The sequence below is a fragment of the Arthrobacter sp. 10L424 genome, assembly GCF_056395325.1.
The window spans coordinates 173,015-215,661 of record NZ_JBFTJH010000006.1; the positions used below are offsets into that span (position 1 = coordinate 173,015).

Below are 42,647 nucleotides of genomic sequence, written 5' to 3' on the forward strand. Positions count from 1 at the left end.
CGTGCGCTTTACCATCTGAGCATCCGGCCCGTCCCAACGGGATCTGCCCGGCTGCTCCGCTCGGGTAAGTTCAGCCGGCGACCGCGGTCCAGGACCAAGATGAAGCCACGCCAGTACATGGCCGATGCTCTGAAGATCGGTGACCGCCCAGCCCACATCGCTACCAGGGAAGAAGCGGGGCATTGGGAAGGCGATCTCATCATGGGAAAGGGAAAAAGATCAGCAATAGTGACCCTGGTTGAACGCTCCTCCCGGTTCCTCGTCGCATTTGCCCTCCGCCCCGGAACCAGGTCCGATAGCATGCGTGACCAGCTCATTGAGGTGCTCGGAGTCATGCCGGCCACGTTGCGCAGGACCTTGACCTGGGACCGAGGATCAGAGATGGCCAAACATGCCGAGGTCACTACAGCGCTGGGGACGCTCGTGTACTTTTGCGATCCGGCCAGCCCCTGGCAGCGTGCGTCAAACGAAAACGCCAATGGCTTGCTACGACAATACTTCCGGAAAGGGGACGACCTGAGCGCGGTCGAACCGGCAGATGTCTTGTTCGCCGCTCAGGAGATCAACAGCCGTCCCAGGGCCGTCCTGGACTGGTCCAGCGCAGCCGGCAGGTTCGCGGTCTATCACGCGGCCGCCGCCAAGGAAACTGACGCTCCAAAGGTTCAGAATGTGGCTGAACCAGCAGGCACATCGGCCCTCCACTCTAGGACACCCGTCCTAGAGCACTGACGGCCCGGGACAAACGAGACACATCATCTGGTCAGAGTAGGACAAAGGTCCTGCTGCCCCGCAGGGCGATCCTCAACCGGGCACAAGCATGCCGGACGTTCCGCGCTCTCAGCGATTAAGCACCGCGTCCGCGATCTGCTGCGCGGCTTCGTCCGCTGTGATGTGTGTGGTGTCGATGACCTCGGTTTCATTGTGCAACCAGGTATGAGCTGCCTCGGCGTATGGCTCCAAGTAAGCGAAGCGGAACGTCGAGGGGCCAAGGTCTTGGTCGTTCTGTATACGGTCGCGGAGCGTGGCCTGGTCGGCGTGGAGCACAAAATGCTGGATCGGTATGCCGTGCTCGGATAGCCCATCGCTGATCTCCCGCCAATAGCTCTCGACCAAGACAGTCATCGGCATCACGAGTGTGCCTCCGGTGTACTCGAGCACGCGCCGAGCGGTTTCGACAACAAGCCTTCGCCACGGCTCCCAGTGCTGGAAGTTGTCCGTCTCAGGAAGTCCCGGCTTGATGTCCATGAGCACCTCACCGACCTTCTCAGCGTCGAAGACGCGCGCGTCGGGCAGCAATTGCTGCACGAGCGCGCTCGTCGTCGTCTTTCCCGCCCCGTGGGTGCCGTTGAGCCAAACAATCATGGACCGAACTCTAGCGGCAAATAGTTCTACTTCACGGCCCGCCCGTTGGCTCAACCATGACCGGACGGGGGCTCTCAGTCTGATCGCTGAGCTCCAAGCATCCTTCCGGCGGCTCGGTTTCAGTCCCAGCTCTTGCGTTTTCCGATGAAGTAGCCACAAATCATCACCCCTGCACCGCATGATCCCGTGATCAGGAAAGCCCAGTGGATGTGCGTCAGCGGGGGTTGCATCACGACCACCACTGCAATCAGGGCCATGAGTGTGCCAACACATAGAAGAGAAATCCCGAGCAGCCGAGGGGTCATATGCGGAACCCTAGTGCTTATAGATGAACCAAGCTATATGCACCAATGATCGGCAGAAAGTTGCCGCATTATTGAATCATTCCCACGGCCCAAGCCAAGCACCGCCAAGCAATTGGCGACTAGCCTGCCGTCTCATATGGGGGCATCCCGTATAGGGCCCTCAAGGCGTCCCGTTAGCCGGTGGTCCGCGTCAGGTCCCGTAAGCCGGTCGTCCTACGGCCGCCAATCCCGCATCCGGCAGCGGCGGTAGCGAGAGTGATTGCGATGTCCGGGCGGGATCGACTGGCGGGACGGTTCTGGCAATGGGCCGCGCTTGGCCTACCTGGCCTGCCTTGAGAGTGAAACTAATAGCCCAGCCGCCACGACCAGGGATATGCCTGGCGCCCACAGTGTGTCCGGGCGACCCATAGCCAAAGCAACGATGCATACAGCCACGCTGGCAACAAGCACAACTTTCAATGTCACTTGGATCGCTCGACTGCGCATGCGCTTCCCCATATTCAGTAGTTGCTGACACACCTCACAGTAGTGCCGGGGTTAGCTCAACGAGAGCGCGTCGTGCTGTCTCGCAAAATAGGGGCTAATTTGAGTCATTCTGTATGGGGTTAGCCAGCAGGACGAATCGCAGCGATAAATGTCACCCCGGCGGCCCGATAGCCGATCCCTCAGCGCTCCATCCTGCTCGCACTCCACTCGTCGTGATTGACGCGAAACTGCAGGTAGTAGCTCTGCTCCTCCAAAAAGGTCTCGTCAGATCCTGGGCCGGTCTCCTGCATGCCAAGGGAGCGCAAGATTCGAACCGATGCAACATTAGCGATGAGCGCTTCCGCCCATATGGAATCAAGCGAAAGTTCTTCGAAGCCATAGGCGAGACCGGCCTTGGCGGCTCGACCCCCTAGGCCACGCCCCCATCGCGTTGATGGTCCTATCAGGAAGCCAAGTTCTCGTTCCTGTGGTTGCGCACCATGAAGATCCACGTATCCCACAAGATCGTCGTCAGCATTTGTCAAAGCCAGCCGGATTAGGTCAATGGGAGGCGCTTCTACCTGTCGCACCCAGAAGTCCCTTACGTCCGCCGATGACCTTGTTGTCCAGCCAGCGTGCTGACAAAAGAGTTCGTCCTCGGCCCATGTCCCCAACACGTCCGCATCAGCGCGGTTCATGGGGCGCAACTCCAACGCTGAGTGATCCATGTGCTCAATGTAGCGACTCCCGCTTCTGGGCAGCGGACGTGCCCGTTTGCCGATCCGTTGCCGGGCGCGTCGGTACTCCACGTTTGTTGGTCCAGATTCCACCGCGGAAGCCTGGACCAACAGAATGTGGTCAGCCGTGGGCGAGGAGCGTGTTGATCAGCTCGGCCGACGCCGCCTGAGTTACCGCTGGCCCTGCTTTGACGGCAGTCGCGGCGAAGTTACCTTTGACGCCGGTAACGGTCAGTGCGGTTTGGCTTGACCCGTTCCGGGATTACACCCAGATGAATATCATCGGCAGCGACGCCGCCCAGCGGTTACAGGACGCCGTTTCGAAGACCCGGATCGCTCCACACCAGTACCTAAACGCGGGACCTGCCACGTATGAAGTGGAAGACCAGGACGACCACGGCCACAACCAAGAGCAGGTGTATGAACGCGCCGCCGATGCTTCCAAGCAGTCCGAGAAGCCAAAGAACCGCGAGAATGATGGCAATCCAAAGCAACATGATGGTCTCCCTTAATTGTCTGCGGATGGAAAGGCCAACCCGGCAGAATCGATCTCCGTGCAACTGATCCCCCAAAGAGATACTAAGCATACTGTCGAATTTTTGTCACCAATTTCCGTTGCCGGTGTGGACACGCCCTTTCCGCCCGCGGCGCGGTACTCCCAAAGTTGAAGCCGGGTGGAGGGCTCTACGAGGGCCGGTCCGTGGCCGGAGAGGCAGATTGGACGGCAGGACTGTTGGCCCCGGGCAGAAAAGGCGCAGCGGGCGCTAGGAGCTCCTGCGCCGCCGGGTACAGCGGGCTGCGGATTGCCGGTCTACATAGCTACTCAGGCCCACGCGCCTCTACTGTCCCGCTTTGGGGTTCCCCCATCCGGACATGTACGTTCCTTATCAGTGACCCTCTCGACTCACGCCGTCGCACACGTCGGTAAAGTGGCGACATGACCATCGACCTTCGCCCCCTGTCTGCCGACGACTGGCGATCCTGGCGGTCGGTGAGGCTCGCGGCGTTGACCGACGCGCCCGGTGCTTTCGGCTCACGACTGCAAGAGTGGGCAGACGCGCCCGAGGACCGCTGGCGTCAGCGCCTGTCTATTCCGGGAGCGATCGATCTGCTGGCCTTCGATGCAGATGAGAACGCTCCAGTCGGCATGGCCACCGGAACCCCCGACGAGGACAACGACAGCCGCGCCCAGCTCATCTCGATGTGGGTCGACCCTGCCGTTCGCGGTCGTGGTGTCGCCACTGTACTCATCACAGCGATCGCGCATTGGGCGGCGAGCATTGGTGCGATCACGCTCACCCTGTCCGTAATGCCGGACAATGTCGCAGCCCGACGCACCTACGAAAAGAACGACTTTACCGTGTCCCACGAACCCGGCGATCTGCTATCGGATGGCCGGCGTGAGCTAGTCATGCTCCGCGACCTCAGCCCCGAGCGCACCGTCAACGACTAGCGTCGGGCCGCAGGAGGAAACCATCAAACGAGGGTGCCTGTAAATGGGAATGAGTTTCAGGCCCCAATGTCCCGGCGAGGTTTCCTCTAACGATGGGTCAGCGGACGCGAGCCATCATTTGTGATGGCTCGGTCAGCTCGGTGAAGCCGTATTGGGCGTAAAGCCCATGAGCATCGCCCGTTGACAACAGAATCCGTTTTAGGTCTAAAGGTTCCAGGTCCGCCATTACACCAGCGGCCAGCATCTTGCCGATGCCTTGACCGCGGGCCTCGGTCGAGACGAACACGTCGCATAGCCAAGCGAACGTAACGCCGTCCGTCACCACGCGACCGTAAGCCACCTGCTCTCCAGACCCGATGTCGTACACCCCGTAGTTCCGAGAGGCATCGATAGCTGCATCCTGCTTCTCACGAACCCGACCTTGTGCCCAATAAGACTGCTCGCTGAGCCACTGGTGCACGCGGGCACGATCAACTCTGTCCGTTTCGGCGGAGAAGAAATAGCACTCAGTCATGACAACACCCTAGGGGAACGCGGCAAGGCAACGCATGCCAACTTCCGGCCCCCGATCAGGGTTCCTCATAGGGACCGGCAGCCGCGAATATCAGCCGCCCTTTGCACTTCCGGCTGCCTTGACTCGACGATATTGGCCAACAGCAGCAACCAGGCCAATAAGCGCCATACCCGCCCCAGATAGCAAGGACCATATGTTGAGGTTGAGAGCCATCAGCACGAGACCAAAGACGCCAACGATTGCGTACAAGTAAACGTTGATCACTGAGTGACTCCAATCTGCTAGTCAGCACCCAGTACCTGCGCTGTTGCATCAGTGTCCCCGACCTACACGACGAAGTCGATGGTTCCCGGGTACCCATCCTTCACCGCGCATCATTATGGATCCACATTTCGAGCCTTAACGGACTAAACGCCAACTGAGTCCGCCCGTCGCTGAGGGCGCCTCTATGGTTCAGCTGACCCGTCGCGTGCTTTGCCAATGATGGGGCGAAAACCGCGAAGGACTCCTATACCTCCCACGAGCGACACTACGGCCCCCACGATCATGGCAATGCCGAGAACCCAAGTTCCTGCGGCCAAGAAATAGATGCCGAATGCCACCAATAGTGCAGACGCAGCAAAGCTAATTGAGACTCCGACTATCACGGTCGTTCGCAAACCACTCATACCTATCGTCCTTGGTAATTGAAACCAGCGGCCGCTTCCTCTTCGAGGCAGCGGTCATCTTTTGGCCGAGCCTACTTTCGAAAATGCGTACCCGTCGAGGGTCAGATAGGAATTCAATCGAGGCGGCAATGTTGCCTGCGTGACGTCCGGTAAGGGATCCGTTATCGAACAGGGGGTGGCGCCCGCCGTGGGTGCCCGCCTGTGAGAGATTCGTTATGAAGAGTGGTTTACCTTGCGATATGAAACGAGAACCCATGCCTCCTCCGCTTACCTTAAGTGCCAGCGATCAGGACATCGACGATCTGTACCGCCGGCTCCGCGGCACGCGGTGGGCGGAGCGTTGGCCGTCCACGAGTTGGGAAGCGGGGACTGACGATGGAGAGCTTCGTTGTTTAGTCTCTTACTGGCTGGACGGTTTCAATTGGGATGTCCAACGACGTCGGATCGATTCGCTGCCCTGGTGTACGGCCGACATCGAGGGCACCGCCATCACGTTCCTCCGATTCGACGCGGAGACGGAAGGGGGTCTCCCGATCGTCCTTACTAACGGGTGGCCAAGCACGGCACTTGAGCTCGTCGAACTCGCCCAGCGCTTGGCGACGCCGTCCCGTTTCGGAGGCGACCCGAGTAGTTCCATTCCCGTGATTGTCCCGGCCCTCCCGGGGCTGCCGTTCTCCCCGCAGCGCCCCACGTTTGGTGAGCAGACCCACGAGCTTTGGCATCGACTTATGACCGACCACCTCGGTTTCACGCGGTACGCCGCACATGGAGGCGATCTCGGGGCGGGCATCACCTCACGCCTTGCGCAAGCCCATCCCGATGCGGTCGCGGGTATCCACCTCTTGGCGGTCGCAGCCCCACGCCACGTCGAGGTGACGTCACTTACCGCACAGGAACGAGAGCACCTGGGCCGGGTTGACGCATGGGTCGTAGCAGAGGGCGCGTACCAACACCAGCAGCAGACGCGACCTCTCACGCTTGCACCAGCGCTGTCTGACTCGCCGGTGGGGTTATTGTCGTGGTTACTCGAAAAGCACCGGGCCTGGAGCGACTGCGGGGGAGATGTCTCGACGCGGTTCAGCGACGACTATCTGATCACCCTCGCCTCCGTCTACTGGTTCACAAACTCCATTGGGACGTCATTCCGTCCCTACTACGAGTTCGCAGCGGGTTTCACGACCCGCGTAGACCGTGTGCTCGTTCCGACCGCAGTGGCGCTCTTCCCCTACGATCTTGCCAGCCCACCTCGCAGTTGGGCGGAACGGACGTATGAGGTGAAGCGGTACACGGTCATGCCCCGCGGCGGACACTTCGCTCCCCACGAAGAACCCGCGCTCCTCGCTGGCGACATCATGGCGTTCCTGCAATCGTTGTGACCCGAGGGTGGGCGGTAAGGGATCCCTGACCTGGCACGTGTTAGCGTTCCAGGCATGCCGAAAATTGAGAGGTTGAACTCTAAGCCTTCGAAACCCGCTCCTGTCGCCTTACTACTCCCAGGGGCGGGATACACGGTTCAGGGGCCGCTGCTCTACTGGCCCGTATTCGCTCTGACTCGGGCAGGTTGGGACGTGTGGTCAATTAACTGGCATGCCGACGCCCAAGGCCCTCCACCAAAGGACACCGGGCAATTTGTCGAAGACGCCGTCTCACAGGCTCTGCATGAGATGCCCGACGCGCCCACTGCAGTAGTGGGCAAGTCCCTCGGGACCTACGCGCTACCCTACTTCCTGGATTGGGAAATTCAGGCCGCGTGGATAACGCCCATCCTCTCAGACGCCCGCATCGCCGAGGCGGCCCGCAGAGCGTCCGACAGGCACCTTTTCGTCGGAGGGACAGCTGACCCCACCTGGCTCCCGGAGGAAATTTCAAACTCCCACACTGAGACGATCATCGTCGAGGACGGAAACCACAGTCTAGAAGTGTCTGATACGGAGTGGCACCACTCAGCAACCGGTCAATTAGAAGTCCTAAGAAGGCTGATAGATCACCTAAACCCGCCCCGGTGAAGAATCGACTATCGGGCGCGACTCGACAACCGAAACCGGTCCCTTTGTCGCGGCATTGAGTTGTTCGTTGTGTTGTGCGCCAAGATGGCGGTATGCCTCTTGACGATCTGCTCGCCAGCCTCCGACAAGTTCCTCAGTCAGGATCGCGAGACGCCTATCTGCGGTTCGTGACCTTTGCCGGGGACGCGGCGTTGCGTCGCGATGGCGGTCCGGAGCATGTCACCGGGTCCTGTTTCGTTTTTTCGCCTGCCTTCGATCGTGTTCTTCTGTGCTTCCATCGCAAGGGGCAGTTCTGGGTTCAATTCGGGGGTCACATCGAGTCGGAGGATGCATCGGTGGCGGAGGCGGCACAAAGGGAGGCCCGCGAAGAGTCCGGAATTGTCGACGTTGTCCTGCTATCTACCGCGATCGTTGATCTTGACCGCCACGATCTGCACGCGGGATTCTCATGCACTGCCCATTGGGATATTGGATTCGCTGCAACCATCGACCCTGATGTCGAGATCGCCGCGAGCGATGAAAGCGAGTACGTCCGATGGTTCCCAATCGACGAATTGCCCGATCAGGTGCCGGCAGGCTTCGGTGCGCGCTTGGAATACGTCCGGCGTAGGGCAATCTCACTGAGTGGCTGACACGTCGGCTGCGAACAGCCGTCGTCCACTGGGATTCTCCAATTGTCAGACGATACCGCCGACATCGTGCTTTTTAGACTTTCAGTGTCCCGGTCATCCAATCCTCGAGGTAGCGCATGACGGTCGGCGCGACCCATACGCGGCTGTCATCCACGTGGTTCCAGACGTAGACCTCGTGATTTCCACTGAGAGAGGCGGCGAACTGGTCACCGTTGCCGGCGTCAGCAAAGAATACGAGTCCTGCGAAGGGCATGTAGAGCGGCCGAAAGTCTGAGTTATTCCGGAAATGGGCGTTGTCTTCGGCTATTCGGTCCGCGGTCCAAAGCAGGCACAGCCCGTACTCACCCTCGATGCCATTCGTCGCTGCCAGGAGTTGTCGAAGTTGGTCAGGGAGCTTGTGCCCAAGTTGGGCTTCGCACGCTCGGAGAGCGTCCGCCGATGCTGGGACACCGAAAGTTGCCTTACCCCAGTGCTGAATCTGTTCCACGAGCATGCCACCGTCGTGCCGCACCGGCTTCCGGGCCGCTCCGTCACGGCTTCAAACAGACACGTACGAAGACGTCAGGGTTTGCCCGCTGAGGGATCCCCATTCGGGATGGCTGCAGTGGGCGGATGCCGGATTTAGTTGCTACGGGTGCCTGCACCATGGCCGGGCCTTGAAGTGAAGGCTTGGCTACTGCCCGGGGCGGTTGGGAACGTCGGCGTCCCACGTCAGGTCTGCACTCTCGTTCAAGAGCAGCGCTTCGATGGCGGGGTCCCGCACCAGTGCCGCCACGAGTTCATGGCTGCCGGCGACCACCGTGGAGTCGAAGTCTATTTCCGTCACCATGACCCAGCTTCTGTCCGCCGGCCACAGGATGCTCGGTGACTGCGGGAATTGCGGGGAATGGTGCCAGGGAGCTTGATTCACCCACCCGGGGTGACGGTAGAACTGTGGCGCAGCATTGAAGAGGTAGTAGGCGCGCCCCGGGAGGTTCAGTGTTTCTCCGTTGACCACCTCTGCCGGTAGCAGGCCCGAACCAGGTCCGCTGTCCAGCGCGGCAGAATCGGAAGTATTTTCCCCGGGAGTCGAGTCGTTCGAAAAAGTGAGCTGGGCATAGCCGAGGGAACTTGTCAGGCCTCCCCAACCTTCCCAGATGGCGGACACGCCCTTGGTTGGGGTGGAGGTGTGTTCACAGAGACGGGCCGCCACCGCTGCCAGTGTGTCCGGTGCGAGGTTGCCGGTTAGGGGTTCCGAATACCGCCAGCCCTCGCTGTCCAACATGTCCTGCCGGCTCGGTGCTGGCCCAAGGAGTCGGTGGAATTGGGCTAATGGGTGCATCTTGGTCCCGAACGCGGCCGCCACAACAGACCAGCGGGCCTGTTCCTCGGCGAGGGCGAAGACGTCGGTCCGGGGATGTCCGTGCCATGTGCCGGTGTCCTGCGGGCGGTCCCGCGTCACCGGATGGAAGATCCTGGCGTAGGCGGGGAAGCCCCGGGGCACGACGGCGTGCATGTCATGCCACACGGTATCCATCAATGGTGTGAGCCATTCACCAGGGGCAGCATCGGGCAACGATTCCATGGCGCCAGCCTAATCGCCGTATGAGCGCTCCAACCCCCGTCTCTCCTGACCACACTTGTACCGCATGGGGTTTCCCGATTGGAACGGTCAGCGGTGATGGTAGTCAGATGGATCAGGCTTTTCCGTTGGCGTTGCAGCGGGCTGCGTGGACAGTCACGCCGACACTTACTAACAAGCTCAGGAACAGGGCCAGGAATCCGGCTGCGGCGGCGACATAGTAGCTTGCCGGATCGGGCACTGTATCGACTACTGGCTCCATGTAGAACCAAATGGTGGAGCCGGCGCTCACACCCAGTAATGCGATCACGCCAGTCAGGAGCCACGCGGTTATAGCAAGAATGACCATCTTCATATCTCCCCCAATTTTGGACCGGCTTCAACCCGTTGTGCCCTGATCGTAGCCGTGAGCATAATTTCGGCGGATGTGTCCCGGTGAGGGTTCCCGCCCGGACATCACCATCACTCTCGCTACCGCCGTTGCTGGATGCGGGCTTGGCGGCCGTAGATCGACCGGCTTGCGGGACCTAACGCGGGCCACCCTCTTGCGGGACGATTTTGCATAGTTGACGATACTGACGCCTACTCGCCGTCACTTTAGGTGGCTTTGTGCGGGTGGCGACCTCGCGATCGTGTGCAGCCGGTTAGCTGGGTCCCGTCGTCCAGGTGTGTGCGGGAAAAGCCCGGAGGATTCTCAATAGGGATTGTCAAGGGTGATTCATGTTTGCTGACCTTGGCTGCAGGCACTCAGGGTGAGGTTGAGCTGTCCACAGTTGGGGGCAATCCGGGTTCTCCACGGCTGTTCTTCTGGGAGCCGTTGGTTTAGCTCCCTCGGTAGTGGTAGCGGTGGATAACCCCTTGAGGATTGTCCCCGGCTGTGGGCAGCGGCTCGGGGGCTGTTAGCATCGGCAAGGTTAATAACTATGTGGGGGGCGCGGGCAATGAGGACCAGTACACAAGGGGTTGTCGTGCCGGGAGCCGGGCAGCAAGCAGCCGGGCAACGATGGACGAGCTACGCACCGGTAGTGTTTACCAATATTCTCGCGGTCCCACTTACAGCCATCATTGCCATTAATGCAGCCTTCGTAATTACTGAAAACGGCGGTTATCCGGATGCCCGCTATGGTCAGGACGACACAAATTTTCTTATTTGCTGCATACTCTTCGTCTTCGTTGTGGTGCCCTTCCTTATTGCGAGCTTTGTCGTTCTGCTCAAGCAGAAGCAGCTGTCCCGAGTGTCAGCATGGTGTGCGGGGCTGGCTACGCTCGTCATTCCACCGCTTTGCGTGTTCTTCGCCCTGGTGCTGACGGGAACTAGCCTCGGGTGATTGCCGAGTCCCAGCCGGACTGCAAGTATCGCTGCGGTCAGGCAGCTGATGCCGAAGGCTGTTGGTAGTGGGTGTTGTCGCGGAGCATCCCCCTAGCGGACCGTGCCGCCGAGGTTCCTGCTAGGAACGCTCCACACGGTCGGCAACGATGGAGAATTCGTCCTGCGCCGCCTCGTGCCAGGTGAGCCTTACGGTTTCGCCTGGGACAAGCTCAAGAAACTCACTCGCCCTCTGAACGATGGAAGAAAAATGGGCGAAGCATTCTGAGGCCACACCTTCAACTTGGATGGATCCCCACCCTTCTTCGCGGTGCCAGGTCTTCACGGTTCCCTTGCTCCAAGGTTCATACATGTCACCGATGATAGTCACCTCGTGCCAAGGGCTACTTTGTGCCGACTAGGAGGGACGGTCAGCCAGTATCCGCCCGGTCAGGGTTCCGTTGCGGGCTATCGATGCTAACCCCGTGGCTTGGAGTCAGCATGTCGTTACGGACTTGCTATTGACGAACTCGAAAACCCAAAACTGACCGATTGCGGCCGCTTGCTTCACTATCCCATGGACCACGGGTGGACAGTGCCAAGAGCGCAAGCCCGAGCAGGACAAACCAGATGTACCCCCACGAGCCCGTCGTCACGATTCGGAGAATTCCAGCCATGGCAACGAAACTACCGAGGGAGAAGAGAAAGCGTGTCATTTTCCAGCTGAACATTCCGTGATTGGATCGCATCCGACAACACTACGCGAGCAGAACATTCAACGCAGTCCACCCCATGGACCACCTAGTTGCAGACTGCCTCGGTTTGGCGTGACTCACTGTCCCGCTCAAAGTTCCTCAAGTGGAACAACCCTTTGAGAACGTCAATCTGATTTGAGACCAGTTTTGGCGGTAGATCGCTGCCTCATTGGGACGCATGTTAGACGGGGCCGATGAGAGTCACGCCTAAGCCACCGGCGGTATTCTGGCGGGAAGAAGGTTTGGTTTCACCGTTCTAGCTGTTCAGCCTCAAGGGAGATGCAGAGATGGTTGAACGTCAGAGGCTGACTGTTCCCGATCTTGTTGGGCAGCCTATGCATATTGCACAAGAGATGGCGGCGAACATTGGGTTTGGTCTCGCGGCCGGGGACCCTGACGGGCCGGGGCTCCGTTCGCGTACGTGGCCGGGGCTGTTCTGGGTGACCTCCCAAGATCCTTCCGCAGGGTCGGTCCTTGAACGGGGGAGCCAAATCAGGATTACTTTCGTTCAGGACGGTCAAGCCCGAAGCGACGTGCCGGAGCAGACGAGCGGGCCGTCCCCCTCACTTAAGAGTCATGCGGAGCCTGAGAAGGACGAGTGAGAGCAGTTCGAGGGACTTGTGCGCGTCCGCGGGTCGTTCGACTTTCGGGCACTTATGCGCACCGGCCGATCACAAAACCCCGCCATGTAGCGATCAAATCTACACACTATGGAAGACAGCGCCACCGTCTACTGCCGCTGCTAGGTAGCAGAAGCAGCTACTACGCCATCGCCGGGTCCATGCTCGACGAGCGGGCCCGACGCGCCGCTGATGCGGGTACCCTGCTCAGTCGTGGCGGCCATTACAAGCACACCAAACTCGAAGCCTGAATACCGCGTCCGCCTAAATAGGCCGGCCTTCGGCTCAGCGTGCGCGCCGGGCCCGACTGCCGACACGAAGACATCGCTGTTCTCGTCACCACTGGCGATGAAGGTCACCCGGCGGTCGAATATCTCCGACTCGAAGCGGGCGTATAGCTCAACAATGAATTCGCCACCGACTTCCACATCAGGATGCAGAACACCCAAGTCGCCCAAGGTAACTTCGCCGGCGGGCTTCAGAGTCCCGTCAGCCTGGCGGACCAATATGGTCGCGCGACCTTCCCGAACCTTGCCATCTTTCACCCATGAGACGTCATCACGTGGATAACACCCAAAGGTCACCTCGCATGCCTTCACAACACCAACCCCTTTCCAAAGCTATACGGCACAACGTTACGACGATATTGAAGAGGACTGCCCGGGTTTGGGTGATGCGTTCACCCAAAAATTCGCACGGCAACCGAAGCGTCCGGTGAAGGGAACCTTGAGCGGGCGGAAATTGGGCCCCAGAGCGTTGGAAGCAGAATGCCAGCCCCGGTATGTGGCCCAGGTTGAAAGCAGCCCTCTGCGGGACACGTCCGCCCTAAAATCGCCGATGGCTGGGATCCAAGAATGCTCTGGGAGGGTCAGAGTGGCCGACCGTAAGGGTAGTCCACCCAGGCTCCGGTACCTTCTTTCGGGCACGCATGGTCTGCCCCTTTTTTCGTGGACCAGTAGTCCGCGGGGTAGCGGGATCCCTGAAGCACTGCGTCCAAATTGACGTCGCACTCCTCACGCCCGTCCGCGAACCGCGCGTCATATCGAGTGCTGAGATAACGGGTCTTCAACCAGCGACGTGTCTTCCAATGTGCGGTGGCTCGGATAGCAATCGGCATTTGTGAGCTCATGCCTAAATCCTCGCCTGTCGGTGAGTCAAAATGCTGCAACCCGCTGGTGGAAAGGGTCAATGGATGGTCGGAATGATCTTCCCGCGTCCTTTCTCCGGGAACTGCTTCGCGTATTCTTCGGCCGTGCCGGGTTCGGCGGTAGCGGGATGCCCTGCGGCCCCGTGCGCCCGCGCACGGTGTCTGGAGCCCGCCCGTAGGCCGATGGGCCTACGGGACTTGTCGCTCGGCCAACAAAGCGCTGCGGAAACGAGGCCACCACCGCTGCAACTCACAGGGAGTGGGTGCGCGGTGCCCAGCCCGTTCGGGTGTCTTAGAAGCTTTAAGTTTCTGGGGCGCCCCTAGGCCGTTTAGTCGAGTCTGATTTGATCCATACCAGGGTGGCGGAGAGTCTGGTGGCGGCGCGGCGTAGCTGCCGGGGAGCTTGCCGGAGCGCATCGCGATTCCGTGCCACACCTAGGTCATTCGTCCCCGCCCCAGCGTGCTAGCGCGACGATCGCCTCGCGCAAGGCGAGCCCGCGATCGGTCAGCGCGTAGGCCCGGGTGTTGTGCCGGAGGGGCAGGCGGGACAGTATGCCGGCGGCCTCGAGCTCGCGCAGGCGGGTCGCAAGAATGTTGGTCGGCACTCCGAGGTCGCGTTGCAGATCGCCGTAGCGCTGTGGCCCGTCGAGCAGCCGCTCCACGACGAGCAGGGCCCACCGCGCTCCGACGATGTCGAGGGCCGCGGCGAGCTTGCTCACGCGGTCGGATCGGCGTCCGGCTTCATCCAAAACGGCGAGTAGTGGTAGCCGTCGGGGTCGTCGAATTGGCGCTGGTACATGAAGGGGTAGTCGTCGGTGTCACCGATCCGGCCGCCGGCGGCGCCGGCGCGTTCGGTGAGCTCGTCGACCGCCTCGCGGCTGTCGAGGTCGAATGAGACCGTGACCTTCGAGGGGGTGTCGGGTCCGCCGACCAGCTCCTCGGCGCCGCCGACGCTCGCGTACATCTCACGGCTGCCGAGCATGACGTACTGCTCGGGCGCGATCGCGAAGCACGACACGTTGTGATCGGACATCTTGGCGTTGAGGGTCCAGCCGAGGGCGGTATAGAAGGCGGTCGCGCGCTCAACGCTCTCAACCGGGCAGGTGATGAAAAGGCTCATGCGGCTATACTTGCAAAATGCAAGTACGACGTCAAGCCCCGGCCGCGCTACACGGCCTGTGGGCTTGTAGGAGCCCATTCAGAGGTACGGCCGAGTAATAGTGACCAGACCGTGCGTTCGGCATTGGTGCAGACAGGGATCTCCTCCCGGACTGCACCACGCGCCAAATAACGCTGTGAAAACGCCGCCGTTTACCGCCGAAAGTCGTACCGTGAGGGCGGACTGCGGCAACCGCACAATGGCGTTGCGACGAACATCGCCGGGCGGAGGGAGTGCGGGTCCGGTGAAAGAAGCCCGTCGGTAGGATCGACCTATGACCCGTAAGCCCTGGATGGCTCTTGGTCCGCCTGCCCATATAGTTGAGCGTTTCTTCGCAAAGCACGGACGGGCTGGCCTCGTGCTACCTGACGGTTGGTACGGGAGGCCTTTCGATTCCCTCGTCGCTCTCACCTCCGCCGCGGATCTTCCGGATGGGCTCAAAATCGAGATTGAAGGTGGAAGGGAACTGATTTTTGAAGGCAACGTGACCATCGTCAAGACGGAGTTCGAGAAATCTCCGGCTTTGAGGATCGAGGGATTCAGATCGGCTTCATGGAACCCCCACGATGGCGTAGTAGATCGGCAGACCTATGGCGAGTCGGGTGCGGTCGTCTTAGTTTCCTAGTTGGGGCAGTCACCTCTGGCGCTTGGCGTTCGACGGCCCGCCGACTTCCGTGACGGTCTGAACGGGGGGGCGGGCGGGGTGTGAGACATGATTGGCTGCGCTTTGTGGGGTGGTGGGTGCCCGGAAAGATACCTTCGATGGTTCGGGTCGCTTCTTGGTCCCCGTTCAGCCCATTTGTGTTGGAGCAATACAGCGAGAGTTGCCTGCAAGAATGGGGCATGCCTCCGCATAACTATCCGATCAGACGTGTGGGCGAAGACCCGGCCCATCTCCTCGACCGCGGTCGGTGGCCGGCTGTCTTGGCGCCTGTCGCCCAGGTTCTAGATCACGGGCTCGATCTGACCCCGGCGACTATCTTCGTCGGGGAAAATGGGTCGGGAAAATCCACTCTCGTGGAAGCCATCGCGCTTGCCTATGGCTTGTCTGCTGAAGGCGGATCTACAGGAGCCCGCCACAGCACTAGATCCACGGAGTCCATACTTGCCGATCACCTGCAGCTTGTCCGCAACGCCGGTGGCTCAAGACGCGGCTACTTCCTGCGCGCCGAAACCATGCACGGCTTCTTCACCTACCTCGAGAAGAACCCGAGCACCTCGGGTCCGGACATTTCATTCCACGACATGTCACACGGCGAATCGTTCTTGGAACTGGCGGTGGATCGCTTCCGGGGACGCGGATTATGGGTCCTCGATGAGCCGGAATCGGCGTTGTCCTTCGCGGGATGCCTCAGCCTCCTCGCGGTCTTGAAAGATCTCCTCGCCGAAGGCTCCTCGCAAGTCATCATGTCCACGCACTCCCCGGTTCTTGCAGCGCTTCCGGGCGCGCAGATTCTCGAAGTCGGCCCGTGGGGACTTCGGCAGCAAAGGTGGTCCGACCTCGATCTGGTTTCCAACTGGCGATCATTCCTGGAATCACCTGAAAGATACCTGCGGCACCTTTGAGGCAAGACCGGTCAGGGTCCTCAAGGAGAGCCGCTCCAGCGATGGCCAATGAAACTTTCCATCGGCTGAAGCAGCGTCACCGGCTGCTGTGACGAGCGTCCGCCCGGAGCCAGCGTTCAAGCCGGACAAGCCGGACAGCCCAGAACACGAACAGGAATGCCCCAGCCGCCAGGAGCAGAACGTCAGGCCAGCTGAAGCCCCGCTCCGAGAGGCGGAAAAATGCCGGGCCAGCAATCGTCGTCGAAACGAAGATTCCCAGCCACCCGGCAAGCCGCGTGCCATAGCGTTCTGTCGGTGTCTTCTCCATGAGTCCCCCTGCAGCGTTGAAGTACGGTCCCGCCCCTCGACCCTAGAACATTACCGGCGAACCGTAGATCACTCGGCAGCCCCGCCCGGTTAGGGATCCGTCACAGTTCACTGGTGAAGCCGGACTTTGCTGGCAGCTTAGCGCTGGACGAGCACACCGAAACGCACTAAAACAGCTTCCGTCGAGTCCGAAACAGTCAAGGTGGATCACGCATCACGGCACGAAACGCTGGCTATGCCAGAATTCCTCGTGGCCTGCACGCCAGTCGGAGACTGCCTGGTAACCCTCGCTGAAGATCCTAGACCGTCCCGCTTGCTTGAGCATGATGGTCCAGTTTTGGAATGGGTACTTTTCAGCGTGCTGTCGGACATAGGCGAATCAGCGGTGGAGACTGAAGCCGGTCGGGATCGACGCTAGCCAACGAGCTACTGGAGCGCGCCGGGAATGAACATCAATGTATTGATCAACGCGAACGTGGCGATGCCGTAACCGATGGCAAGGGCAGCAACGGCAAAACCGCGGCCGCGTTCTCCCTTCAACCCAATCTGGCTGAGGGCCATGTGTCCGGACCCCACCGCAAAGACAGCGACAACTGCGGTGCCAAAGATCCAGACGCCGGAGGCGGCGATTAAGGCGAAGATGATGGCCGCGATGGACAGCCGGTTCAGTCGATTTTTCGACGTCGTAGCCGGCACTATTGGCGTACTCATATCGGTTCCCCAAACCTCGTTGTTCAAGCGAGTCTAGTTGGCCCTTCCAGAACCTCAAGCGGATCCGAAAAGTCCGGGTGTCCCCGGTAAGGGTTCCCATAACGGAACCTGTTGGTTACAACGAAGGTGGCGATCCCCGCGGAGTCAACTAGCCAAGCCTGGGCGTCCTGTCGCCCCCAATTCCTGTGCCGCCGGGGTTCATCTCTCCTAGATCCCATACCTTGCTGCACTGGTTAATGGGGTCGTTGAGGAAACCGCACACCCGCTGATGGCTGCGGCTGCTTGCCATCCTCATCCGGGCCGACGATGCGGCCGTCTGCGGAGCGCCCGATCAGGGTTCCCCACCGGGCCGGCAGTAAATGCCGTTTCTAGGCGCCCCTCGCTAGCGGGACGCCTGGTGGCGGCACAACAATAATCATCGAGAATCGCCAGGACGCTCTACGCTTAGGCACCAAGCAGCGTCAGGGAAGTATGAATTGTGGCAATGTGACAGACGGCAGAGGCAACAGCTTTTGGCGGACCTTCGGCTGGATCATAGGACGGGTGGTTGTGGGGTTCATCCTGGCGGGGTTGTGGGCCATGACAAGGGTTATGCCCGCAAAATCGTGACCGGAGCGGAATCGGAACACGGGAGCCGATGCAGCTGCGGATCGCTTCGATAGCTGCCCGTGTGGGTCCTCCGCGGGTTGGATCTTGGGATCCGGGGACCAAGAAATCGATCATTCAGGAGCGACGCTGATGTGTGAAGCATCTAGCTGGGCGTTGATGGTGACGGAGTCTTCGCCGCACGTGAGCCGGAGGCTGCCGTCCAAGGCGACAAGGTGGCAGTCCCGGTCCTTGACTCGCGGGAAACCAGCCAACTCGTCGGCGCTCCGGTGCATGACGTAGTGAAACTCGTCGTACCTGGTGTAGACCGTTACGACATCGCCATCGAACCCATCCTGGGTCACGAGTACGGACTGGCCAGTAGGAGCCGTCAGTTCGACATCGTCGCCGATACCGGCAGCGCCTAGATAGGCGACAAGAACGACCACTGCCAGATAGGGCGCCGCCAGGATGGAGGCGGCGCAGGCTGACCACCCCAGGCTTCGCCGCAGCCATCGCTGGCGGATTCGGCCTATCAGCGAGGAGGCAAGCAGAAACGAGCCCACAGCGCCTCCAAGCAGACTTACCAGCTGAATCCATCCAGTAATCTCGGAGCCGGAAACACCTCGATAAAAGAAAACGACTTGCCGGCCAGCGGCGTCCGAGGCGGACGCGGCCCAAATAACCGTTGCCCACCAGAAGGTGAAACCGGCCGCACCAACAAGCGCCGCGCCCCAGCCTTCACGCCGCGTCATTCATCGTCCGCCGGGGACGGAATCCGCCTAAAAATCAGTTTCATATCTCCCCCAAGACCGTAGATTTTACTATGCCGATCTTAGACAACCGGACGCTCTGCAGTTCATATGTCCCGTCGTGGGATCGTTATTGGGATTCCCGCGACACCACTTATACAGAGAAGAGCACCTCATCATGACCACCGTCCTCGTCGCCGGAGCCACCGGTGACCTCGGCCACCGGATCGTCCGCGAGCTGCTCGCCGCCGACCCCGAAGCCGTCGTTCGTGTTCTGACCCGCCCGGGCGGCGCAACCGCCCAAGCGATGTACGGGGAGCGTGACCGGGTGGAGATTCGCGAGGCCGCCTATACGGACCACGTCGGCCTCGTCGACGCCCTCTCCGGCGCTGAAATCGTCGTGTCCGCAGTCAGCGGCGCGCGCTCCGTGATCCTCGACGCCCAGCAGGCTCTGTTAGCTGCGGCCGTTGGGGCCGGTGTGAAACGCTTCATCCCGTCCGACTACTCGGCTGATTATCGCCGTGTCACCCCGGGCAGCAACCGCAACTTCGAACTGCGCAGGGAGTTCGCTGCCGACCTCGATGCCACGCCGCTCCACGCCACGTCCGTGCTCAACGGCGCCTTCGCGGACATGCTGACCGGACAGGCTCCGATGATCCTTTTCAGGCGGCACAAGATCCTCTACTGGTCCTCGCCGGACCAGCTGCTGGACTTCACCACGAAGGACGACGTCGCCCGCACCGTCGCGCTTGTGGCACTGGACGACGCCGCACCCCGCGTCGTCGAGGTGGCCGGGGACCGCGTAACAGCCCGAGGCATCGCGCGGATCATGACCGAGCTCACCGGCGCTGCGTTCACCACCCAGTGGGCCGGCACCACGGGAATGCTGTCCGGCATGGCCCGGATTGGGCGTCGCGTATCAAAGGACGAGGAGGCGACCTTCCCTGCCTGGCAGGGTATGCAGTACTTCGTCAGTATGTTCAGTGGCGAGGCTCAGCTGCATCACGTGAACAACGACCGCTACGGGCCGCAGGCTTGGACAAGCGTCCGTGACGTCCTCGAGGCGCACGTGAAGGAGGGCGCGACCAAGGGCTGACGATTGAGACAGCTACTCATAGTAATTTCCGCGGCTGTCGTCGGCGCCGTCCTAGGTCAGCTTTTCCCGCGGTCGGGAGTGCTACAGGTGGTTCCCATAGGGATCGGTGTCGGCATATCCATTCGCTTATTCGCACGGCATCTGGCGCGCAAGCAAGGGAATTAGACCGCGTGATCGGGCCCGTATATGGCGCGGGACACATTCATGGAATTGCCGGCTTCGCAGAGACTCCGGCAGCTGAGCCGCCCGCGGTGCGCGCTCGTCGCTACTGAGCGCGGTGAACGTAGAGGTCGCGGAGCAGCGCGATCTCGGCTCCGTGGTGCAGGATCTCCTGGTTCTCCCACCACACGATCGACGGAAACGTCTCCTCTGGATCGCTGCCGTACGGGTAGCTGCTTAGCCCGGTCCGGTCATAGTCGGACTCATCGACACTGAGTAGTACCCGGCGCCAGTCGGCTGCGGCCTGACGGAACCTCTCGATAGCGCCGGCTGCATCTGGTCGTGACTCGTACGTCGCTCGATCGAACGTTCGGTCGCCCCCGAGGTGGTTGGATCGGCCCAGCAGCGTCTCGGAGATGTGGTCAAGCCGCCAGGCGATCGTTGTGAAGGGCGGAGGCCACGGACTTTCGGGGGCGCCGTCTCGCCCCCACTCCCCGGCGCCGATGAGCTTGATGGCGCCCGGTCCGGGCCCATCGGCGCGCCTCCGTACCGACCAGCACGCGTCGACCGGTTCCCAGAGGTACTCGGCGTCCGTCATTACCGGTACGTCGACGTCGCTGTCATCACCCGAGTTGCTGGTGGGCCCGGCGAGGCGAGTGAGAAGTCGTTCCGTCGCCCAGTCGTACTGCTCGAGCAGTGGCTTGAGGCGCTGGTTGGTCATCATGGCACGAAGCCTATACCCCACGAGATGCCGTTCGGCGCCTACGCACGGTTGATGTCCCGGCAGCGGAACCATGCCGTCGGAGCCGGCGGGGCATCCAAAAGCCTGCTCAGCGTGACAGGTAACACCGCTACTCCGCAGCTACTCCCCCGTGGCGGCCGGCCGCAGGGTCCCGATCAGCTGGTCAATCACGCCGGCGTCCTCGATCGTCGAGGGCACCACGTAATCCTCGCCGTCGGCGATCTGGCGCATGGTCTTGCGCAGGATCTTGCCGGACCGGGTCTTCGGCAGGGCCTCGACCACGGTGACGTGCTTGAAGTCTGCGACGGCGCCGATGTCGCGCCGGACCAGGGCGACCAGGTCCTTCACCAGGATCTCCTCGGGCACATCCACCCCGGACTTCAGCACCACGTAGCCGCTGGGGCGCTGGCCCTTCAAGGGGTCCGCGAGCCCGATCACGGCGCATTCGGCCACGGCCGGGTGCTGGCCGATCACCTGCTCCATGGCGCCGGTGGACAGCCGGTGGCCGGCAACGTTGATGATGTCGTCGGTGCGGCCCATCACAAAGAGGTAGCCGTCCTCGTCCCGGTAGCCGGAATCGCCGGTGGCGTAGTAGCCGTCGAAGGCCTGCAGGTAGGAGGAGATGTAGCGCTCATCGTTGCCCCAGAGCGTCGTCAGCGTGCCGGGCGGCAGCGGGAGCGCCAGGACGATGTTGCCCTCGGTCCCCGCCTCGACATCCGTGCCCGCCCCGTCGACGATGTTCAGCTTGAAGCCGGGCATAGGCACACTGGGCGAGCCTGCCTTAATGGGCAGCCCATCGAGGCCGCGCGGGTTGGCGCAGATGGCCCAGCCGGTCTCGGTCTGCCACCAGTGGTCCACCACCGGGACGCCCAGGATCCGGGAGGCCCAGTGGAAGGTGTCGGTGTCCAGGCGTTCGCCCGCGGCAAACAGGGTGCGCAGGCTGGAAATGTCGTACTTCTCGAGCAGCATCGCCTCGGGGTCGGTCTTCCGGATGGCGCGCAGGGCGGTAGGCGCGGTGAACAGCACGTTGACCTTGTGGTCCTGGATGACCCGCCAGAATGCCCCGGCGTCGGGCGTCCCCACGGGCTTGCCCTCGTAGAGGACGGTCGTGGCGCCGGCCAGCAAAGGCCCGTAGACGATGTAGGAGTGCCCCACGACCCAGCCGACGTCGGACGCGGTCCACATGATGTCACCGGGTCCGATGTCGTAGATGTTCTCCAGGGTCCAGCTGAGCGCGACAGCGTGGCCGCCGTTGTCCCGCACGACGCCCTTGGGCGCGCCGGTGGTTCCCGAGGTGTAGAGAATGTAGAGCGGGTCCGTGGCCTTGACATCCACCGGGGCGGCCGGCGCGGCGGCGGCCATCTCTGCGTCCCAGTCAAGCCAGCCTGCGTGGCCGGCCACCGAGGAGGCGAAGCCTTCCCTGGCCTTGACCAGGACCGGAACGTCCGGCGTTCCGGCCAGGCCAAGGGCCTCCTCGACGGCGGGAAGGTATTCGATCCGGCGCGAGGGTTCAATGCCGCCGGAGGCCGTGACGACGGCGGCGGGGGCCGCGTCCCGGATGCGGGCGGCAAGTTCCTTGGGCGCGAAGCCGCCGAAGACGACCGAGTGGACAGCGCCGAGCCGGGCCGTGGCGAGCATGGCGATCGCCGCTTCCGGGATCATCGGCATGTAGATCACAACGCGGTCGCCCTTGCCGACCCCCTGGCCGCGGAGGACCCCGGCGAACCGGGCGACGAGGTCCGTCAGCTCCGCATAGCTGTACCGCCGCTGCGTGCCGAGCATCGCGGAGTCGTAGATCAGGGCGTCCTGCCCGCCCCGTCCTTCCGCGACGTGACGGTCCAGCGCGTTATAGGAGGTATTCAGGATCCCGTCCGGGAACCAGTCGTACAGCGGCGCCCGGCCGGAGTCGAGCGCACGCTGCGGCGGCGCGGACCACGAGAGCTTTTCCGCGGCGTCCAGCCAGAATGCTTCGGGCGTCTCCAGGCTGCGCGAGTAGCTGTCCCGGTAGTTCTTCGTAACCATGAAAGTGAGTCCCGTCCACGACGTTGTGATGGAGCTCATGGTAGCCCCGCCCGGGCACGCTACACAAGACTTATGTATACAAAAGGGTCGCCCTTGAACCGCTGAATGGCGGAATGCTGGGCAAATTGAACTTGCGTGTATACACTGGATCCGTCAGTCAACGAAGGAGTCGGGATGCGTGCGAGCGACAAGGCCTATGCGGCCCTGCGTGAGGACATCATTGAATGGCGCCTCCTGCCCGGGACGGTCCTCGCCGAAGTGGAGCAATCCGAGCGGCTCGGCATCTCCCGCACACCCCTGCGGGAGGCCCTCAGCCGGCTCAGCGCGGAAGGCCTGACGACGACGGCGGGCGGCCGCGGCGTCGTCGTCACCGGCATTTCGCTGGAGGACATCGACGAACTCTTCGAACTTCGCGAAACTCTCGAGGGCAGGGCCGCGGCCCTGGCCGCCGAACGCGGTGACGCCGCCACCTTTGAACAGCTCCGCGACGAACTCCGCGACGCCCCGGCGCTGATCAGCGGCGAGGATCCGGCCCGGCACGCTTACTACGGGCTGGTCGGCCGGCTGGACACGGCCATCGACGCCGCGATCCAGAACTCCTACCTTGCCCAGGCGATGCGCAGCCTGCGCGTCCACCTGGTCCGGGTCCGCCGGCTGGCGGCCGACGACGCCGAACGGCTCACCGCCGCCGCCGCCGAGCACGCCGCCATCGCCGAGGCGATCGCCGCCGGCAATCCCCGCCTGGCCGAGGCCGCAACCACGCTTCACCTGCACCGCAGTCTTTCCCACGTCAAAGCCACCCACGTACCTCACTAACTAAGGAGCATCATGGTCAAGGAACACCACGTCCGCGTTTACAAGAGCGAGGAAAACCTGCCCCGCGAGGATCAGCTCGCCTTCAAGATCGCGACCGTCGCCGCGGATCCCGTCGCCGTCTCCGACGAAGTCACCGACATGGTGATCAACCGCGTCATCGACAACGCCTCGGTGGCCATCGCCTCGCTGAACCGCGCGCCGATCGTCGCGGCCCGCGCCCAGGCGCTCACCCACGGCCCCACCACCGGCGGCAAGGGCTCGAAGGTCTTCGGCATCGAGGAACGCGTCTCCCCCGAATGGGCGGCGTGGGCCAACGGCGTTGCCGTCCGTGAACTCGATTACCACGACACCTTCCTCGCCGCGGACTACTCCCACCCGGGTGACAACATCCCGCCGATCCTCGCGGTCGCCCAGCACGTGGGCTCCAGTGGCCAGGACCTGATCCGCGGCATCGCCACCGGCTACGAGATCCAGGTCAACCTGGTCAAGGCCATCTGCCTGCATAAGCACAAGATCGACCACGTCGCGCACCTCGGCCCCGCCGCCGCCGCCGGCATCGGCACCCTGCTGGGGCTCGACGTCGAGACGGTCTTCCAGTCCGTCGGCCAGGCCCTGCACACCACCACCGCCACGCGGCAGTCCCGCAAGGGCGAGATCTCCACCTGGAAGGCGCACGCCCCCGCGTTCGCCGGCAAGATGGCCGTCGAGTCCGCGGACCGGGCCATGCGCGGCCAGACCTCCCCCGTGCCGATCTACGAGGGCGAGGACGGCGTCATCGCCTGGATGCTGGACGGCCCGGACGCCTCCTACATGGTGCCGCTGCCGACGCCGGGCGAAGCCAAGCGCGCCATCATGGACACGTACACCAAGGAGCACTCGGCCGAATACCAGGCGCAGGCGTGGATCGACCTTGCCCGCAAGCTCCACGGCGAGCACCCCGAGGTCACCGACCCGGCCAACGTGGCGTCCGTGCTGATCAAGACCAGCCACCACACGCACTACGTGATCGGCTCCGGCGCCAACGATCCGCAGAAGTACAGCCCCACGGCCAGCCGCGAAACGCTGGACCACTCCATCCCGTACATCTTCACTGTCGCCCTTCAGGACGGCGCCTGGCACCACGTGGATTCCTACGCCCCGGAGCGCGCCGCGCGCCCGGACACCGTGGACCTCTGGCACAAGGTCACCACCGTCGAGGACCCGGAATGGACCCGCCGCTACCACTCCCTCGACATCGCGGAGAAGGCCTTCGGCGGCACGGTTGTCATCACACTCACGGACGGCACGGTCATCACCGACGAGATCGCCGTCGCCGACGCCCACCCGCTGGGCGCCCGGCCCTTCGCACGGGAACAGTACGTGAACAAGTTCCGCACCCTCGCCGCAGGACTGGTCGCTGAAGAGGAAATCGAACGCTTCCTGGCCGCCGCCGCCCGCCTGCCCGAACTGGCCGCCGGCGAGCTGGACCAGCTCAACATCAAGGCCGCCGACGGCGTGATCGACCTGGCCGCAGCCCCGAAGGGACTCTTCTAAATGCTGTACTCGAAGGTCACGCCGGAGCAGAAGCGGATCCGTTTCCGCGAGCTCCTGGCGTCCGGGACGATCCAGCAGTTCCCGGGCGCGTTCAACCCGCTCTCGGCCCGGCTGATCGAGGAGAAGGGCTTCGCCGGGGTCTACATTTCCGGCGCCGTCCTGGCCAACGACCTGGGCCTGCCGGACATCGGGCTGACCACGCTCACCGAGGTGGCCACCCGCGCCGGGCAGATCGCGCGGATGACGGACCTGCCGGCAATCGTCGACGCCGACACCGGATTCGGCGAGCCGATGAACGTGGCCCGGTCGGTCCAGGAACTCGAGAACGCCGGCCTGGCCGGCCTGCACATCGAGGACCAGTTCAACCCGAAGCGCTGCGGCCACCTCGACGGCAAGAACGTCGTGGACCTGGACACCGCCACCAAGCGCATCCGGGCGGCGGCCGATGCCCGGCGCGACCCGAACTTCCTGATCATGGCGCGGACCGACATCCGTGCCACGGACGGGCTGACGGCCACGCAGGACCGCGCCAAAGCGCTCGTGGAGGCCGGTGCCGACGCCATCTTCCCGGAGGCTATGAAGGACCTCAGCGAGTTCCAGGCCATCCGGGACGCCGTCGACGTGCCGATCCTGGCCAACATGACCGAGTTCGGCCAGAGCGCGCTGTTCACGGTGGAGCAGCTCGCCGGCGTCGGCGTCAACATGATCATCTACCCGGTGACGCTGCTCCGTAGTGCCATGGGCGCTGCGGAGCGTACGCTGGAATCGATTAGGGCTGACGGTACCCAGGAAGCCCAGGTCGGGAACATGCTGACCCGGGCGCGTTTGTATGACCTCGTGGACTACGAGGCCTACAACAGCTTCGATACCGGGGTTTTCAATTTCCAGATCCCGGGACAGTAAACCCCGCATCGGGCTTCCGGCTCCGGCCGGTCCAACACAGGCGACAGGAACAAAGGAGTTTCAGCATGGCTGAACAAGAGATCAAAAAGGGCCTCGCCGGCGTCGTGGTGGATTACACCGCGGTCTCCAAGGTGAACCCGGACACCAATTCGCTGCTATACCGCGGATACCCCGTGCAGGAACTGGCCGCCAACTGCAGCTTCGAGGAAGTCGCCTACCTGCTCTGGAACGGCGAACTGCCCACCCCGGAGCAGCTGGCGGAGTTCACGGCGCGGGAACGCGCCGGGCGTGCGATCGATCCGGTGGTGAAGCAGGTGGTGGACGCATTGCCCACCACCTCGCACCCGATGGACGTTTGCCGTACCGCGGCCTCCGTCATGGGCGCCCGGCACCCGCTCGCGGAGGATTCCTCGCGGGAGGCCAACATGGCCAAAGCGGTGGACCTCTTCGCGGCCATGCCGGCGATCGTGGCCTACGACCAGCGCCGCAGGCACGGCCAGGATGTCGTGGCTCCCCGCGACGACCTGGGCTACTCCGCGAACTTCCTTTGGATGGCCTTCGGCGAGGAACCCGTCCAGGAAGTCGTTGAGGCCTTCAACGTCTCGATGATTCTGTATGCCGAGCACTCCTTCAACGCCTCCACCTTCACGGCCCGCGTGATCACCTCGACCCTGTCGGACCTGCATTCGGCCGTGACCGGGGCGATCGGGGCGCTCAAGGGCCCGCTGCATGGCGGCGCGAACGAGGCCGTCATGCACACCTTCGACGAGATCGGCATCCGGCCGGAGGAGTCGCTGGAGGAGGCCCACACCCGCGCGAAGGCGTGGATGGAGGACGCCCTGGCGCACAAGAAGAAGGTCATGGGCTTCGGGCACCGCGTCTACAAGCACGGCGACTCCCGCGTGCCCACGATGAAGGCCGCCCTGGACAAAATGATCGCGCACTACGGCCGGCCGGAACTGCTGGGGCTGTACAACGGCCTGGAAACGGCGATGGACGAGGCGAAGGCCATCAAGCCGAACCTCGACTACCCGGCCGGACCCACGTACCACCTGATGGGCTTCGACACCCCGACGTTTACTCCCCTGTTCGTCGCCAGCCGCATCACCGGCTGGACCGCGCACATCATGGAGCAGTTGGACTCGAACTCCCTCATCCGCCCGCTGAGCGAGTACAACGGCGTCGAGGAACGGCACCTGCCGTAGTCCCGGTTCCTGCAGCAAGAACGACGGCGGGCCGGTCACCTGGAAAGGTGGCCGGCCCGCCGTCGTTGGTTTCTAGTCCTGCATCTCCAGGCTGAGGATCATGGCCTTGAGCTTCCTGTACTCGGGAGTCAGCATGTAGTCCTTGGCTTCGGCCATAGAGTTGAAGATGGGGTCATCGTGCGCGGGACTCTGGGCAGCGCGGTTGGCAAAGGACAGGGTGCCCTTGGGCGCACCGGTGACGAAGGAGTACATCAGGCAACTGTCCTTCAGCTGTCCGCTGACACTGTCGACCAGCCCTATTTGGTAGTCGAAGGCACCGCCGTCGGCCCGCATATCCAGGACGCGGTAAGAAAACCGCACGCCGGCCGCCGTGGCCCACGGCCTGTCCAGGACGGGCGCCTTGTCAAGTTCGGTCATTGCGTAGGGACCCGGACCGCAGGCGCCGCCAACGCCACCGGTGGCGCCGTGATACAGCTCCGCCACTTGCATCCTGGCTTCGTTGAAGACGATGATGCGGGTTCCCGGATAGTCGACGGGCCGGACTGTGGACTCCTCCACCGTCCAGCCGTCGGGTAGGTCGAACGAGACTCCGGCGGAGGCGCTGACATACCGCCCGGCCGCGGGTCCGGCGCCCGCGCCGTCAGTTGCCGGGGCTGCAGACGCCGACGGCGGCACTGATGCCGACGTCGCAACGGTAGGCGACGGCGTCGTGGTCCCTGCGGCGGACGCTGTCGGCGCCACCACGCCGGCACTCGCCGCCGGTGCCGGCGAGGAGGCAAGATTTCCGGTTACCAGCACTCCGGCGGTGGCCGCGGCCGCGGCAACGGCCGCGATCGCAACTACCCACGGCCAGCGGCGGCGGTTGGGAGCGGCGGAATCCCGCGCCATTCCGTCGTCGCTGAAGACGCCCGTTCCCGTGCTGTCATCCTTGGTCAAATCCATGCCAGTCCCCCGTTAGCTTCGTTTGTTCGAATTGCAGGCTACCTGTTTGGCAGGGACCTGTTTGTCACGCCGCGCCGGAGCGTTTGGGCCAAAGACGGCGTCGGGCTGGCCGCCAACTGACCAAGGTGAACCGGGACGGCCCGAGGCGCGATCCCTTGTAACCGCTGAGCTCCTGAACCTTCGCTTCCTTCTGGGGATCTCCAGTACCACCTCATCGAGGACCCTGAAGGGGGTCGGCGTCGCGCACCCGCCTTCGGCACGGTCGTAGATCAGATAGACCCGCGGAAAGCCGTCTTTGTGAATGGCGACAAACGCCCGTTCGAGCTCCGAAAGCACGTTCCCCCTGAAAACCAGCGTCTTGAAGTCCGGCCCGGTCCCCGCGGTTACATTCGAGGGGGAATTCTCTCAACCGACGCCACCGTTTCGTTGTCCTCGTTGAGGACCACGACGACGTCGATCCGCTCACCTGCCAGGGCGGGAGGCAGCCAGTGCTCGGCGTCCTGCCACATGCGGTGCAGCGGCAGCGCTCCAACGTCGAACCATTCGGGCGTGATCTCCGGGCTTTCCGCGGGTTCGCCTTCCCAGGATCTGGCGGTGAACAGCCTGCACGACATGTTCCACTCCGTCCTGGAGGGAAAGATGAATTCGACGAGGCCGGCATGGGCCAGGTCCTCCTGCCGGACGACGACGCCGGCTTCCTCCCAGACCTCCCGGACGATGGCCTCGACGTCGCTCTCCCCCGCTTCCACGTGGCCGCCAATGCCCACGATCTTGCCCGTGCCGAAGCCGGTCCGCTTCAGGCCCAGCAGCACGTCTGTACCGCGCTCCGACTCACGGAGCAGGAAGCAGAGGGTGACCGGCGTGGACGTCATGTGCTCAACCCTATATCCGGCGCGGGGTGCCGCGGCTATCCGGCTGCCGGCCCGTCGCCCACGAGCTGGGGACGCAGTTCGACCGGTATCCCGTTCTGCCCGAATTGCTTGTCCATGGCCTGCTGCGGCGTGAGGCCTTCGTTGTTCGTGGCCTGGAACTCCCAGTTAAAGACGCTGGACCAGGGTTGCCGGACATCGCAGAGGAAACGGCCATTCTGCAGTTTGGCGATCTTGAACCAGGCGTTGCCGCCGTCGAGCTTTAGTGCCCTGATCCCGTCATCGGAGATGGAGTAGGCGAGCCATCCGCCGGCGCAACCCAGCACCGTGTAGTAGCCCTGTTCCGCGGGTGCAATCGGGATGATCGCCCGCACCTGGTCACTGCGCTGCTGGTCGACGTTGTCCAGAGTGCATGCGACACCGCCGGTACTCAAAGCGGTAGGACTCGCTTTCGTGGGAGACGCCGTAGGGGCGGCGCGGGACGGGGTGGAGCTGGCGGAGACAGTAGGCGTCGGGCTGCCCGTCTGGGCCGGTCCTGGGGCCGGCTGCGGCATCAGGTTGCCGCCAACGACGACGGCGGCCACGACAGCCGCAGCGGCAAGGACGGTCGCCGCCGCAGTCCGCATGCGCCTGCGCCGCGCCGGGGTGCGCCCTGCAAGGCTGACAACATTCGGATCGGTGGAGTAGACAATCGAGCGGGCGGCGTGGCTGACCGGCGTTGAGCCCGGTACTTCCACCCGCGGCTTGGCATCCCTCATGAGCTGTTCGATGCGGTCCATGGCTAGTCCATCCGTTCGGTCATGAGGTGGGCCGGGGCGGCCTTCGCGAAAGCGCGGCGTGCCCGGTGCAGGCGGACCGCGGCAGCGGAAGGAGAACATCCCAGCGTCTGCGCGAGTTCGGCGGTGGTCAGATCGTCCCAGTAGCTGAGCATAAGAACCTCGCGGTCCCGCTCCCTTAGCTGCACCAGCACTGCTGCCACGGCCGCCTGTTCTTCAGTGTCTGCTCCAGGGATCTGGCTGCGGGCCTCTTCCTTCAGCCGGTCGGTGAGTTCCTGGCGCCGCCGTCGTCCCTTGTATTCATTGCCGATCACATTCCGGGCGGTGGCCAGCAGCCAACCAATGCCGGGCGGCTCCGACAGTTGCTTCTGCCAGGCAATTCTGAAGACGTCCGCCGCCAGTTCCTCGGCGCGGTGGCGGTCATTGATGCGGCAGGCAATGTAGCCGTAGACCCGGGCGGAATGCTGAGTGTGCAGGTCAATGAACGCTTGCTCTTTGGCGGCCAGCATGGTGTTTCCCCCGGACATCGGATGACTTCTTCCTAATGACTAAGTGTCCCGTGAAGAGTTCTTTCTTACACGCGGACAAGAAAAACTTAGCGGGCCGAGGATTCTGGCAGGATGTGGTGATGCCATTCACGCTGCGCGAGGCCGCGCTTTCCGACGCATCCCAGATCGCTGAACTCCATGTGGCCACCTGGCGGGAGGCCTACTCCCGTTTGCTCCCGGCGGACTTCTTCACCGACGAGCACGTCCAGGGCCGCCACCAAATGTGGACTCACATCCTCCGGAATCCACGCGAGAAATGGACTATCAGAATCGCGGAGAGCAGGGGGCAGATCATCGGCTTCGCGTTCGCCGGCCCCAGCTTCAGCCCCGAGAGCCAGCAGCTCCCGCGCGATCGTCAGGTGTTCAGCATCTATGTAGCGGCAGCGCACCATGGCACCGGGGTGGGACAGGCGTTGCTTGACGCCACGGCGGGTGATGCTCCCGCGATGCTGTGGGTTGCGAAGGATAATCCTCGGGCAGTGGCGTTCTATCGTCGCAACGGATTTGAATTCGATGGGGCGGAGCAGACCGACCCGGGCGCTCCAGACATTGTCGCCGCCCGGATGGTGAGATGATCCGGCAACCGTCAATGGCTTCTGGTGAGACTCAAGCGGCATACATTCGGGCCATTGCCTCTCGTGCGGGGCCCCTCACCGTCAACGGGAGCACCGCGCCGGCGGGTAAGTCCGCAGTGGCAGCGGCCCACAGGACGCCCCAGAAATCATCTTCTCCAACGGGCATGCGCGTGGGGCGACGTATGAACCAGTCATAGCCCCGGGGCCGGGGCGGCAGTCCGGCATCCGCGAGGTAGGAGTCGATGTCATCGTCGATCGATTTCAGGTCGGCGCTGGTCAGAGCGAAGCGCTCATGCTGCTCGCTGCCGTCCGACCGGCTTTGGACGACGATGCCGTGACGCTGACGGGCGGCGGTGCGGACGCGGACAAAGTTGCCATCTCCTGCCGCCCAGACGGCCAGGGCGCCCCAGCCGTTTTCAGTGGCCACGATCCAGCCGGCGGGAGCCGCGTCAGCCTCCGGGCATGCCCATTCGTCATTGCTCATACGGGATATTCTCTATCGACCGGACAAATCAGGAAACCGAACTCGAAAATCCCAAGGGGAAGCCAAAAGGGTTCTTCGGAAAAGCTTTGTCGGACCGGCCAAGTGGCGGGACGTGGCTTTAGCCCAGCGCCCTAGGATGCGCGGCGGCATAGATCTCCCGCAGGGTGTCCGCGGTGACCAGGGTGTAGACCTGCGTGGTGGTCACGGAGGCATGGCCCAGCAGTTCCTGCACCACCCGGACGTCCGCCCCGCCCTCGAGCAGGTGCGTGGCAAAGGAGTGCCTCAGGGTGTGCGGCGAGACGTCCTTGGTGATGTTGGCCTTCTCGGCGGCCGTCTTCAGGATCGTCCAGGCGCTCTGCCGGCTGATCCGTCCGCCGCGCGCGTTCAGGAACAGCGCTGGGGTCCCCTTGCCCTTTGCGGCCAGCAGCGGCCGGCCACGGACGAGGTAGGCATCGAGGGCACGGGCACCGAACGAACCGAGCGGCACCAGCCGTTCCTTGGAACCTTTGCCGAAAAGGCGGACAATCGCCGGGCCGGGCTCCTCCGCCGCTCCCGGCGTCTGCAGGGAGATGTCGTCGACGTCGAGGCCCACCGCCTCGCTGATGCGGGCGCCCGTCGAATACAGGAACTCCAGGAGGGCCCGGTCGCGGAGCCCCGTGGCCGTGTCGGTTCCTGCCGCCTCCAGGATCCTCGTCACCTCGTCGACGCTGATGGCCTTGGGCAGGCGTTTGCCGGGCATGGGCGGGTGGACGTCGCTTGCGGGGTCGGTGGGAGTGACACCTTCGAGGGCCCAGAACTTGTGGAGTCCGCGGACAGCCACCACCGTCCGGGCCGCCGATCGGATGCCCAGGGCCGATCCGCCGTCGGACCCGTCTGAGAGCGCCTGGACGAAACCGGTGACGTCATGCCGGGTGATCTCGGCCGGGCGCTGGCGGCCGGTCCGGGCGAGGTGCCGGGCGTACCGGGCGAGGTCCCGGCGGTAGGCGGAGAGGGTGTTTGCCGCGAGTCCGCGTTCGACCCCCATGTGTTGCAGGTAGTCTGTGATGGCGCGGTCGATTGCTGTCAGCGGCCGCGCCGGAGGCTGCGTGCGGGTGGTGGCATGCGCCGGCTTGGCGGCCGCAGAAGACGCCGTGGCCTGCAGGGGCGCAGGAGCCAGCGGCGCCACAGTCAGCGGTTCCGCCATCAGCGCTGGCTGGGGTGCGCGGGCCACGGCGCGTCGCCCGGGCGGAGGCCCTGGAAGTTGCCGTCCCGGGCGGCCGCGGCGGCGAGAATTCCGACGACGGCGGACGGGTTGTGCAGGCGCCCCTCCAGCACGGCTGCTACGGCGTCATCGAGCGGAATCCAGTGCAACTCGATTTCGGCTTCCTCGTCGGTGCGGACGTGGAGTTCGTGGCCGGGCACGTCGCTCAGGCTCCGGGCGAGGTAGATGCGGATGGCTTCGCTGGAGGACCCCGGGGAATTGAAGAAATCGGCCAGCACGTTCCACTGCCCGGCGACGAGGTCGGCTTCCTCGGCCAGCTCGCGGGCCGCGCCAACGACGAAATCCTCGCCTTCAACATCGAGGAGCCCGGCCGGAATCTCCCACAGGTCCATCCCGACGGGGTGTCGGTACTGCTTGATCAGCAGCACCTCGCCGTCGTCGTTCATCGGCAGGACTGCCACCGCGCCGGGGTGGTCGATGTAGTCGCGGACGAGCGGATCGCCGTCGTCGTTGAGCTGGAAACTGTCACTGACCACATCCCAGATCCGGCCTTCATAGACCGTCCGGGAAGACAAAAGACGGCGCGGGCTCGGTTCGTCCGAAACCTGCCGTGCAGCATTGGGGGTCTCAGGGTTACCGGGCATCGCGCCGTCCTTTGATTCAGTTGGGTGTTACTTCGACACTGCCGGGGAAGGCTTGGCCGCCGGCTTGGCAGCGGCGGCAGCGGGCTCGCCCGAGCCGTGCTGGTGCTCCAGTGCGGCCTTGACCAGTCCCGAGAACAGCGCGTGCGGCCGGGTCGGGCGTGAGCTGAGTTCCGGGTGTGCCTGCGTGGCCACGTAGTACGGGTGGACTTCGCGGGGAAGTTCGACGTACTCCACGAGCTTGCCGTCGGGCGACGTCCCGGAGAACACCAGTCCCTGGGCTGCAATCTGGTCGCGGTACTTGTTGTTGACCTCGTAGCGGTGGCGGTGCCGTTCGCTGACCTTCGTGGTGCCGTAGGTCTCTGCGACCACGGACCCTTCGTCCAGCTTGGCCTCGTAGAGTCCCAGGCGCATGGTGCCGCCCAGGTCGCCCTTGCCGTCCACGAAGTCCAGCTGCTCTTCCATGGTGGCGATGACCGGGTACTTGGAGTCCGGCTCGAATTCGGAGGAGGAGGCGCCTTCGAGGCCGACCACGTTGCGGGCGTACTCGATCACCATGCACTGCAGGCCAAGGCAGAGACCCAGGACCGGAAGCCTGCTTTCTCGGGCGTACTTCAGCGCGCCGAGCTTTCCTTCGAGTCCGCGGATGCCGAAGCCGCCGGGAACACAGATCGCGTCGACCCCGTCCAGGGACTTGACGGCGCCTTCGTGGGTGTCGCATTCGTCCGAGGGGACCCAGCGGATCTTGACCTTGGTGTCATTGGCGAAGCCGCCGGCGCGCAGGGCCTCGGTCACGGACAGGTAGGCGTCCGGCAGGTCGATGTACTTGCCGACCAGGGCGATCTCAACCTCGTGCTTGGGGTTGTGGACCGCGTCCAGGAGCCTGTCCCAGCTGGTCCAGTCAACGTCCTTGAACGGCAGGTCCAGGGCACGGACGATGTAGGAATCCAGTCCCTGGGAGTGCAGGGTCTTCGGGATGTCGTAGATGCTCGGGGCATCCGGGCATCCGATGACAGCGTCGATGTCGACGTCGCACATGCGGCCGATCTTGTCGCGCATGGCCTGCGGCACTTCGCGGTCCGAACGGATCACGATCGCCTCGGGCTGGATGCCGATGGAACGCAGCGCGGCAACGGAGTGCTGCGTCGGCTTGGTCTTCAGTTCCTGCGACGGGCCGATGTACGGCACGAGGGAGACGTGGAGGAAGAACACGTTGCCGCGGCCGATGTCCTGGCGGACCTGGCGGGCGGATTCGAGGAACGGCTGCGACTCGATGTCGCCGACGGTGCCGCCGATCTCGGTGATGATGACGTCGGGGGCGTGCTTGCCCTCGGCGGGAAGCCGCATGCGCCGCTTGATCTCATCGGTGATGTGCGGGATGACCTGGACGGTGTCGCCGAGGTATTCGCCGCGGCGTTCCTTGGCGATCACGGTGGAGTAGACCTGGCCGGTCGTGACGTTGGCCGAGCCTTCGAGGTTCTCATCGAGGAAGCGCTCGTAGTGGCCGATGTCGAGGTCCGTTTCGGCGCCGTCGTCAGTGACGAAGACTTCGCCGTGCTGGAAGGGGTTCATCGTGCCCGGATCCACATTCAGATAGGGATCGAGCTTTTGCATTGTTACAGACAAGCCGCGTGCCCGCAGGAGGTGACCGAGGCTCGAAGCCGTCAGTCCCTTACCGAGCGAGGACGCCACACCACCGGTGACGAAGATGTGTTTGGTCGTCTTGGACGAGTCCGGAAACCGGGAATTTACACGGGAATTTGATCGCTGCACCACGGAGTTCGAGCCTATCATCAATTCGTCCTTCAAGGGATCTGTTCGCGGCAAGCCGCTGTGATTGTCATCCCGGCAGCGTCCCGCCGCCGGTGGTGTGTTCAGCCCGGGGTGATCATGCCTGCGGCAGGAGCCTGGCGTCGTCCAGCAGTTCCTGGGCGTGGGCCTGGGCGGATTCGGAGTCTTCCTGGCCGGCCAGCATGCGGGCCAGCTCCCGGACACGCTCTGCGGCGTCGAGAAGCTGGACGTCACTGGAGGTGAAGCCGGTGGCCGTGGCCCCGTCGGCGCCGCGCACGGACGTCTTGGTGACCCGGATGTGCTGGTCGGCGAATGCCGCCACCTGCGGCAGGTGCGTCACCACGAGCACCTGGACGTGCCGGGCGAGCATTGCCAGCCGGCGGCCGATTTCGACGGCGGCGCGGCCGCCCACGCCGGCGTCGACCTCGTCGAACACGAAGGTGGGGACCGGGTCGACGGCGGCGAGCACCACTTCGATGGCGAGCATCACGCGGGACAGTTCACCGCCGGAGGCGCCCTTGCCCAGCGGGCGGGCGGGGGCGCCGGAGTGCGGCTGGAGCAGGAAGGAAATCTCGTCCGCGCCGTACGGGCCGGGCGGGCCGCCGGACTCGACATTGATCACCAGGGTGGCGTCCGCCATCGCCAGGGCCTTGAGCTCGGCGCTGACGCGGGCGGAGAGGTCCTTGGCTGCCTTCTTCCGCAGCTTGCTGACGGCGGCGGCCTGTTTGACCAGCTCCGCCCCGGTGCGGGTGACGTCGGCGTCCAGCGCCTCGATCCGAGTGGAGTCGTCCTGCAGCTCCAGGAACCTCCTCCGGGCCTCCTCAGCCCACACCAGCACTTCGTCGATGCTCGGAGCGTACTTGCGCACCAGCTTCGCCAGGGCGGCGCGGCGGTCCTCGATCTCGGCGAGCCGTTCCGGGCCCTCGGTGTCAAGGGCGGCCTGGTAGCTGGCGAGTTCGGTGGCGATGTCGTTGAGCAGGAAGCCCACCTCGGCCAGCCGGGCGGCCGCGGAGCCGAGCTCCTCGTCGTGTTCGGCGACGTGCTCAAGGGTGCGTTTGGCGGCGTCGACCAGGGCCGTGGCGTCGCTGCCTTCGCCGAAGTCCTCCGCGATGAGGGCCTGGTGCGCGGTGCTGGCCGCGATCCGGAGTTCCTCGACGTTGGCGAGCTTGACCGCCTCGGCCTTGAGCGACTCGTCCTCCCCCGGCTGCGGGTCGACGGCGTCGATTTCTGCCAGGGCAACCTCGAGGGATTCGGCCTCGCGGAGGCGCTCCCGGGCGGCGCTGCGGAGCTCATCGAGCTCGGCCTGGCTGGACTTCCAGCGGGCGTGGAGCTCCTGGTAGCTGCCAAGGGTTGCGGCGAGGGTCTCCCCCGCGAATTTGTCGAGGGCACCGCGCTGCGCCACCGGGCTCTTGAGCCGGATCTGTTCGGACTGGCCGTGGACCACCACGAGGGTTTCGCCGATCTCGCCGAGCACTCCCACCGGCGCGGCGCGTCCGCCCAGGTAGGCGCGGCTGCGCCCGTCCGCGCCGACGCTGCGGGCGAGCAGCAGTTCGGCGCCGCCGTCGAACTCCTCGACGTCTGCTCCGGCCTCACGGGCGCGTGCCACGGCGGGGTGGCCGGCGTCGAGCTTCACGGTGGCCTCGGCGGAGGCGCTTTTAGCGCCGCTGCGGACGGCGCCGGCGTCGGACCGAGCCCCGAGCAGCAGCCCGACGGCGGTCACCACCATAGTCTTGCCGGCACCTGTCTCACCGGTCACGACGCTCAGGCCGGGGCCGAGGGGCAGCGTGGCGTCGGTAATGACGCCCAGGTCGCGGATTCTCAGTTCTTCAAGCATGGGTCACTTCGCAGTCGATGGATCGGTGGTCTCGCCTGGCCCTGCGGGCGGCGGCCCGGCCTGCGGCGGCGTGGGAAGAGGGGGCATCGGCCTTGGTGTGCGGATGACGGGCACCGGCCCCGTGTGGATGGTGGCGGCCTGCGGCATGGGTCCGCGCCAGCCCTGGATGGGCAGCTCGAATTTGCGGACCAGGCGGCCGGAGAAGGGCGTCTGGTGTGTGCGGGCGAGCCGCACGGGCGTGGCGGAGCGGGTTACTTCCACACGCGCTCCGGGCGGGAGGTCCACCGAGCGGCGGCCGTCGCACCACAGCACGCCCTGGGCATTCGTGCGGTTCAGGATTTCCACCGCGAGCCGGGACCGGGGCGAGACCACCAGCGGCTTGGCGAAGAGCGCGTGGGCGCTGATCGGCACGATCAGCAGCGCCTCTACCTCGGGCCACACCACCGGACCACCGGCCGAAAAGGCGTAGGCGGTGGAGCCGGTGGGCGTGGCGAGGACAACGCCGTCGCAGCCGAAGGAGGTGAGGGGGCGTTCGTCGACTTCGGTGACCACCTCGAGCATCCGTTCCCGGTTGCCCTTTTCGATCGCGGCCTCGTTGAGGGCCCAGGTGTGCCAGATCTTTTGCCCGCGGACCCAGACCTGGACGTCGATGGTCATCCGCTCTTCCACCGTGTATTCGCGGCTCGCGATCCATTCGACGGTCTGGGCGAGGTCCGCCCGCTCGCTCTCGGCCAGGAAGCCGACGTGGCCGAGGTTGACGCCGAGCAGCGGCACGTCGACCTCGCGCACCAGCTCTGCTGCGCGGAGGATGGTGCCGTCGCCGCCGAGCACCATGACGAGTTCGACGTCGGGCAGCATCACGTGGTCATGGAGAATCTCGACGGGCTGGTCGAGGCGTCCGAAGAAGCGGACCATGTCGCCGAGCTCTGTTTTGAGCATCACGGGAACGATGCCGGCGTCGTGGAGCCGGGCGCACGCTTCCCAGGCAGCTTTGAGGGACTCCTCGCGGCCTGTGTGGGCAAGGATGAGGACGCGCCTGCTCATCGGGTTCCGCCTTCTGGTGTTTCTAGTTCTTGGGCCAGATTGATCCGAGTAACGCAGCAACGGCTGCGTCCCGCTCTTCGATCTTAGGCAGGTCTGTTCCAATCCCGCGTCTTATCCACAGGAAGTACTCGACGTTTCCGTCCTGGCCGGGCAGCGGGCTGCTGGCCAGTCCTTTCAGTTCCAGCCCGGCATCCATGGCCGCCGCGGCCACTTTGGTCACGGCGAGGCGGCGCTCCCGGTCGGAGGTGACGACGCCGGTGCGGCCCAGCCGGTCCTTGCCGATCTCGAACTGCGGCTTGACCATCAGGACCAGGTCCCCGCCGGGTTCTGTGCTCGCCGCCAGGGGTGCCAGCACGAGGGTGAGGGAGATGAAGGACAGGTCCGCCACCGTCAACGCCACGGGACCGCCGATCTCTGCCGGGGCCATGTAGCGGACGTTGAGGCCTTCGTGGACGGAAACCCGGGGGTCGTTGCGGATCGCGGGGACCAGCTGGTCATGCCCGACGTCGACGGCGACGACGTGGTCCGCGCCGCGGCGCAGCAGCACGTCGGTGAAACCGCCGGTGGAGGCGCCTGCGTCGAGGCACCGCTTGCCGGCGACCTTGACGGCGGGAAAGGCGTCCAGCGCACCGGCCAGCTTGTGCCCGGCGCGGCTGACGTAGTTGTCCTCGTTGGAGGCAGCAACGTCGAGGCTCGTGTCGTCGCCGATCTGGAGGGATGCCTTGGCCAGCACTTCCCCGTTGGTAGTGACTTTGCCTTCGGCGATGAGGCGGGCGGCATGGGTGCGCGACCTCGCCAGCCCGCGGCTCACGAGGGCCTGGTCAAGCCTGCTCATTCGCGGAGTCTCCCGGTGAAGTGGTGGTGACGGATTCGTTCAGGGCGGCCAGCAGGTCATCGTGCAGTCCGGCATAGACCTCCCCGTGCCGGGCCACCGGCAGGTCCTGCAGTTCGGTGAGGCGGTCCAGCAGGGCGTCGACGGCGGGATCCTGGGAGCCGGCGTCTGCTGCGGCTTCGGCGGGCTCCGCCGGGGCCGGAGTCGCCGGCCGGGCCGGAGTCGCCGGCCGGGTGACCTGGGCTTCTCCCCTGTTGGGATCCGGTTCGGTGACGTGGTTCGGCTCGGTCATGGTCCCCAGTCTAGTAATCAAACCCGTCTAGTGATCCAGCCATTTGAGGACCGGCGCCAGGGCGGCGGCGGTCTCCGGGTTGGCCGTCCACCAGGCTGAACACGCGGCCCGCCAGGCATCGAGGTCGCCCGGATCGCCGGTGACCCTTACCGTCTGCCCGTCGACGACGGCGGAGGCCTCGCCGCACCGGTGCTGCCCGCCGTCGGACTCCAACACCGGGTACGGGCGGTAGAGGTCTGTGAGGTCGTTGATGAGATAGTCGGGCCGTTCCAGGGTGCGGGCGGCCAGGATCGACTCCCTCGTGTCGACGCCGGTCAGCACGGCGACCGTGGCGAAGCCGGCGTTGTTGCCGCCGAGGATATCGGTGTCCAGACGGTCGCCGACGACGAGCGGCCGATCGGCAGCAAGGCGTTTTGCGGCAGCGTGGAACAACGGCGCTTCCGGCTTCCCGGCGACCAGTGGACGCTGCCCGGTGGCAGCCGACACGGCAGCAACCAGGGTCCCGTTGCCGGGGGCAATCCCCCGGGCCTGGGGAATGGACATGTCCGTGTTGGTGGCCACCCACAGGGCGCCGCCGGCGACGACATAGGCAGCTTCCGCCAGGTCTTTCCACCCGATGTCCGGATGGAAGCCCTGCACGACGGCGACGGGCCGCTCCGACTCGCTGCGGACCGGAACCAGCCCGGCGAGTTCGATCTCCTGCGCCAGGGAGGCCCCGCCGGTGATCAGCACGCGGGCACCGGCCGGCAGCAGGGACGCCAGCAGCTCGCCCGCGGCCTGCGACGAGCTGACCACCTGGTGGTCCTCCGCCGGGGCGCCCAGCTCGCGCAGGTGCTGTGCCACCTGCGCGGGTGTCCGGGAGGCGTTGTTCGTGACGTAGCCGAGGCCGACGCCGATCCCGGCGAGCCGGCTCAGGGATTCCACGGCGCCGGGTATGGCGTGCGGGCCCGCATAGACGACGCCGTCGAGATCAGCGAGGAGTGCGTCGAAGGCAGAGATCAGCTCCGGTGCGGCCATGTCCGGTCAGCCCTCGGAGCGCTGCTGGTCGCGGGAGTCTTCGTCGTGGAACTCGTCGTGGCTGGTCTCGCCGGAATCGTCGCCGGTGAGGACCTCGGAGCGGTCCAGGGCGTCAGGTTCGACGGAGTCCTCATCGGACTCGGCGTCGTCGGACTCCCAGAAGTCGGATTCGGCGTCGTCGGATCCTGCGTCCTGGGCGTTCGCGGCAGAGTCATTCGTTTCCGGGAGCCCGGCAACAGCCTCGGCGCTGGCAGCACGGGGCGTCTGCGCCTGGTCCGCCGCAGCGGACCGCTGGGCAGTCTGCTCGGCGACGAGCCTACGCTGCTGTGCTTCCTCGCGGGCTTCCTCTTCCTCGTCCCAGCCGAGGTCGATGATGTCGGGGTCCTCGGAGAGGTCGAGGCCGAGGGCGTTCTCGGCAACGACGGCCTGGCGCTGCCATTTCTCGGCTTCCGTGTCGCGGCCTACCGCGGCAAGGGCATCGGCGTAGGCGCGGAAGAGGCGCGGGCTGTAGGAGAACGCCCGGTTGATGTCCAGCTGGACGATTTCCAGTTCGGAGACAGCAGCATCCAGCTGGCCCAAATCGGTGCGGGCGCCGGCGGCCACGATGGCAAGTTCCGCCTTGCCGGGGGCGTCGAGGTCCTTGGCTTCCTCGGAACGTGCCATCTCCAGGGCGCGGTCGGGCCGGCCGAGTCCGCGTTCGCAGTCTGCCATGACGGGCAGGTGCATGTTGGAGCCGCTTATCCGCCGGTAGGTGCGGAACTCGCGGAGGGCTTCACCATAGTGGCCGGCAGCGTAGGCGGTGAGGCCCACGGCTTCGCGGACGGCGGCGAGGCGGCCACCGCGGCGGCTGGCCGCGAGGGCGTGCTGGAAGGCGAGCTCGGGTTCGTCGTCGATCAGGCGCCCGGCCATCACGAGGTGGCGGGCCACCCATTCGGCGCTGTTGTCCTCAAGAGTCTTGATCTGGTGCTGCGTGGCGCGGTCCAGTTCTTTGCCCGTGACGTCGTCGTCGATCTGCGGTGAACGCTCGCGGTCGGGACTGTTGGCGCTGCGCAGATCCCTGGCGTTGGGTACGCGGACCGGGCGGTCTTCCGCCCTGTCGCGGCCGAACTGGCGGGGGCCGGAGTCGCCGCGGTCAAAGCCGCGAGCCGGACGGTCATCACGGTCAAAGCTGCGCGCCGGACGGTCATCACGGCTGCCGAAAGGCTTGCGGTTGTCGCCGCCGCTGTAGGGCTTGCGGTCACGGTCGCCGCCACCGCTGTACGGCTTACGGTCGCCCTCACGCGGAGCGCGGTCACCATAAGGCTTCCGGTCACCGCCGCCGCTGTACGGCTTACGATCACTGGTACCACCGGCACCAAAGCTGCGACGCTCCCCGCCACCCTCACGCGGGCCACGGTCACCATAAGGCTTACGATCTCGATCGCCGCCGCCGCTGTACGGCTTACGATCGCTCGTGCCACCGGCACCAAAGCTGCGACGCTCCCCGCCACCCTCACGCGGGCCACGGTCACCATAAGGCTTACGATCTCGATCGCCGCCGCCGCTGTACGGCTTACGATCACTGGTACCACCGGCACCAAAGCTGCGACGCTCCCCGCCACCCTCACGCGGGCCACGGTCACCATAAGGCTTACGATCCCGGTCACCACCACCGCTGTACGGCTTACGATCACCTTCACGGGCGGGTCGGTCACCGTGGGGCTTACGATCCCGGTCGCTGGACGAGCCCTGGGATCCCCCAGCGCCGCGGTCATCGCGGGCACGGTACCCACGGGGGTCGCCGCCGGAGTTGTTGGTGCCGCGGAATCCGCCGCCGCCCGAATTGCGTCCGCCGCCGAAGTTGCCGCGATCGTTTCCGCCGCGATTACCGTCGTTATGCTCAGCCATGCTGGATTCCTCCTGTTATGAGCTGACCACTGGCGCAATCGCAGCCGCTCTATTCCGTGTCTCGTTCCTACGCAACCCGAAATCAAGCGCTTCGAAGTCCGTACATCTCATCCAATTCTAGGCGAGTCCCCTGCGGGCGACTAACGGCAACGGACCAAACGGCCGCAGCGGTGGCAAGTCTCACAGACGGCGTCCAGGCGCAAGCGCGGCTAGGCGGAGGGCAGCACTGCCGACGCTCCCGAGCTCCGGCAGGTTATGTACCAACGCTCCTGCAGCTCCGGCGGCATCCGCCCGGATGCTCCCGTAGATCCGGCGGTGTCCGGGGCAACGCTGCCGCGGATAGCGCCGGAACTTCGGGAGGCCGACGACGGCGGCATCCGGCCGGCTGCTGGCCTGTCGCGCGCGGTTCGGAGGTGGGTGGGGCCGCTGTGGTTGCCGGCGATGGTGTGGACCCCTGGACGCTCCGGCAGGATTTGCGGGAGGGTTGGACCTTTTGCCCCCGGGTGTGCGGGAGGGTTGGGGTGTGGCCGGCATGATCTGCGGTGAGTGGGCAGTTGGCGGCAGTGTTGGTGCGTGACATTGCCGTGAACTGCTGCCTCGACGGTGTGCCCTCGGGTATGCGGGAGGGGTTGGACCGTATGCGGGAGGGTCCTGGTTGTGGTTTGTGGGTTAAATGCGCGAGAGCCCCAACCTGTGGTTGGGGCTCTCGACCGTGTAATGATGTTCCGGCGGTGACCTACTCTCCCACACCCTCCCGGGTGCAGTACCATCGGCGCTGTGGGTCTTAGCTTCCGGGTTCGGAATGGGACCGGGCGTTTCCCCCACGCT

Annotated in this window: 44 protein-coding genes, 1 rRNA gene and 2 pseudogenes (1 of these 47 cut by a window edge); 16 read left to right on the forward strand and 31 right to left on the reverse strand. The window is 64.4% G+C overall.

Features of this window, described 5'->3' with window-relative positions:
• On the forward strand, positions 1 to 729 hold the 3' portion of the coding sequence (locus AC1DC5_RS12755) for an IS30 family transposase (protein ID WP_476865380.1). The gene continues 507 nt to the left of window position 1, outside the view; the window shows 729 of its 1,236 coding nt (coding positions 508-1,236); its start codon lies beyond the left edge, outside the window; the stop codon is at positions 727 to 729.
• Between the two features lie 108 nt (positions 730 to 837).
• Here AC1DC5_RS12755 and AC1DC5_RS12760 read toward each other — a convergent pair whose 3' ends face one another.
• The 4 genes from AC1DC5_RS12760 to AC1DC5_RS12775 form a co-directional block, all read right to left on the reverse strand.
• Positions 838 to 1,362, reverse strand: coding sequence for a P-loop nucleotide/nucleoside kinase family protein (locus tag AC1DC5_RS12760; RefSeq protein ID WP_476865381.1), 525 nt, complete (start codon positions 1,360 to 1,362; stop codon positions 838 to 840).
• A gap of 119 nt (positions 1,363 to 1,481) precedes the next feature.
• The gene (locus AC1DC5_RS12765; RefSeq protein ID WP_476865382.1) at positions 1,482 to 1,619 is read right to left on the reverse strand and encodes a hypothetical protein; all 138 of its coding nucleotides are present in this window, start codon (positions 1,617 to 1,619) and stop codon (positions 1,482 to 1,484) included.
• Positions 1,620 to 2,332: 713 nt separating this feature from the next.
• On the reverse strand, positions 2,333 to 2,860 hold the full coding sequence (locus AC1DC5_RS12770) for a GNAT family N-acetyltransferase (protein WP_476865383.1): 528 nt from the start codon (positions 2,858 to 2,860) through the stop codon (positions 2,333 to 2,335).
• A gap of 359 nt (positions 2,861 to 3,219) precedes the next feature.
• On the reverse strand, positions 3,220 to 3,456 hold the full coding sequence (locus tag AC1DC5_RS12775; protein ID WP_476865384.1) for a lmo0937 family membrane protein: 237 nt from the start codon (positions 3,454 to 3,456) through the stop codon (positions 3,220 to 3,222).
• Positions 3,457 to 3,806: 350 nt separating this feature from the next.
• Here AC1DC5_RS12775 and AC1DC5_RS12780 point away from each other — a divergent pair, with 350 nt between their 5' ends.
• Positions 3,807 to 4,322 carry a GNAT family N-acetyltransferase gene (locus AC1DC5_RS12780; protein WP_476865385.1) on the forward strand — a complete coding sequence of 172 codons (516 nt, stop codon included), beginning with the start codon at positions 3,807 to 3,809 and terminating at the stop codon, positions 4,320 to 4,322.
• A gap of 97 nt (positions 4,323 to 4,419) precedes the next feature.
• Here AC1DC5_RS12780 and AC1DC5_RS12785 read toward each other — a convergent pair whose 3' ends face one another.
• Entirely contained in the window at positions 4,420 to 4,836 is a 417-nt protein-coding gene (locus tag AC1DC5_RS12785) for a GNAT family N-acetyltransferase (protein WP_476865386.1), read from the reverse strand.
• A gap of 922 nt (positions 4,837 to 5,758) precedes the next feature.
• Here AC1DC5_RS12785 and AC1DC5_RS12790 point away from each other — a divergent pair.
• From AC1DC5_RS12790 to AC1DC5_RS12805, 4 genes and pseudogenes are all read left to right on the forward strand, one after another.
• Positions 5,759 to 6,064, forward strand: a pseudogene (locus AC1DC5_RS12790) (epoxide hydrolase N-terminal domain-containing protein); the annotation flags it as partial.
• Positions 6,065 to 6,232: 168 nt separating this feature from the next.
• Positions 6,233 to 6,880, forward strand: a complete 648-nt coding sequence (locus AC1DC5_RS12795) for an alpha/beta fold hydrolase (RefSeq protein ID WP_476865426.1) — start codon at positions 6,233 to 6,235, stop codon at positions 6,878 to 6,880.
• 54 nt (positions 6,881 to 6,934) lie between these two features.
• A complete protein-coding gene (locus AC1DC5_RS12800) occupies positions 6,935 to 7,510 on the forward strand; it encodes an alpha/beta fold hydrolase (RefSeq protein ID WP_476865387.1) in 576 nt (191 codons plus the stop codon).
• Between the two features lie 92 nt (positions 7,511 to 7,602).
• On the forward strand, positions 7,603 to 8,142 hold the full coding sequence (locus tag AC1DC5_RS12805) for an NUDIX hydrolase (RefSeq protein ID WP_476865388.1): 540 nt from the start codon (positions 7,603 to 7,605) through the stop codon (positions 8,140 to 8,142).
• A 73-nt stretch (positions 8,143 to 8,215) separates the two neighbouring features.
• Here AC1DC5_RS12805 and AC1DC5_RS12810 read toward each other — a convergent pair whose 3' ends face one another.
• The 3 genes from AC1DC5_RS12810 to AC1DC5_RS12820 form a co-directional block, all read right to left on the reverse strand.
• A complete protein-coding gene (locus AC1DC5_RS12810) occupies positions 8,216 to 8,635 on the reverse strand; it encodes an SMI1/KNR4 family protein (protein WP_476865389.1) in 420 nt (139 codons plus the stop codon).
• A gap of 180 nt (positions 8,636 to 8,815) precedes the next feature.
• Positions 8,816 to 9,706: a hypothetical protein gene (locus AC1DC5_RS12815; RefSeq protein WP_476865390.1), complete on the reverse strand. Its 891-nt coding sequence runs from the start codon at positions 9,704 to 9,706 to the stop codon at positions 8,816 to 8,818.
• 112 nt (positions 9,707 to 9,818) lie between these two features.
• A complete protein-coding gene (locus AC1DC5_RS12820; RefSeq protein WP_476865391.1) occupies positions 9,819 to 10,058 on the reverse strand; it encodes a hypothetical protein in 240 nt (79 codons plus the stop codon).
• Between the two features lie 670 nt (positions 10,059 to 10,728).
• Here AC1DC5_RS12820 and AC1DC5_RS12825 point away from each other — a divergent pair.
• Entirely contained in the window at positions 10,729 to 11,031 is a 303-nt protein-coding gene (locus tag AC1DC5_RS12825) for a hypothetical protein (protein WP_476865392.1), read from the forward strand.
• Positions 11,032 to 11,151: 120 nt separating this feature from the next.
• Here the strand turns inward: AC1DC5_RS12825 and AC1DC5_RS12830 are convergent, their stop codons facing one another.
• The gene (locus tag AC1DC5_RS12830; protein WP_476865393.1) at positions 11,152 to 11,382 is read right to left on the reverse strand and encodes a cold-shock protein; all 231 of its coding nucleotides are present in this window, start codon (positions 11,380 to 11,382) and stop codon (positions 11,152 to 11,154) included.
• 669 nt (positions 11,383 to 12,051) lie between these two features.
• On the opposite strand from AC1DC5_RS12830, the gene AC1DC5_RS12835 reads away from it, so the two are divergent.
• Positions 12,052 to 12,366 carry a PASTA domain-containing protein gene (locus AC1DC5_RS12835; protein ID WP_476865394.1) on the forward strand — a complete coding sequence of 105 codons (315 nt, stop codon included), beginning with the start codon at positions 12,052 to 12,054 and terminating at the stop codon, positions 12,364 to 12,366.
• A 140-nt stretch (positions 12,367 to 12,506) separates the two neighbouring features.
• On the opposite strand, the gene AC1DC5_RS12840 is transcribed toward AC1DC5_RS12835, so the two are convergent.
• The 3 genes from AC1DC5_RS12840 to AC1DC5_RS12850 all read right to left on the reverse strand — a co-directional run bounded on the left by AC1DC5_RS12840 (position 12,507) and on the right by AC1DC5_RS12850 (position 14,651).
• The gene (locus AC1DC5_RS12840; RefSeq protein ID WP_476865395.1) at positions 12,507 to 12,929 is read right to left on the reverse strand and encodes a hypothetical protein; all 423 of its coding nucleotides are present in this window, start codon (positions 12,927 to 12,929) and stop codon (positions 12,507 to 12,509) included.
• Positions 12,930 to 13,971: 1,042 nt separating this feature from the next.
• Positions 13,972 to 14,250 carry a winged helix-turn-helix transcriptional regulator gene (locus AC1DC5_RS12845; protein ID WP_441405315.1) on the reverse strand — a complete coding sequence of 93 codons (279 nt, stop codon included), beginning with the start codon at positions 14,248 to 14,250 and terminating at the stop codon, positions 13,972 to 13,974.
• Positions 14,247 to 14,651 carry a VOC family protein gene (locus AC1DC5_RS12850; protein WP_441405314.1) on the reverse strand — a complete coding sequence of 135 codons (405 nt, stop codon included), beginning with the start codon at positions 14,649 to 14,651 and terminating at the stop codon, positions 14,247 to 14,249. The genes AC1DC5_RS12845 and AC1DC5_RS12850 overlap by 4 nt, the downstream gene beginning before the upstream one ends.
• A gap of 313 nt (positions 14,652 to 14,964) precedes the next feature.
• Here AC1DC5_RS12850 and AC1DC5_RS12855 point away from each other — a divergent pair, with 313 nt between their 5' ends.
• Together AC1DC5_RS12855 and AC1DC5_RS12860 are read left to right on the forward strand one after the other, a co-directional pair.
• A complete protein-coding gene (locus tag AC1DC5_RS12855; RefSeq protein ID WP_476865396.1) occupies positions 14,965 to 15,315 on the forward strand; it encodes a hypothetical protein in 351 nt (116 codons plus the stop codon).
• 218 nt (positions 15,316 to 15,533) lie between these two features.
• Positions 15,534 to 16,256: an AAA family ATPase gene (locus AC1DC5_RS12860; RefSeq protein ID WP_441405312.1), complete on the forward strand. Its 723-nt coding sequence runs from the start codon at positions 15,534 to 15,536 to the stop codon at positions 16,254 to 16,256.
• Positions 16,257 to 16,988: 732 nt separating this feature from the next.
• On the opposite strand, the gene AC1DC5_RS12865 is transcribed toward AC1DC5_RS12860, so the two are convergent.
• Both AC1DC5_RS12865 and AC1DC5_RS12870 read right to left on the reverse strand, forming a co-directional pair.
• Positions 16,989 to 17,300 carry a DUF4190 domain-containing protein gene (locus AC1DC5_RS12865; RefSeq protein WP_476865397.1) on the reverse strand — a complete coding sequence of 104 codons (312 nt, stop codon included), beginning with the start codon at positions 17,298 to 17,300 and terminating at the stop codon, positions 16,989 to 16,991.
• A 692-nt stretch (positions 17,301 to 17,992) separates the two neighbouring features.
• Positions 17,993 to 18,613: a hypothetical protein gene (locus AC1DC5_RS12870; protein WP_441405309.1), complete on the reverse strand. Its 621-nt coding sequence runs from the start codon at positions 18,611 to 18,613 to the stop codon at positions 17,993 to 17,995.
• 175 nt (positions 18,614 to 18,788) lie between these two features.
• On the opposite strand from AC1DC5_RS12870, the gene AC1DC5_RS12875 reads away from it, so the two are divergent.
• On the forward strand, positions 18,789 to 19,706 hold the full coding sequence (locus tag AC1DC5_RS12875) for an NmrA family NAD(P)-binding protein (RefSeq protein WP_476865398.1): 918 nt from the start codon (positions 18,789 to 18,791) through the stop codon (positions 19,704 to 19,706).
• Positions 19,707 to 19,971: 265 nt separating this feature from the next.
• Here AC1DC5_RS12875 and AC1DC5_RS12880 read toward each other — a convergent pair whose 3' ends face one another.
• Both AC1DC5_RS12880 and AC1DC5_RS12885 read right to left on the reverse strand, forming a co-directional pair.
• On the reverse strand, positions 19,972 to 20,610 hold the full coding sequence (locus AC1DC5_RS12880) for a DinB family protein (protein WP_476865399.1): 639 nt from the start codon (positions 20,608 to 20,610) through the stop codon (positions 19,972 to 19,974).
• A 117-nt stretch (positions 20,611 to 20,727) separates the two neighbouring features.
• Positions 20,728 to 22,629, reverse strand: coding sequence for an AMP-binding protein (locus AC1DC5_RS12885; RefSeq protein WP_476865425.1), 1,902 nt, complete (start codon positions 22,627 to 22,629; stop codon positions 20,728 to 20,730).
• 174 nt (positions 22,630 to 22,803) lie between these two features.
• Here AC1DC5_RS12885 and AC1DC5_RS12890 point away from each other — a divergent pair.
• The 4 genes and pseudogenes from AC1DC5_RS12890 to AC1DC5_RS12905 form a co-directional block, all read left to right on the forward strand.
• Positions 22,804 to 23,462, forward strand: a pseudogene (locus AC1DC5_RS12890) (GntR family transcriptional regulator); the annotation flags it as partial.
• Positions 23,458 to 24,978, forward strand: a complete 1,521-nt coding sequence (locus AC1DC5_RS12895; protein WP_476865400.1) for an MmgE/PrpD family protein — start codon at positions 23,458 to 23,460, stop codon at positions 24,976 to 24,978. The pseudogene AC1DC5_RS12890 and the gene AC1DC5_RS12895, both read left to right, overlap by 5 nt.
• Positions 24,979 to 25,881, forward strand: a complete 903-nt coding sequence (gene prpB, locus AC1DC5_RS12900; protein ID WP_441405305.1) for a methylisocitrate lyase — start codon at positions 24,979 to 24,981, stop codon at positions 25,879 to 25,881.
• Positions 25,882 to 25,946: 65 nt separating this feature from the next.
• Entirely contained in the window at positions 25,947 to 27,086 is a 1,140-nt protein-coding gene (locus tag AC1DC5_RS12905) for a bifunctional 2-methylcitrate synthase/citrate synthase (RefSeq protein WP_441405304.1), read from the forward strand.
• A gap of 72 nt (positions 27,087 to 27,158) precedes the next feature.
• On the opposite strand, the gene AC1DC5_RS12910 is transcribed toward AC1DC5_RS12905, so the two are convergent.
• The 4 genes from AC1DC5_RS12910 to AC1DC5_RS12925 form a co-directional block, all read right to left on the reverse strand.
• On the reverse strand, positions 27,159 to 28,028 hold the full coding sequence (locus AC1DC5_RS12910; RefSeq protein WP_476865401.1) for a hypothetical protein: 870 nt from the start codon (positions 28,026 to 28,028) through the stop codon (positions 27,159 to 27,161).
• Between the two features lie 383 nt (positions 28,029 to 28,411).
• On the reverse strand, positions 28,412 to 28,900 hold the full coding sequence (locus AC1DC5_RS12915) for an 8-oxo-dGTP diphosphatase (RefSeq protein ID WP_476865402.1): 489 nt from the start codon (positions 28,898 to 28,900) through the stop codon (positions 28,412 to 28,414).
• 35 nt (positions 28,901 to 28,935) lie between these two features.
• The gene (locus AC1DC5_RS12920; protein ID WP_476865403.1) at positions 28,936 to 29,676 is read right to left on the reverse strand and encodes a hypothetical protein; all 741 of its coding nucleotides are present in this window, start codon (positions 29,674 to 29,676) and stop codon (positions 28,936 to 28,938) included.
• A gap of 2 nt (positions 29,677 to 29,678) precedes the next feature.
• The gene (locus tag AC1DC5_RS12925; protein WP_476865404.1) at positions 29,679 to 30,200 is read right to left on the reverse strand and encodes an RNA polymerase sigma factor; all 522 of its coding nucleotides are present in this window, start codon (positions 30,198 to 30,200) and stop codon (positions 29,679 to 29,681) included.
• 32 nt (positions 30,201 to 30,232) lie between these two features.
• On the opposite strand from AC1DC5_RS12925, the gene AC1DC5_RS12930 reads away from it, so the two are divergent.
• A complete protein-coding gene (locus AC1DC5_RS12930) occupies positions 30,233 to 30,796 on the forward strand; it encodes an N-acetyltransferase family protein (protein WP_476865405.1) in 564 nt (187 codons plus the stop codon).
• 31 nt (positions 30,797 to 30,827) lie between these two features.
• Here the strand turns inward: AC1DC5_RS12930 and AC1DC5_RS12935 are convergent, their stop codons facing one another.
• From AC1DC5_RS12935 to rrf, 11 genes are all read right to left on the reverse strand, one after another.
• A complete protein-coding gene (locus AC1DC5_RS12935) occupies positions 30,828 to 31,280 on the reverse strand; it encodes a DUF5956 family protein (RefSeq protein WP_476865406.1) in 453 nt (150 codons plus the stop codon).
• A 118-nt stretch (positions 31,281 to 31,398) separates the two neighbouring features.
• A complete protein-coding gene (gene xerD / locus AC1DC5_RS12940; RefSeq protein WP_476865407.1) occupies positions 31,399 to 32,463 on the reverse strand; it encodes a site-specific tyrosine recombinase XerD in 1,065 nt (354 codons plus the stop codon).
• Complete coding sequence (locus AC1DC5_RS12945) at positions 32,463 to 33,125, reverse strand: NUDIX domain-containing protein (RefSeq protein ID WP_476865408.1); 663 nt, start codon at positions 33,123 to 33,125, stop codon at positions 32,463 to 32,465. The genes xerD and AC1DC5_RS12945 overlap by 1 nt, the downstream gene beginning before the upstream one ends.
• A gap of 27 nt (positions 33,126 to 33,152) precedes the next feature.
• On the reverse strand, positions 33,153 to 34,916 hold the full coding sequence (locus tag AC1DC5_RS12950) for a CTP synthase (RefSeq protein ID WP_476865409.1): 1,764 nt from the start codon (positions 34,914 to 34,916) through the stop codon (positions 33,153 to 33,155).
• Positions 34,917 to 35,010: 94 nt separating this feature from the next.
• Complete coding sequence (gene recN / locus AC1DC5_RS12955) at positions 35,011 to 36,747, reverse strand: DNA repair protein RecN (RefSeq protein ID WP_476865410.1); 1,737 nt, start codon at positions 36,745 to 36,747, stop codon at positions 35,011 to 35,013.
• Positions 36,748 to 36,750: 3 nt separating this feature from the next.
• Positions 36,751 to 37,791: an NAD kinase gene (locus AC1DC5_RS12960; protein WP_476865411.1), complete on the reverse strand. Its 1,041-nt coding sequence runs from the start codon at positions 37,789 to 37,791 to the stop codon at positions 36,751 to 36,753.
• Between the two features lie 22 nt (positions 37,792 to 37,813).
• Positions 37,814 to 38,626 (reverse strand): TlyA family RNA methyltransferase, encoded by an 813-nt coding sequence (locus AC1DC5_RS12965; RefSeq protein ID WP_476865412.1) that lies wholly within the window; start codon positions 38,624 to 38,626, stop codon positions 37,814 to 37,816.
• Entirely contained in the window at positions 38,613 to 38,915 is a 303-nt protein-coding gene (locus AC1DC5_RS12970; protein ID WP_476865413.1) for a hypothetical protein, read from the reverse strand. The genes AC1DC5_RS12965 and AC1DC5_RS12970 overlap by 14 nt, the downstream gene beginning before the upstream one ends.
• Before the next feature lie 27 nt (positions 38,916 to 38,942).
• Entirely contained in the window at positions 38,943 to 39,932 is a 990-nt protein-coding gene (locus AC1DC5_RS12975; protein WP_476865414.1) for an HAD-IIA family hydrolase, read from the reverse strand.
• A gap of 6 nt (positions 39,933 to 39,938) precedes the next feature.
• Positions 39,939 to 41,819 (reverse strand): hypothetical protein, encoded by a 1,881-nt coding sequence (locus tag AC1DC5_RS12980; protein WP_476865415.1) that lies wholly within the window; start codon positions 41,817 to 41,819, stop codon positions 39,939 to 39,941.
• Between the two features lie 723 nt (positions 41,820 to 42,542).
• A 5S ribosomal RNA gene (gene rrf / locus AC1DC5_RS12985) occupies positions 42,543 to 42,647 on the reverse strand; the annotation flags it as partial.

Excerpts from the sequence above, each read along its gene's own strand:
- AC1DC5_RS12760 (WP_476865381.1), bottom strand. The coding sequence starts at position 1,362 with ATGATTGTTTGGCTCAACGGCACCCACGGGGCGGGAAAGACGACGACG.
- AC1DC5_RS12765 (WP_476865382.1), bottom strand. The coding sequence starts at position 1,619 with ATGGCCCTGATTGCAGTGGTGGTCGTGATGCAACCCCCGCTGACGCAC.
- AC1DC5_RS12770 (WP_476865383.1), bottom strand. The coding sequence starts at position 2,860 with ATGGATCACTCAGCGTTGGAGTTGCGCCCCATGAACCGCGCTGATGCG.
- AC1DC5_RS12775 (WP_476865384.1), bottom strand. The coding sequence starts at position 3,456 with ATGCTTAGTATCTCTTTGGGGGATCAGTTGCACGGAGATCGATTCTGC.
- AC1DC5_RS12780 (WP_476865385.1), top strand. The coding sequence starts at position 3,807 with ATGACCATCGACCTTCGCCCCCTGTCTGCCGACGACTGGCGATCCTGG.
- AC1DC5_RS12785 (WP_476865386.1), bottom strand. The coding sequence starts at position 4,836 with ATGACTGAGTGCTATTTCTTCTCCGCCGAAACGGACAGAGTTGATCGT.
- AC1DC5_RS12795 (WP_476865426.1), top strand. The coding sequence starts at position 6,233 with ATGACCGACCACCTCGGTTTCACGCGGTACGCCGCACATGGAGGCGAT.
- AC1DC5_RS12800 (WP_476865387.1), top strand. The coding sequence starts at position 6,935 with ATGCCGAAAATTGAGAGGTTGAACTCTAAGCCTTCGAAACCCGCTCCT.
- AC1DC5_RS12805 (WP_476865388.1), top strand. The coding sequence starts at position 7,603 with ATGCCTCTTGACGATCTGCTCGCCAGCCTCCGACAAGTTCCTCAGTCA.
- AC1DC5_RS12810 (WP_476865389.1), bottom strand. The coding sequence starts at position 8,635 with ATGCTCGTGGAACAGATTCAGCACTGGGGTAAGGCAACTTTCGGTGTC.
- AC1DC5_RS12815 (WP_476865390.1), bottom strand. The coding sequence starts at position 9,706 with ATGGAATCGTTGCCCGATGCTGCCCCTGGTGAATGGCTCACACCATTG.
- AC1DC5_RS12820 (WP_476865391.1), bottom strand. The coding sequence starts at position 10,058 with ATGAAGATGGTCATTCTTGCTATAACCGCGTGGCTCCTGACTGGCGTG.
- AC1DC5_RS12830 (WP_476865393.1), bottom strand. The coding sequence starts at position 11,382 with ATGTATGAACCTTGGAGCAAGGGAACCGTGAAGACCTGGCACCGCGAA.
- AC1DC5_RS12835 (WP_476865394.1), top strand. The coding sequence starts at position 12,052 with ATGGTTGAACGTCAGAGGCTGACTGTTCCCGATCTTGTTGGGCAGCCT.
- AC1DC5_RS12850 (WP_441405314.1), bottom strand. The coding sequence starts at position 14,651 with ATGAGCCTTTTCATCACCTGCCCGGTTGAGAGCGTTGAGCGCGCGACC.
- AC1DC5_RS12855 (WP_476865396.1), top strand. The coding sequence starts at position 14,965 with ATGACCCGTAAGCCCTGGATGGCTCTTGGTCCGCCTGCCCATATAGTT.
- AC1DC5_RS12860 (WP_441405312.1), top strand. The coding sequence starts at position 15,534 with ATGCCTCCGCATAACTATCCGATCAGACGTGTGGGCGAAGACCCGGCC.
- AC1DC5_RS12870 (WP_441405309.1), bottom strand. The coding sequence starts at position 18,613 with ATGACGCGGCGTGAAGGCTGGGGCGCGGCGCTTGTTGGTGCGGCCGGT.
- AC1DC5_RS12875 (WP_476865398.1), top strand. The coding sequence starts at position 18,789 with ATGACCACCGTCCTCGTCGCCGGAGCCACCGGTGACCTCGGCCACCGG.
- AC1DC5_RS12885 (WP_476865425.1), bottom strand. The coding sequence starts at position 22,629 with ATGGTTACGAAGAACTACCGGGACAGCTACTCGCGCAGCCTGGAGACG.
- AC1DC5_RS12895 (WP_476865400.1), top strand. The coding sequence starts at position 23,458 with ATGGTCAAGGAACACCACGTCCGCGTTTACAAGAGCGAGGAAAACCTG.
- prpB (WP_441405305.1), top strand. The coding sequence starts at position 24,979 with ATGCTGTACTCGAAGGTCACGCCGGAGCAGAAGCGGATCCGTTTCCGC.
- AC1DC5_RS12905 (WP_441405304.1), top strand. The coding sequence starts at position 25,947 with ATGGCTGAACAAGAGATCAAAAAGGGCCTCGCCGGCGTCGTGGTGGAT.
- AC1DC5_RS12910 (WP_476865401.1), bottom strand. The coding sequence starts at position 28,028 with ATGGATTTGACCAAGGATGACAGCACGGGAACGGGCGTCTTCAGCGAC.
- AC1DC5_RS12915 (WP_476865402.1), bottom strand. The coding sequence starts at position 28,900 with ATGACGTCCACGCCGGTCACCCTCTGCTTCCTGCTCCGTGAGTCGGAG.
- AC1DC5_RS12920 (WP_476865403.1), bottom strand. The coding sequence starts at position 29,676 with ATGGACCGCATCGAACAGCTCATGAGGGATGCCAAGCCGCGGGTGGAA.
- AC1DC5_RS12925 (WP_476865404.1), bottom strand. The coding sequence starts at position 30,200 with ATGTCCGGGGGAAACACCATGCTGGCCGCCAAAGAGCAAGCGTTCATT.
- AC1DC5_RS12935 (WP_476865406.1), bottom strand. The coding sequence starts at position 31,280 with ATGAGCAATGACGAATGGGCATGCCCGGAGGCTGACGCGGCTCCCGCC.
- xerD (WP_476865407.1), bottom strand. The coding sequence starts at position 32,463 with ATGGCGGAACCGCTGACTGTGGCGCCGCTGGCTCCTGCGCCCCTGCAG.
- AC1DC5_RS12945 (WP_476865408.1), bottom strand. The coding sequence starts at position 33,125 with ATGCCCGGTAACCCTGAGACCCCCAATGCTGCACGGCAGGTTTCGGAC.
- AC1DC5_RS12950 (WP_476865409.1), bottom strand. The coding sequence starts at position 34,916 with ATGATAGGCTCGAACTCCGTGGTGCAGCGATCAAATTCCCGTGTAAAT.
- recN (WP_476865410.1), bottom strand. The coding sequence starts at position 36,747 with ATGCTTGAAGAACTGAGAATCCGCGACCTGGGCGTCATTACCGACGCC.
- AC1DC5_RS12960 (WP_476865411.1), bottom strand. The coding sequence starts at position 37,791 with ATGAGCAGGCGCGTCCTCATCCTTGCCCACACAGGCCGCGAGGAGTCC.
- AC1DC5_RS12965 (WP_476865412.1), bottom strand. The coding sequence starts at position 38,626 with ATGAGCAGGCTTGACCAGGCCCTCGTGAGCCGCGGGCTGGCGAGGTCG.
- AC1DC5_RS12970 (WP_476865413.1), bottom strand. The coding sequence starts at position 38,915 with ATGACCGAGCCGAACCACGTCACCGAACCGGATCCCAACAGGGGAGAA.
- AC1DC5_RS12975 (WP_476865414.1), bottom strand. The coding sequence starts at position 39,932 with ATGGCCGCACCGGAGCTGATCTCTGCCTTCGACGCACTCCTCGCTGAT.
- AC1DC5_RS12980 (WP_476865415.1), bottom strand. The coding sequence starts at position 41,819 with ATGGCTGAGCATAACGACGGTAATCGCGGCGGAAACGATCGCGGCAAC.